Below are 56,666 nucleotides of genomic sequence, written 5' to 3'. Positions count from 1 at the left end.
TCGATGCCTGGCGCGGCCATCTGCGCCGCCTCGGCCGGGGGAGCGATCCGCACCAGCTGGCGCGCCTCGGCGAGGGCGCCATCGCGGTCGAGGGCGCGCGTCTCTGGGTCGAGCGCGGGGCGCAGGTCGCGTCGGACGCGGCGATGCCGCCGGAGCGCGTCGTCGCCTACATCAACCTGGTCCGCCTCGCGGTCGAGCGCGCCGGCCTCGACATCCTCCAGCTGGCCCAGCGCTCGGTCGGCCTCCAGGGCTTCCTGCGCGGCCATCCGCTGGAGCGGCTGTCGCGCGATCTCGCCACCTACCTGCGCCAGCCCGGACCGGATCAGGCGCTCACCAGCGCGGCCTCCGAGATCCTGCGCGGGGACGGCCTGGCCGGTGACCTCTGGACCGAGAACGCCGCGTGACGGGGCAGAGCGGCCACGCCACCGCATCGCGGACCGTCTGGCTGGACACGCCGGAGCGGTACGGCCGCGTCAGCCGCGGCTTCCACTGGGTGATGGCGGCCCTGTTCGCCTGGCAATTCACCGGGGCGCTGCTCTACGTCACGATCGGCGATGCGGCGCTCACCCGCCTCATCGGCGGCAGCCACTTCACCCTCGGCTTCACCCTGTTCGTGCTCGTGCTCCTGCGCGGAGTGTGGGGCCTCGCGAATCTTCACCGGCGCCCCGCCCATCCGGGCGCGCCGGGGCGCGCGGTCGCGGCCGGTCACGGCCTGATCTATCTCCTGATGGTCCTGGTCCCGAGCCTCGCGCTGCTGCGCCAGTACGGATCGGGCAAGCCCTTCGCGCCCTACGGCATCCCGGTGATGCCGGCGCGCGAGACGAAGATCGAGTGGATGATGCTGCCCGCCGACCTGTTCCACTACTGGCTGGGCTTCACTCTCCTCGTCGTCGTGCTCGGCCACGCCGCGATGGCGTTCCTGCACCGCAGGCTCTGGAACGAGACCGTCCTGACCCGCATGACCTGACCGGCGGCGGGCCCGCGGGACGCGATCCTCAGACCGTCGCCTCCGCCGCGGCGGACGCGCGGTCGGGCAGCGGCGCGTCCAGCGTGAAGACCACGCCGCGGGGGCGGTACTCGATCTCGGCCGAGCCGCCCATCTCGGCGGCCAGCGCCCGCTCGATGAGGCGCGTGCCGAACCCGCCGCGGGCCGGTGCCGTCACCGCGGGTCCGCCGACCTCCTCCCAGCGGAACCAGAGACGGGCCGGCGTCGCCCCGTCGACCACGTCCCAGTTCAGGACCACTCGCCCACGGTCGTTCGACAGGGCGCCGTACTTCACGGCGTTGGTCGCCAGTTCGTGCAGCGCCATCGTGAAGGCGAGCGTCAGGCGCGGCGTCAGCCACACCTCCGGTCCGTTGATCAGGAAGCGCTGTCCCGCCCCGCCCCGGAACGCCTGGAGGGTGCCCTCCACGATGACGTCGAGCGTGGCGCCGATCCAGCTCTGGCGGGTCAGGACGTCGTGGGCCGCCGAGAGCGAGTGCAGCCGCGCGTCGAGGGTCCTGTGCGCCTCCTCCAGGGAGGCGGCGTTGCGCAGGGTCTGGTGCGCGATCGACTGCATGGTCGCCATCGAGTTCTTCACCCGGTGGTTCAGCTCGTCGGCCAGGAGGGCGCGGTGCTCCTCCGCGCGCTTGCGCTCGGTCACGTCGATGGAGACGCCGGCCATGCTCAGCGGCTGCCCGACCGAGTCGTAGAAGGTCTGACCCCGGATCTGCAGCCAGCGAAGCTCGCCGCCGGGCGTGCGCGCCCGGTACTCGATGTCGTAGTCGCTGTGCTCGCGGATCGAGGTCTGCACCGCCGCCTGCATGCGCGGCCGGTCCTCGGGCTCGATCGCGGCGATCAGGTCCTCGTAGCTGAACGCCTCGCCCGGCACCCGCCCGAAGTTCTCCTTGCAGGTCTCGGAGGCCACGAGCCGCATGTCGGCGAGATCGAGGGTCCACGAGCCGAAACGTCCGGCCTTCAGGATGAATCGCAGCCGCTCCTCGCTGCGGGTGAGGTCGCTGGTGCGGCGCTCGATCTCCTGCTCGAGCGCCTCCCGGTCGCGCTGCATCCGCGCGAGCTTCTCCCGCTCCAGCGTCACGTCGAACTGCGACGCGAAGAAGTAGGTGAGCTCCCCGTCGCGATCGAAGACCGGCGAGATCAGCAGCCGGTTCCAGAAGAGCTCGCCGTTCTTCTTGTGGTTCAGGAGCTCGATCTCGATCGGCACGCGGCGGGCGATCGCCGCCCTGATCTTCGCGATGTCGGCCTTGCTGGTCTCGGGCCCCTGAAGGAACCGGCAGTTCCGGCCGATGATCTCGTCGTGGCCGTACCCGGTCAACTTGGAGAAGGCGGCGTTGACGAAGACAATGGGGTTGTCCGGCTGATGGGGATCGGTGATCAGCATCGGCATCCGCGTCGCCCGGACGGCGGAGACGAAGGGGTCAGTGCTCGCGTCGGTGCGGGCGAATTCCGCCTCGAAACGCGTGCGTTCCTGCTGATCCGTCAATGCCCGGTCGCCCCTGTCACGACTCGCCGATGGCGGCCTTCGGCCCTCGTGGCGTGGCTGTACCACAGCGGGGATCGCTTGTGCGCAATCATGATGCGGTCCGAGACGCCGCAGGGGGTCGCGACGCCTCGCCCGATCGGACCCGGGAAGAGGCCCGCCGCTACACCGCGGCCCGACCGGGGCCGAACCCGGCCGGCGGGCGCGAGCCGAGATGGTCCCGCAGCGTCCGGCCCTCGTACTCGGTGCGGAACAGGCCACGCCGCCGCAGCTCCGGCAGGACCAGCACGATGAAGTCGTCGAGGCCGCCGGGCAGCGTCGGCGGCATGATGTTGAAGCCGTCCGCCCCGCCGGCCAGGAACCGCGCCTCCATCTCGTCCACGATCTGGGCCGGCGTGCCGACGATCTGCGAGTGGCCGCGCGCGCCGGCGATGCGCAGGTAGAGCTGGCGTAGGGTCAGGCCCTCGCGGCGGGCGAGGTCGAACATGAGCTGCTGGCGGGACTTGATGCCTTCGGTCTCGGGCAACTCCGGCACCGGCCCCTCGGGATCGTAGCCCGACAGATCGTGGCCGCCGATCATGCGACCGAGCAGCGCCAGCCCGACCACCGGGTCGATCAGGTCCTGAAGCGCCTCGAACTTCGCCCGCGCCTCGGCCTCGCTGCGCCCGACGACGGGGAACAGGCCGGGCATGATCTTCAGATCATCCGGCGCACGACCGAAGCCGGGCATGCGCCCCTTGAGATCGCCGTAGAACTCGACCGCCTCCTCCAGCGTCTGGTTCGCGGTAAAGACGATCTCGGCGGTCCGCGCCGCGAGGTCCTTGCCGGGCCCGGAAGCGCCGGCCTGCACCAGCACGGGCTGGCCCTGCGGCGTCCGCGAGATGTTGAGCGGACCGCGGACCTCGAAATGCTTGCCCCGGTGATCCAGCGGGCGGAAGCCGTCCGGCTTCGAGAACTGGCCGCTCGCGCGGTCGATGATCACGGCGCCGTCGTCCCAGGTGTTCCAGAGGCCGAGGACCACGTCCGCGAATTCCTCGGCGCGCTCGTAGCGGTCGGCGTGACGGCCGATCCGGTCGCCGCCGAAATTCGCCGCCTCCGCGTCGGTCGCGGAGGTCACGAGGTTCCAGCCGGCGCGCCCGCCGCTGAGATGGTCGAGGGAGGCGAACCGGCGCGCGACGTTGAAGGGCTCGTTGAAGCTGGTGGAGGTGGTGGCGACGAGACCGATCCGGCTCGTCACCGCCGCGAGGGCCGACAGCAGCGTCAGCGGCTCGAAATGGGTCGAGCGCGCGGTGCGCTCGCTCGACCGCAGGTCGAGGTCGCGGATCCCGCTCCCGTCCTCCAGGAAGATGAGGTCGAACTTCGCGGCCTCGGCGCGCTGCGCCCAGCCGACATAGCGCTCCAGGACGAGCCCGCCGTCGGCCTCGCTGGAGGGATGGCGCCAGCCCGCGACGTGGTGGCCGGTCGCGTAGAAGAAGGCGCCGAGGCGCAGGGTACCCTGTCTCATCGAACCGACCGTCATCGTGCCTGCTCCGCTCCGTGCCTTCCGCGCGGGCCGGTGTCCAGCCGAACCGTGCGCACGGGCGGACCCCGCGTCGCGCACGGCTCATCCGCCGCACCGGAACTCCGGCCGGGCGGCCGGAGGTTCAGCGCGGGACTGCGGCGTCCGGCGCGTTGTCGGCGGGGAGGTCGCGCAGGTCGGACGAGGCGTAACGCCCGTGCCGAGCCGCCAGCGAGCCCCTTGCCTCCTGCATCGGCATGAAGGCCGCGAATCCGACCGGCTCGGCCATGTCGTGGTAGATCGCCTCCATGCCGCCGCGCATGTGGTAGGTCTCGTGCCAGATGCCGACGCCGCGCGTGTCGCGCAGGAAATCCCGCCACCAGATCCGGTGCGGCTCGGACTTGGACCACGCGACCATGCTGTCCATGTCCCGCCAATACCAGCGCATGCCGACATGGAGCGGGCGCAGGCTGAAGATGATGTTGTTCTCGTAGTGCAGGAGGCCCTCTGGCCGCGCCGCGCCGACCCTGTCGATCCGCGGCCCGAAGCCGAGCAGGGTCTTCACGCCGGCCAGGGTGCGGACCTTCATCCCGAGATAGATCACGACGAGGTCCGGGTAGCCCGAGAAGTCCGGGACCGCGTGTCGCCGGTTCGCGCCCATGATCGCGCCCTCATTCGCCGGCCTGTCTTGGCGGGCCTTCAGCGTCGAGAATAGGCGACGACGCGGTCGGCGAGCAATATTCGTGGACCGCGTTGCTTACGACCTGCGAAGTCCGGCAGTATCGGACGAACCCGGTCGACCTCCGTCACGGCCGCCGCGCGGCAGGCGTGATCCGGGCGGACGCTCCCGCGCGCGCCGCCGCGGAGATCCTCGAGGTTCGCGCCGACCGCCTCGGAGATCTCCGCTCCATCGCCGGATCCGTCGCCGGATCGTTCGGGATCGTGCGCGGCTCAGCGCGTGCGCTCCCCGCAATCCGGGCCATTCTGCCGGGAACGCGGCCAGGCGCGGGTGCGGATGTACTGTTCGACCACGAGAGCCCCTCCTCCAAGAACAACCACAGCGAGAATGGCTTCGCGGAAAGTGCCAGGATCGATCATCGTCTCGACTCCCTGAAGTGAATCGCCCCTGCCGGGGCCTGAGAGCTCTTCAACTCTGCTCTCCCTCGTCAATCCCTGATCGCTTCCCGGGTTGCGCTGCCTAGCTGACAATTGCCCTTCGACGACGTGAACATTCTGTAAGACTGAGGATCGAGAGAGCGGCGCGTCGGCGCCGAGCGCGCGGCCGGAGAATGGGCCCGTCCACCGCGTGCGCTGGCCGACTGGCATCGTGTCGACGGCGCAAGGCCTTCGAGATTTCGCGCGACGCGCCCGTGTCGGATGCTAGGATCCGACGATGCAGCAGCAGATCTCGGTCATCACGCTCGGCGTCTCATCGCTCGGCCGGTCGCGCACCTTCTACGGCGACGGCTTCGGCTGGGCTCCCGTGTTCGAGAACGACGAGATCGTCTTCTACCAGATGAACGGGTTCATGCTCGGAACCTGGCAGAACCCCAACCTCGACCAGGACATGCGGCGCGCGAGCGAACCGAGCCCGAGCGCGTTCTGCCTCGCCCACAACGTCCCGAACCGCGGCGACGTCGCGCCCACCATCGCGCGGCTCGTCGCGGCGGGCGGGACGCTCCTGCGCGCGGCCGACGAACCGCCCCACGGCGGATTCCGCGGATATCTGAGCGATCCGGACGGACATGCCTGGGAGATCGCCTGGAACCCGGCCTGGCGGATCGATGAACGCGGTCGGGTGACGTTCGGACTCTGAGCGGGCGCGGAGGCCGCCGAGGAGATCGGCCGTGCCGGGAAGGCCGCGCCTCAGAGGTGGGTGAGCCGCAGGCGCCACCCGGACGAATCCGCGACGATGGCCGGGTCGAGGGCCGGATCGGGGGGCCGCGCCGCGGCCGGCGCGGCCGTCGGAGGCTCCGCCACGGCGATGTCGGCGGACGGGGCGCGGCCGGAGACGCAGCCGCAGAGGGGCAGCGCCAGGGCGAGTGCCGCGACGGCGACAGACCGGATCGGTACGGTCCACCCGCGGATCGGCGATCCGGCCTCGACCGCGCGGGAGACCGCGGCGCTCCGTCCTCGGCGCGGAGCGCGTCCGGAAACGGGTCCCGGCGGACGGCCTGAAGCGGCGCCGCGGTGGGGCCGGGTGCCCGACGCGGACATGGCCCGGCCCCGGGCCCTCGGCCTCAGGCGCCCGCCGGCCCGCGGCTCACGTGGCCGCCCAGAAGGAGCGCCTTGGCGGCCGCGTCGATCCGGCCGAGCCACTTCTCCGCGGTCTCCGCGCGCAGGTCGGCGACGCGGACCTGCTCCTCGGCGGCCCGAACCCAGGCCTCGGCCTCCGCGCGGATCGTCCGGACGCGCGCCTCGGCCTCCGCGCGGATGTCCTGCACCTGGGCGTCCGCCTCGGCCTGGACGCGCTGCAGCCGGATATCGGCGCGGGCCTCGACCTCGCGGACGCGCATCTCGGACAGTTGCAGGCGGTGCCGGGTCTCCGCCAGCGCGCGCTGCGCGGCGGCCAGGGCGGCCTCGTGCGACATGCTCTGCTCCTGCAGGCGCTGCTTCTGCGCTTCGGCACGGCCGGCCATGCCGGTGATGATGTCGAGCGTGCTCATCCAGTCCGACACCGCCTCGGACTCGCAGGGGACCGGCGCGGGACCCGCGTCGTTGACCGCGGGTTCCGGCAGGATCGGCGGGTGCGCGACGGGCTCGATGCGCGGCGCGGACAGCGCGGCCGGCCCCTCGACCGTGTCGAAGGACGGCTTGAGCTTCAGGATCTCGGCGGACGGTCCCTCGACGAAGCGGTCCAGGCTGTCGGCGACCTGCGAGAGGATGTGGGACCACGTGGCTGTGGGGGCCGCGACCATGATGGCTCTACCCTGGCGGGATTTTGGCAATAGCTAATACAATCTCCGGTATGGTTAATGGGTGGTTAATCGGCGGCGCGGCGGCGCGAATCCCGGACAGTTCGTGGCGGCCCGATCAGTCTCGGCAGGCCCGGACGGGAAGGCTCGACAATCTTCCCCTGGATCGATCCCAATTTCCGAGGCGCTTCGAGCGGTTTCGCCAGGTTATCGACCGCCGACGACCGGACTCCCGGACCGGCCGCGATCGGGCCGGCGTCATCGCGCGGCCTGCGTCGTGGGCGCGGCCTGGATGATCGGCGCGGCCGCGGCCAGGATGGACGCGGCGTCGCGGTCGAGGGGCGGATAGATGCGCGTGCCGTTGATGATCTGCTTCGTCGCCTTCGCGGCGGCGCCCGACGAGACCAGCGTGCCGCGATCCCAGCCGGCGGTGTAGACCGCCCCCCAGGCGCCCAGATCCAGCACGGTGACGTAGTCGGGCGCGGCGAAGCGCAGCCGCCGCTCCGGCCGGCCGGCGAGATCGCAGACCGCGTTGAAACCCGCGAACCGCCCCATCGGCCGGGCGTGCTGGCACGACATCACCGTGCGATGACCGGCATCGTCCGCCGCAGCCGAGGCGATGTCGCCGGCCGCGTAGACGCCAGCGAGCCCCTGGACGGCCAGGAAGGCGTCGACGGGCAGGCGCCCGAGCGGGTCGAGGGGGAGGCCGAGCGTGCCGCCCAGCGGGCTCGCCCGCATGCCGGTGGCGCAGACACTCGTCCACGCCGGCAGGCGCGTCCCGTCCGCCAGCGTCACCCCGGCGCGATCGACGGCACCAACCCGCGCACCGCCGATGCAGGTCACGCCGGCATCGCGCAAGGCCTCGCGGATCCCCGGCAGGGCCGCCGCGCCCATGGCGCTCCCGACCTCGCGCGCGTGGTCGATCAGGATGGTCCGCACCGGACCCGTGGCCCCGGCCCGGTCCCTGGCAGCGGCGAGCCGGGCGGGCAGCTCGCAGGCGAGTTCCAGTCCCACCAGGCCGCCGCCGATGACGACGGCGGTCCAGCGGCCGGCCTCATCCGGCCCGCCCGGGTCACCGAGACGATCGAGATGCGCCGCGAGGGCCTGGGCCCCCGCGAAGGTGTCGACATCGAAGGCGCCCGCGATTCCCGGGATCTCGGGGCGCCACAGCAGGCTTCCGGCGGCGAGGATGAGGCGGTCGTACGCCAGCGTCTCGACGACGCCCGACGACGCGGCAGACGACGCGGCAGACGACGCTGCGGACGACACCGCGGACTCGACCGTGACCGTGCGCGCCGCGGGGTCGATGTCGATCGCGCGCGCCTCGCGGCGTTCCACGCCGATCGGCCCGAGCACGTCGTCGAGGGGCACGCGCAGGGCGCCGAGATCGGCCTCGTAGCAGCGGACCCGGATGACGTGGAACGGGTCCGGCGCGATCACCGTGACCGCGACGCGGTCGCCGAGGCCGAACTCGGTCCGGGCGCGCGCCGCGGCGGCGGCGGCCCACAGACCGGCGAAGCCGCCGCCGATCACGACGATTCTCGAGACCATGGCAGAGTTCCCCCCGTGCCGGAGACATCGAACTCTGCACGTCGCTCGGCGATGCGGCAACGGTTACAGTCCTGGCGCGGGCGCGGATCGCTTCCCACAGTCGAGCGTTGGCGGTTCAACCGTCGTGGCAGCCGCCACCCTGGCGCGCCTTCGGGCGCCGGAAGGAACCGTCAGCCCGCAGCCGCGGTCTCACGTGAGTGCGGGCCGCGCGGCTCCAGCGTGGCCGCGGCGCGGCTGGGGAGGACAGACGCCGCTCCTCGCGCGCGCGGACGCGTAATTTCTTCTCGTCCTGGGTCGGCCGACCGAAAATTCTTGCTTCGACGCCGCGAAGTAGAGAAAGCCCTTTTGTTGACTCCGCGACCGGCCGACAGGATCTTGTATTCACAGTCACGCCGAGGGCCGCGCAGGTACGATGAAGACGCAGGGGCGGACCGGGCGTGATCCCGCAGCCGGGGGATGTGTCGGCGCGGATCGCGCGATCGGGGCGGTCCCCGGTCTCGGACGCGCCGGATGCGCCCGGCCGATCGTTACGCCGACGGCGCCGCGCCCCTGAACCCAGCCGCCCGAACGAGACCGCTCGGGACCGCGCCGCGGCGCGGATCCCCTGCCCCGCGCCGGCCCCGCACCCCGCCCTCCGTTTCGCCACGACATCAGGCCCGACCATGCGCTCCACCCGCCGATCCCTCCTGGCCGCCGGCCTCGCCCTGGCCTGCCTCGGCGCGCTCGCGCCGAGCGAGGCCCGCGCCGACGACCCGAAGGAGATCCGCCTGGACTGGGCGACCTACAACCCGGTCGGTCTGCTCCTGAAGGAGAAGGGCTTCCTGGAGGAGGCGCTGGCGCCGCGGGGCATCAAGGTCCGCTGGGTCCAGTCGCTCGGCTCCAACAAGGCCCTCGAGTTCCTGAACGCCGGCGCCATCGATTTCGGGTCGGCGGCCGGCGCGGCGGCCCTCGTGGCGCGCATCAACGGCAACCCGATCAAGGCGATCTACGCCTACTCGCGCCCCGAATGGACGGCGCTCGTGACCCGCAAGGACAGCGGCATCACCAAGCCCGCCGACCTGAAGGGCAAGCGCGTCGCCGTCACCCGGGGCACCGATCCGCACATCTTCCTGATCCGCGCGCTCCAGGGCGCCGGCCTCACCGAGCGCGACGCCAAGCTCGTGCTGCTGCAGCACGCGGACGGGCGGACCGCCCTCGACCGCGGCGACGTCGATGCCTGGGCCGGCCTCGACCCGATGATGGCGGCGTCCGAGATCGAGAACGGCGACGTGCTGGTCTACCGCGACGCCGCGGCGAACACCTGGGGCCTGCTCGACGTCCGGGAGGACTTCGCCACCGCCCATCCCGACCTCGTCCGGACGGTGGTCACGGCCTACGAGCGGGCGCGCGCCTACGCGCTGGCCAACCCGCAGGCGCTCGCGGCGGCCCTCGTGGCGGCGACCAAGCTGCCCGAGGCGGTGATCGCCCGGCAGCTCGAGCGGACCGACCTCTCCCAGCCGGCGATCGGCCCGGCCCAGGCGCAGTCGATCAAGGCGGCCGGCACCGCCCTGCAGCAGGCCGGGATCATCCCGGCGGGCACCGACGTGTCCGCCGCCGTCGACGGGCTGCTCGACGCGCGTTTCAATCCCGTCGCCGGACAGTGAGCGGCCGCGTGCCGCTTCTGCGGCGGGGCGGTCGCGCCGGCCTGGGTCTGCTGCTGCCGCTCGTCCTGGCGATCGGCTGGGAGATCGCGGTCGCGAGCGGCGCGGCGTCGGGGCGGCTGCTCCCGCCGCCGAGCCGGATCGCCGCGACCCTCTGGGCCCTGGCCGTCTCGGGCGATCTCTGGATGCATGTCGAGGCGACCCTCGTGCGGGTCGGCCTCGGCTTCCTCTGCGGCGCGGCGGCCGGGATCCTGGCCGGCGCCCTCGTGGCCACGGTCCCGCCGCTGCGCTGGCTCCTCGACCCGAGCCTGCAGGCGCTGCGGGCCGTCCCGTCGCTCGCCTGGGTGCCGCTCTTCATCCTGTGGTTCGGCATCCTGGAGACGCCGAAGGTCCTCTTGATCGCCGTGGGGGTGTTCTTCCCGGTCTATGTCGGCGTCTCGGGCGCGATCGCCTCGGTCGATCGCAAGCTGGTCGAGGTCGGCCGGATCTTCCGCCTGTCCCGCCTCGCCCTCGCCCGCCGGATCCTGCTGCCGGCCGTGCTGCCGGCGACCCTGGTGGGCCTGCGCACGGGGCTCGGCCTCGGCTTCCTGTTCGTCGTGGCGGCGGAGCTGATGGGCGCCTCGGAGGGTCTCGGCTACCTGCTGGTGGACGGCCAGCAGTTCAGCAAGCCCGATCAGATCGTGGCGGCGATCATCGCCTTCGCCCTCGTCGGCAAGGCGGCCGACATGGCCCTGGTCACGCTGACAGCCCCCCTGACCCGGTGGCAGGATACCGTGCGGGACAGCCTGTGACCGCGGCGCCGTCCCGGACGCGCGCCGCGGACCGGAAGGCCGCCCCGCGCCGCGATCCCCACGCCACGCCCGCCGAGAGACGCCCGTGCTGACCGTCGACGACCTCTCCAAGACCTACGCGGACGGCACGCAGGCGCTCGCGGGCATCGACCTGTCGGTCGAGCAGGGCGAGATCGTCGCGCTGATCGGCGGCTCGGGCTGCGGGAAGACGACCCTGCTCCGGCTGATCGCGGGGCTCGACCACGCGAGCGCGGGCGCCGTCGCGGTCGACGGCGAGACGATCCGCGCGCCCCATCCGAGCGTGGGCGTCGTCTTCCAGGAGCCACGCCTGCTGCCCTGGCTCGACGTGGCCGGCAATGTCGGCTTCGGCCTCGCCGACCTGTCCCGGTCCGAGCGCCGCGCCCGCGTCGCCCACGCCCTGGAGCGCGTCGGGCTCGCCGAGCACGGCGGTCGCTGGCCGCGGGAGCTGTCCGGCGGGCAGCAGCAGCGCGTGGCGATCGCCCGCGCCTTCGTGGCGCGGCCGCGGGTGCTGCTCCTCGACGAGCCGTTCTCGGCCCTCGACGCCTTCACCCGGAAGGGGCTGCACGACCAGCTCCTCGGTCTCTGGGCCGAATCGAAGCCGACGATCCTGATCGTCACGCACGATGTCGGGGAGGCCGTCACCCTGGCCGACCGGGTGGTGGTGATGCGCCCGCGGCCCGGGCGCCTCGACGAGACCGTCCCGGTCGCGCTCGCCCGGCCGCGCGAACCGGTGGCGGCGACCTACGAGGAGGCCGTGCGCCGCGTGCTCGCCGCCCTCGACCACTCCCTGCGCCCGGCGACGAGCAGCCGGCCGCCCGCGCCCGAGACCCGCGCGAGCTGGTGGTAGGGCCGCCGGCGAACCGCGGCCTCAGGACCCGACCGCGGTCAGTTCCAGATCCGCGGGGTCCGCGCGCCGGAACCGGGCGTAGCGCAGCGCCATCACCGGCAGGACCAGCAGGTTCAGCATCGTCGAGGTGATCAGGCCGCCGAGGATCACGAGGGCCATCGGGCCCTCGATCTCGCGGCCGGGCTCCCCGGCCCCGAGCGCCAGCGGCAGCAGGCCGAGGCCCGTCACCAGGGACGTCATCAGGATCGGCACCATCCGGTCCGCGGCGCCCGCCGCCGCCGTGGCGGCGTCCCAGGCGCGCCCGTCCCGGGTGACCATCTGCTCGTAATGGGCGATCAGCATCACGCTGTTGCGCAGCGAGATGCCCGACAGGGTCACGAAGCCGACGATCGAGCCCAGCGACAGCACACCGCCGGTGAGCGCCACGGCCGCGACGCCGCCCACGAACGCGAAGGGCAGGTTGACGAGGACGAGGAGCAGGTTCGCCGCGGAGCCGGTGACGATCGCCAGCAGGACCACGATGCCGAAGCCGGCCATCCCGGCATGGACCAGCAGGTCGCGGCGGGCGGCCGCCTGCGCCTCGGCGGCCCCCGAGAAGGTCACGTAGACCCCCTCCGGCAGCCGCACCTCGCGGGCGATCTTGCGCTTGGCCGCCGCCACGAAGCCCGCGACGTCGCGGTCGGCGACGTTGGCGGTCACCGCCTGCACCCGCTGCGCGCCGAGATGCTGGACCTGGTAGCGGCCGGCGCTCTCGTAGACGTCGGCGACCTGCGACAGCCGGACGTAGCGCCCGCCCGGCGTCCGCAGGGGCAGGTCGCCCACCGCGCTGAGGCGGTCCCGCACGCGGGCGTCGAGGATCACCAGCACGTTGAACACGGCGTTGCCGCGATAGGTCTGGCCGACCGTGTCGCCCTGGTAGGCGGTGCGCACCGCCTCCAGCACCTCCACGGGATCGAGTCCCCAGTGCCGGAGATCCACCGGGCGCAGCGCGACCGTGACCTGCGGCAGCCCGGCCGGCGAGGCCTGCTGGACATCCCGGGCGCCCTTCACCTCCGAGAGCTCCTGCGCGACCGAGCGGGCGGCCGCCTCGATCCGGTCGAGGTCGCTGCCGACGACGTTGACCACGACCGGCGCGGTGAAACCCGAGACCGTCTCCTCGATGCGCTCGGTGAGGAACGTCTTCAGCGAGAAGGCGGCCCCCGGGAAGCCGGCGATCAGCTGCCGGATGGCGCCCTCGACCCGGCGCTGGGCGGCGCCGTCGAGCCCGGGCTCGAGGTCGATGTGGATCTCGCTGTAGTGCGGACCGGCGGTGTCCTCGGCGGCCTCGGCCCGGCCGATCTGCGCCGCCACGGCGCGCACCCCGGGGATCTCCTTCAGGTCGCCGGTGATCAGCGTCCCGAGCCGCTCCGATTCCTGCAGCGCGGTGCCGGGGATGGCGACCATGTGCAGGATCATGTGCCCCTCCTTCAGGTCGGGGAGGAACACCGCGCCGAGGGTCGGCAGGACGGCGGCGCCCGCGAGGGTGACCAGCAGGGCGCCCGCCATGGCGACCCGCGGCACCCGCCCGATCCCGGCGAGCAGCCGCAGGTAGGCGGCGCGGCTCCAGCGCACCACGGGCGGATCGGGCGGCGCGGCGCCGGCGTCGCGCCCCATCCGGCCCCCGAGGAGCAGGAGCGCCAGGGCCGGCGTGACCGTGAGCGCCACGAGGAGCGAGGCGACGACGGCCGCGATGTAGGCGAGCGCCAGCGGCCCGAACAGGCGGCCGGCGACGCCGGTCAGCGCCAGGACCGGCAGGAACATCAGGATCACCGCGAGGGTCGCGTAGGCGACCGAGGTCCGCACCTCCAGCATCGCGGCGAGCACCACGCGCGGCAGGCCGCGGCGTCCGCCCCGCGACTCCCGCAGCCGGCGCGCGACGTTCTCGACGCCGATCACCGCGTCGTCGACGACCTCGCCGATGGCGAGGGCGAGGCCGCCGAGGGTCATCGTGTTGAGGCTCTCGCCCCAGGCCTGGAGGGCGAGGGCGGCGGCGATCAGCGACAGCGGGATCGCCGTGGCGCTGATCAGGGCCGCCCGCCAGTCCGCGAGGAAGACGAGGAGCACGACCACCACCAGCACGCCGCCGAGCGCCAGCGCCTCGATCACGTTGCCGGTGGCCACGTCCACGAAGTTCGCCGGCCGGAACAGGTCGGCCCGCAGGCTCACGCCGTCGCGCTTCAGGACCGGGCGCAGCTCGTCGAGGGCCGCCTCCAGGCGGGCGGTCACGGCGCGGGTGTCGACGCCCACCTGCGCGCCGATCATCAGCAGCACGCCGGGCCTGCCGTCTACGAGGGCCGCGCTGATCGCCGGCTCGGGCGCGGCCGTGACGGTCGCCACGTCGGAGAGCACCACGCTCGCCCCGCCGTCGTTGTGGAGCACGATCTGCCCGAGCGCCTCCGGGGTGAGCGACTGCCCCTCGGTCCGGAGCAGGACGCGCTGGTTCGGCGTGTCGACGAAGCCCGCCCCGCGCACGCCGGTCCCCTTCCGGGCGGCCGTCAGGACGTCGTTGAGGCCGATCTGGAAGCGGATCAGGTCGTCGGGGCGGACCTGGATCTGCAGGGCGCGCACGCCGCCGCCGTAGATCGAGACCTGGGCGATGCCGGGCACCGCCTGGAGCCGCCGCCGCACGGTCCACTCCGCGACCTGGCGCAGGTCCATGGCGTCGCGGGTCTCGGAGGTGAGACCCACGAGGAGCACGGTCAGCGTCGAGGAGGTCAACGGGGTCATGGCGGGCGCCGCCACGCCGGCCGGCATGCGGCCGGCGAGCGCCGCCAGGCGCTCGTTGACCCGCTGGCGGATGCGGTCGACGTCGCTGCCGGACCGGAACGCGGCGGTGATCACCGACAGGCCCTGGATCGAGGTGGAGCGCAGGGTCTCCAGGCCCGGCAGGCCGCCGACCGACACCTCCACGGGCTGCGTGACCAGCACCTCGACCTGCTCCGAATCGAGGCCCGGCGCCTCGGTCTGGATGGTCACGGTCGGCGGCGCGAATTCCGGGAACACGTCGTAGCGCGCGCCCGAGAGGGCGTAGAGCCCGAAGACGAGGACGGCGCAGGCGAGCGCCAGGACCACCCTGGGCAGCCGGACGGCGAAACCGACGAGGGCCGCCTGCGGACCGCCGCGACCGGCGGCAGCGGGCGGCTCAGTCATCGTCGTCGCCCACGACGCGGATGCGGCTCTTCATCTCCTCGGACAGGAGCGCCTGCGCGCCCCGCAGCACGATCTCGCTGCCGTCCGCCAGATCCTCGACCACGAAGGCGTCGGCCGACATCGGCGCGTCCGGCCGCACCGGGTGACGCACGAAGGCGCCGTCGCCGGTCCCGCGATACACCCAGGTGCCGCCCTCGCCGTGGACGACAGCGTCCTCCGGCACGAGGACGCCCTTCACCGCGCGCGGCGCCGGCAGGAACGCCATCGTGCTGGTCCCGGGCAGGAGACCGCTGTCGCCGGAGACGAGATAGAAGAAGCTCTGCCCCTGGATCCGCGGATCGGTCCGCGTCGCCGGCGAGACCAGCCGGAGAGCGACCCGCTCGCTCTGCGGCGGCACCTCGGCGAAAGCGGCCTTGGGCGCCTCCGGCAGAGTCTCCCCCGGCGGCAACGTCACCTGCATGAGGAAATCGGCCCGCTCGATCAGGCGCGTCACCAGCGGCGACCGCTCGATGATCGCCTTTCCGAGCACCGGCCCCCATTCCTGGCGCGCCGTCGCCGCGAAGGTGCGCAACTGCGATTCCGCCACCGTGACCGACGCCTGATCGGTCAGGAGCGTGCCCTCGGCGGTCTCGATCTGCGCCACCGCCACCACGCCGGCGCCGAGGGTCCGCGCCCGGCGGGCCGCGCTGGCCGAGACCTCGACCCGGGCGCGGGCCGTCTGGAGCGCCGCTACGGCGCCGGCGTAGCTGTTGGTCAGCTCGGTGATGCGGGCGAGGTCGAGGACGCTGCCGTAGGCGGTCAATTCCTGGCGGTGGAGGACGGCGGGACGCGCCTCGGCGACGAGACCGATCCGGGCGCGCTCGGCCGGCGTCAGCCGGACCAGGGTCCGGCCGTCCTCGATGGCGGTGCGCGGTGCGGGAAGCTGCGCCGCCGCCGACAGGCTGTCCCGCCGCTCGGGGATCAGCGCCGCGACGCGCGCCCGGACCTCGGCGACGATCGGGCCGGCATCGGCCCGGAGGCGCTCGCCCGTCGGCGTGACCGCGAGACCGGCCGCCGCGAGCAGGACCCCTCCGATGAGCAGCAGCGCCCGGCGACCACGCACGTCGCTCTCCTCCCCTGGACCGATTGCCGAATCTACCCGGTTTCGATGCCAAATACACCCGAACTCGGCCAGCTCAAACTGTCACGCTCGGTTCCGGTCGTGTGTCTGGCCTCGAGGGTGCTCGGGAACGCGAAAGCCCGCCTCGACGGTGCGAGGCGGGCTTCCGGTCTGCTGGGATTATGTCGGTTCGGATCAGCAATCGTTGCCGGAGACCGGGGCGGTCTGCCGATCGGCGGCGGCCTTGTTCATGGCGCCGACCGTGCCGGGCGACGCGGGCTGGTTGCCGCCGGCCAGGTTCGCGGCGGCCGGATCGGTCGAGTTCGACTTGGAGCCGGCGTCCGTCTGCGCCTGACGGTCGGCGGTCTGGTTGGCGCCCACGTTGTTCATGGCACCCACCGTGCCGGGCGACGCGGGCTGGTTGCCGCCAGCGAGATTCTTGCTCGACTTGTCGACGTCGGAGCTCTTGGGATTCGATGCCTGCTGATCGGGGCTGTTCGACTTCGTGGTTCCGGTGTTGCACGGGGCCGCGAGGGCGGGCCCGGCAGCGAGGGCCAGAAGCGCAACCGCGCCGGCCAAGTGTGAGACCTTCATCAAACGCTCCTCCAGGATTTATCGATCTCCCAAGTGCCTAATCGTCCCGTGAGTTCCGTCGCGACTGCCCAGATCTTCGATTGAGAGCGGGCCGCACACCGGATTTCGGTGCCTTCGATGTGAATAAATGTATGAATTCAGACATTGGCGCCGAAGATACCGGGCCGCTCACGTCGCGGCGGCCGATCTTCGGTGCGGCATCTTATCCCACGGGGCCCGGCCGCGCTGTTTCATCCGGCCCGGCGGGACCGCGCATCGATCCGGTCGTCCCCGAGCGCCGCGCCGCCGCTACCTCGTTTGGTCGAGTTCTTGAGTCCGGGATGCCCGGGATAGCGTCGACTCGCGAGGGGGCGTGTCCGCGGCAGCCTCGAGCGGTGTCAGGCCGCGGGGCGGATGGGACACCGCCTCACCCGGGGCGTCTGAGATCGAGCGATGGCGTTTCCACGACACTTGACGGGCCTCGGACACGGTCCTGCCGGCGGCCTCGCTTGGTCGCCGGGCGGGCCGTACGGAACGGATCACCGCTGGGCCCATTCGGGCGCACCGGGCGATGGCGGGGCCGAGGCCATGCCGCGGCTCGGCGTGGCCGCCGCCGCGTGGATCGTCCTGTTCCTCTTCGCCCCGGTGGTCGGCGAGCAGATCAAGCTGCCGGGCGTCGACAAGGCGATCTGGATCGGCAGCGACCTGATCGCCTTCGCGTTCCTGGTCATGCGCCGCGACCTCGCCGCCACCCTGTTCGGCAGCCGTCTGCTGCTGCTCAGCTGGCCGCTCCTGGCGATCGCGTCCGCCCTGTGGTCCCTGACGCCCGGCCTCTCGGCCTATCACGGGCTCCAGCTGCTCGCGACGATCGTGGCCGGCATCACCCTGCGGACGACGATGGGCCTGTCCCGCCTCGTCAGGATCGTCTTCCTGGGCCTCCTGGCGGGACAGCTCCTGTCGGCCTTTCTCACGGTGGCGGCGCCCGCCCTGACGCGCGGGACGGACGGCAACTGGGCCGGGATCTACTCGCACAAGAACGTCCTCGGATCCCTGTCGAGCCTCCAGATCCTCTGCGCGGCCTGCCTGTTCCTGCAGGGCTGGAACCGTCTCCTGACCGCGTTCGGATTCTGCCTGGCCCTGGCGCTCCTCGTGTCGACGCACTCGGCCACGGCCCTGGTGGCGGCCGCCGCGGGGCTGTTGCCGCTCGCCGCGATCTTCGCGTGGCGCCAGGGCAAGCACGTGACGGGCTTCTGCCTCGGCATCGCCATCGCCCTGGCGGGCGTCGGCATCCTCGTCGTCGCCGCGCGGGGCGCCGACATCTCGGCGAGCGTGCTGTCGGATCTCGGCAAGGACACCACGCTGACCGGCCGCACCATCCTCTGGCAGTTCGGCCTCGACCAGTTCTGGCGGGAGCCGCTCATCGGCATCGGCTACAAGGCCTACTGGGAGAGCCCGCTCACCACGGCCGCCTACCTGCACTTCGTCACGAAGCAGAAGCTGTGGTTCTTCCACAACAACTTCATCGACACGGCCGTGGCGTTCGGGATCGTCGGCCTGGTCCTCTTCACGGCCGCGCTGCTCGACACCGCGCGCCGGGTGATCGCCCATTTCGCGCGCTCCTCCGGCTACGTCGAGGCGTGGCCGATCCTGTTCATGAGCCAGCTCTTCGTCCTGGTCTGTTTCGAGTGCCCGCTCTTCGTCAATCACGGTCTCCACCAGCTCCTGCTGGCGGCGATCCTGCCGGTGGTGCGGTCGCCGACCGTCGACGGGAGCGACCCGGCCGCCCGCGATTGAGCTCGCAGGCCGGAGCGCCGTCCGGACCCCGGCGCAGATCCGGACGGCCGGAGCCGTGGACGCGGTCGGGAAGGATCACGGCCGCCGAACGCGGCCGGCCCGACGGGCCCCATCAGAGGTGACTACGATGTACTGCTTTGGGATCTCCCTGCCCCGGTTCCGCGAACGGCACGCTTACCTATCCCGGCACCTCGCCGAGGAGTGGGGGCCGCGCTGCGAGATCACCGGCTATGAAGGCCCGGTCCCGGATCCGAACGCCCCGTTCCAACCCGACCTGACGGCCGGTCAGATCGGGTGCGCGCTGTCCCACATGAGCGCCTACGAGCGGATGATCGCGCTCGACCTGCCGCACGCGCTCATCGTCGAGGATGACGTCGTTCTGCCGCCGCAGATCCATCAGATCGTGGCCGGCATCGAGGCCGCCTTGCGGCCGGGCGACGTCGTCCTGCTCTTCAATTGGGCCGAGACGGTCGGGCCGTTCAGCTCGGTCGACACCGTCACCATCGGCGAATACCGGTTGTGCCTGCCCATGGACATGAGCAGTCTCGGCACGGCCGCAGCCTACGTGATCACCCGGTCGGCGGCCGAGGGGATCCTGCGGGCCAACCGCCCGGTCGCGGTGACGTCGGACAACTGGGCCTACTTCTTCGAGCGCGGCGCCCTGACATGCGGTCGCGCGCTCGTCCCGAACGCCGTCTCGCGGAAACCTTTCGAGTCGACCATCTTCACGTCCCGCTCCAGGATCGCGGCCTTCCTGAAAGGCAACCCGATCCTCAAGCCCCTCTTCGCCGCGCGCCGCCGGGTCCTGGCGGAGCGGGTCGCCGCCAAGCTGACGTTCGTCGACGAGACCTCACCGCTGGCGGGACAGGCGCCGCGCTGACGCCCGTCCCACCGCGCGCAGCGGCGGGTAGAGCCCGGGGGCCGGGACGGTCGGGGTAGCCGAAAGGCGTAGGGGCGATCGCCCTCTTTGCAGCCTCTCACACCCCCGTGAAGTGCCAAGCTCTCCGGCGAGGCAGGAACCCGGGGCGGCAGGACAGGTCCGCGGCGGGTCCTCCTCGAGACGCCCGCATGACGGCGGACCCCGTTCGGCCGCTGGCCGCCCCGTCAAAGCGGGCCCTTGAGGATGAGAGGTCGTCGCTGCGCGCAGCGGCGGTCGCACCAGCGCGGCGGAAGACAGACGATGAGCAGCACGCTCCCGATCACCGGCTCGGACAAGGCCCTCGACACCGCCCTACGACGCCTCGTCCGACCGGTGGCGGAGCGGGCGCGCTACTACCTGATCCTGCTCGCGCAGATCGGCGCCCTGCTGGTCCTGCTGAAGGTCTCGCACGGCGTCACGGCGATCAACAACTACTACGGCGTGGTGCTGCCCGTGGCGCTGGCCCTCGCGATGACGCGGGTGCGCTTCGCCGCCGCCGATCTCGCGTCGGTCCGGCTGCTGCAGATGATCGGCGTGATCGCGGGCGGCTACGCGCTGATCCACTACCCGCTCTTCCCCGTCATTCTGCCCGGGGCGAAGGCGACCGTCGCCGTCACGGCCATCGCGGTGCTGTGGGTCGCGGCCGTGGCCGGCGGCGTGCTCTGCCTGCGCTGGCCCTCGCTCGCCCTGATCAGCGCCACCTACCTCGTCTGGAGCAAGCAGGCGGTCATCCGGGTGACCGGCCTCTGGCACGGGCACATCATCGACGTGGTGCCGCTCGCGGAGGTGAGCTTCTGCCTCGTCGCGGGCCTGCTGGTCGCCCACGGGACGGCGCGTCTGCGCGACTGGCGCGGGCTCGGCGCCGCGGCGCGGTCGGACGTCGCGTCGGCCAGCGCGATGTTCTCGAAAGTGCTGATCGCGGCGGCGATCAGCATCCACCTCGGCAACTACTATTCGTCATTCCTGGCCAAGGTCACGCTCGACGATGGGCCGTTCTCGTGGCTGCTGAACAACGATCCCGGCAAGATCTTCATCGTCGGCCTCGACAACAACCACGTCCCCTACGCCGGCTGGCCCGTGCTGGTGGAGGCGATGCGCACGATCCTGAGCCATTCGAGCGCGCTGACCAACACGCTCATCCTGGTCGGCCAGGGCATCGCCCTGGTGGGGATCCTCATGCCGCGCCGCTGGCTGCTGCTGCTGCTCCTCGGCTTCGACGTGATGCACCTGTCGATCATCGTGCTCATGGGCGCCAACTTCGCCCCCTGGATCATGCTGAACCTCGCCATCGCGGCCGTCGTCGTGAGCCGGCACTACGAGCGGCCCCCGGTCTCGGTCGGGATCCTGTCGGTGCTGTTCATCCTGACCGGCAACACGTTCATGACCCAGGCCTGGCTCGGCTGGTACGACACCCTGGCCAACAACAAGATGTACTTCGAGGCGGTCGACCGGACCGGCCGGCGGCACTACGTGCCGACCAACTTCTTCACCTTCTACTCCTACCCGTTCGCCCACATGGCCTACGGCGCGCCCGACGCGGCGAACGCCTTCGCCCTCGACAACCCGAACGGCGGCACGCAGGTCTTCCGCAAGGTCACAGCCTCGACGACCTGCGACGTTCCCGTCCTGACCGCACCGGACGGCCTGGGTCAGGAATACTCGAAGTCGGAGATCGACGGGCCGGCGCTGGACGCCTACGTCCGGGGCTACCACCGCCTCGTCAGCGCGATCCGCGACAGGACGGGCCTGTTCCCCTACGCGGTCTATCCGCACCACTTCTTCGTCCCGCTCCAGTACGCCGCCGGCTTCGACACCCTCGCCATGGCCGACATCGTCGCCTACGTGTACCGGCGCGAATCCGTCTGCTTCAGCCTGCAGGACGGCGTCCCCGTCCGCCGGGTGGTGTCCGAAGCCGAGCACAGGATCGACCTGACCCCATGACCGCCCCCTCGACCGAGGCCGCCCTGACGGTGGTCTACGACGGCGAATGCCCGTTCTGCTCCAACTACGTGCACCTCATGGCCCTGCGCCGGTCGGTCGGCACCGTCGCCCTGGTGGACGCCCGGAGCGGGGGTCCCCTGGTCGACGAGATCGCGCGGCGCGGGTACGACCTCGACGAGGGCATGGTCGTCCGGCACGGCCCGGACCTCTATTACGGCGCGGACGCCCTCGTCCTGCTGTCGCGCCTCAGCGACGATCGGGGCGCGGCGAGCCGGCTCCTGGCGCGGCTGCTGCGCAGCCCCGGACGCGCGCGGCTTCTCTACCCGGCGATGAAGCTCGGGCGGCGCGTCACGCTCCGGATGCTCGGCCGGACGCGCCTCGCGCGGCCCGGCGGCGCGCCGGCCCGCTGAGCGGGCCGCGCTCCCGCGCCTCCCGCCGGCCCGGAGCGCCCTAGGCCCGGGCGGGCGCGCGCGTCAGCAGCGTCCGCGCGCTGTGCCAGGCGAAGGCCAGGACGCCGCTCAGATTGGCGGTCACGATGGCGCGCCACGTCAGGCCGAGCTGCGCGTCGAAGCGCGGGCCCCCGACCAGTTCGCGGGCGGCGTTGCGGGCGGACCAGTACAGGTGCTTGATCAGCCACGGGCTGCGGCCGATGTGCTTGGCGTAGAGCGCGCCGTTGCCAAATTGGTAGTTCCAGTGCAGCCGGTCGATCGTGCGCGGGTCCCGGCGCCCGTGGAAATGCTTGACGCTCATGTCGGGCACGTACTCGACCGCCACGCCGGCCGCCCAGCCGCGGTAGATGAAGTCCGTGTCCTCGGCCGCGCGGAACGTCGCCCCGGGGCCGAACGCCGCGTCGAACCCGCCGATCCGCTCGATGACGGCCCGGCTGCAGGTCATGTTGCAGCCGTGGACGAAGCCGCCGGGATGGGCCGGGTACGTCAGCCGGCTGGCCCGGGCCTCGGTCTTCGTGGTGAAGTCGATGTCCTGCGTCGATCCCAGCTCGACACGGCCACCGCGGATGACGCTTTCCGTGTCGCCGGCATAGTGCGCGATCAGATCTCGCAGATACTGGTCCGACACGACGCAATCGTCGTCGATGAACGCGATGATGTCTCCGGACGCGCGCGCGATCGCGGCGTTCCGAGACCCGGCGACACCTGGGCGCGCCTGCGCGAGGAGCAGAACGTCGCGTCGATCGATCGAGACGGACGCGGACCAGCGCTTCAACGCCGCGTCCGTGCCGTCCTCGGACCCGTTATCGACGACGATGATCTCGGCCTCAGCTTCGGGCGCGGCCTCGATCGCGCGGACCACCGAGTCGAGCGTCTGCAGAAGGGACGCTACACGGTTACGAGTACATACGATGAAGCTGATTTTCATTTGGCATTATTCCATAAATACTGCCAGAATTGCGACCTTCTAAAACGAGTCACAGACAATGTATAGTAATATTATTGCACTTCCTCGATCCGTGCGCCGTAGGGGCGGCTACGCCTTTTGGATGCGGAACCGAATGTCTTGCAGTTGTGGCGGCGCAATATCCGGCGTCCCCGACGCAAAGCGACGGCCACTTGGATCCTCTACCGCGCTATAGAAAAGTCCAGATCCGCGCCGGCATCGGACGATGATCTCGGGTATTCGATCCCACCGACCCGTCAAGCCGGGAACATCTTGCGGAGATTTACTGTTCCATCAGCGACAACGCGGAATAGGGCACGCGCGCGCCGTGACGGAATGCGACCCGTCGGGCCTTTCGATCGGGATTCCAAGTCGTTCCGCGAGGTCTTCGTCCGAAACATCGGATCATCCCGGCCGTGCCGCGCACCGCTTGCACATTCGGAAATCTTCGTTCGGCCTCGGCATACGGTGCTGCCAGCGTGAACGGGGCTCGAAGTGCGCTCGGTAAGATGAATATATTACGTTCCGGTTCATGACGCGGGCAGATCACGGATATGTCCGCCCGATACAGTCAAATCTGATTCCCGGACTCGGGAGCGGGCGAGTTCTCGGGCCTCTCTGTAGCGCCTGATCTGCACGGCGGCCCGACCTGACCTCGGCCATCGGGCGTGGGCACGGTCCTCCGATTGGCCAGCTGCCGCGGTCCACCGGGCACTGTTAAGCCGTCCCGACCGATCGCGCCCTGGCCGCCGCCAGCGCCGCCGCCACCCTGTCGCGTCCGAAGGATCCCATGGCAGAACTCCGAGAGGGGCCGGAAGCGACGGCGCCGCCCGCGTTCTCGAAGCGCCGGAGCCTGGCCTGGATGGGATTCTGCCAGGGCGGGTTGTTCCTGGCACAGTTCGGCACCTCGCTGGCCCTCGCGCGGCTGCTGACGCCCCACGAGACCGGCATCTTCAGCCTCGCCGCCGCGATCGCGGGCCTGCTGTCCACGCTGCGCTCCTGCGGCCTGTCGAGCTACATCGTCCGGGCGGACCGGGTGGACGGGGCCCTGCTGGCGAGCGTGTTCACGGTGAACCTGATCCTGTCGGGCGCGGCGGCGATCCTGATCCTGGCCTTCAGCGTGTTCGGCAGCGTCCTCCTGGGCGAGCCGGAGGTCCAGCGCGCCCTGGCCATCCTCGCCGTCGTGCCGCTGGTCGGCGCGCTGGAGTTCCGCCCGGCCGCCATGATCGAGCGGCACGGCAATTTCCGCGGCGTGGCCCTCGTCAACATGCTGCGCGGTCTCGTCGCCAGCGGCGCGATGCTGGCGCTGGCGCTCCTCGGCTTCAGCTACATGAGCCAGGCCTACGGGCAGGCCGCGGGCGCCGTCGCGGCGGCGCTGGCGGCGAACGGCCTCGGCCTGCGCTACGTGTCGCTGCGCATGGGCCTCGCGGGCTGGCGCGAGATCCTGACCTACGGCGGCCGGCTCTTCGCCATCGCGGGGGTTGCGGGAATCGCCGGCCGGATGGGCGACCTCGTCCTCGGGCGGATGCTCGGGCTCAGCGCCCTCGGCCTGTACTCCCGCGCGGCGAGCCTCAACACCTTGATGTGGGACCACCTGCACGTGGTGATCACGCGCATCACCTTCGTGGACCTCGCGAACCAGCAGCGGAACGGGCAGTCCCTGCGCACCTGCTACCTCCACACGCTGCGGATGATCACCGTGCTGCTCTGGCCGGCCTTCGCGGGCGCGGCCGTCCTGGCTGGGCCGATCATGCGCGTCCTGCTCGGTCCGGGCTGGGACGGCGCGGCGCTGCCCTTCTGCCTGCTGTCCCTGGCGGCGATCGTGCTGAGTTCGCTCAGCATGACCTGGGAGGTGTTCCTGATCCGGGATCAGACCGCCCTGCAGGCGCGGTTCGAGTTCCTGCGCCACGGCGCCGGCCTCGTGATGTTCAGCATCGGCTGCCTGTTCGGACTCGGCGGCGCGGGCGCGGCACGGGTCGGCGAGGCGCTCCTGGCCGTGGGCCTCTACCGGCCGCATCTCGAGCGGATGACCGACACGTTCCGGCGCGACTACGCCCCCATCTACCTCCACGCCGCCGTCCTGACCGGCATCGCCGTCGCGCCCGCCGTCCTGGTGATGTCGGCCTGGGGCTGGTCGGCCGAGACGCCGCTCCCGAGCCTCGCCGCCGCGATCGCCGCCGGGATCGCCGGCTGGGCCTGCGGCCTCTGGTACCTGGACCATCCCCTCGTCGCGGAAGCGCGCCTGCTGCTCGCGCACATGCGCCCGGCCCGTCCGGCCACGAGCGTGTCGAACCTCTAGCGGCGAGCGGCGGCCGCCCGCTTGCGCTCGCGCGCATCCGGGCGCGATATGACCGAGCACGACGGCGAGGCGGGACGATCGCGGGATGGCGGATTTCCGCAGCTTGGAGGTGTTCTACTGGGTCGCGAAACTCTCGAGCTTTCGCCGCGCCAGTGAGAAGGTGAACACCACGCAGCCGGCGGTCTCCCAGCGCATCGCGGCCCTGGAGCACGAGTACGGGACTCTGTTCGAGCGCCGCAGCCGGGACGTCGCGCTGACGGAGCGGGGACGCCTGCTCCTCGGCTTCGCGGAGCGGTTCCTGGCGCTCCAGACCGAGATGAGCGCGGCCCTGCACGAGACCGGCCGGACGCGGGGCACCCTGCGGCTCGGCGTGTCCGAGACCATCGTCCACCTCTGGCTGTCGCGCTTCATCGAGCGCATGCGCGCCACCCATCCCGGGATCGGCGTCGACATCACGGTCGACATCTCGCCGAACATGCAGGCCGCCCTCGTCGCCGACGAGATCGACCTCGCCCTCCTCGTCGGCCCGATCACCCTGCCGAGCTTCGCCAACCGGCCCCTGTTCAGCACCCCGGTGGCCTGGATCGCCGCGCCCGGCCTGCTGCCGGGCGACGAGCCCCTGAGCCTCGGCGCGCTGCTGCACCACCCGCTCATCACCTACCCGCGCAACACCAGCCCCTACGTCGAGCTGCGCGACCTCGTCCTGCAGGAGAACCTCCTGCCGAGCCAGATCCACACGAGCGCCTCCCTGGCCACCATCGTGAAGATGGGCGTGGAGGGCCTCGGGATCTGCGTGATCCCCCCGGCCGTGGTCGAAGCCGAACTGCGTGCCGGCACCCTGCGCGTCCTGCCAGCCGAGCCGCAGCTCTCGGACCTGACCTTCACGGCGATGCACACCAAGCGGCCGGCCCATCACTTCGTGGCGGACGCGGCCCGCCTCGCCCAGGACGTCGCCGAGACCTGGGCCGCCGAGACCTGGGCCGCCGGCCGATAAGTCCGGTTTATCGCGCCCCATTCGCAATCACGATTGGCCTGCTCCGCGGCGCGATGGGATCGTTGCCGCAGGAAATGAATCGCTGAAGCGATCGGGATCTCGCGGAATACGGACGGCCGACGCGGCCGCTCCGGCGCGCGACGACCAGCCAGGGAGATCAACGCGGTGAGCCAGCACGCGGGCGCCGACGGCGCGCCACCTATCTTCGCCGACGCGGCGGACGCGCGGCGCGCGATCCGCGCGGGTCGGTTCCGGGGCCACACCTCGGGTCTCGTCCCCGCCCACGCGCAGGGCAACCTGATGATCCTGCCGCGGGCCATGGCGGAGGATTTCCACCGCTTCTGCCAGCAGAACCCGAAGCCCTGCCCGATCCTCGGCGTCTCGCAGCCCGGCGACCGCGCACTGCCGACGCTGGGGACCGATCTCGACCTCGCCACAGACGTCCCCGGCTACCGCGTCTACGAGGGCGGCGCGCTCGTGGCGGAGCTGCCCGACCTGACCGGCGTGTGGCGGGACGACCTCGTCACCTTCGTCCTCGGCTGCTCCTTCTCGTTCGAGGCCGGCCTGATCGAGGCGGGCATCCCGCTCCGGCACGACGCCCTCGGCCGCAACGTCGCGATGTACCGGACCTCGATCGCCACCCAGCCGTCGGGCCCGTTCCACGGTCCGCTCGTCGTGTCCATGCGGCCCATGAAGGCGGCGGACGCCATCAAGGCCGTGCAGGTGACGGCCCGGATGCCGGCGGTCCACGGGGCGCCGATCCATCTCGGCGATCCGGGCCTGATCGGCATCCGCGACCTCGCGCGACCGGATTTCGGCGACCCCGTGCCGATCGAGCCGGACGAGATCCCGGTCTTCTGGGCCTGCGGGGTCACCCCCCAGGCGGTGGCGATGGCGGCGCGGCTGCCGCTCTGCATCACCCACGCGCCCGGTCACATGCTGATCACCGACCTCCTCAACCGCGACCTGCCGTTCCTGTGACCATCCCGGCCGCGCGGCGGCCATTCCGCAAAGGAGTTGCGCCATGTGGGTGAAAGACACGAGTCCGGCGGAGCGCCGGGTCCTGGGCGCGGCCTTCGCGGGCTACGGCGTCGATGCGTTCGACTACATGATCTACACGTTCCTGATCCCGACCCTGGTCGTGGTCTGGGGCCTGACCAAGGTCGAGGCCGGCAATATCGCCACCGCCGCGCTGGTGACCTCGGCGATCGGCGGCTGGGCGGCCGGGATCCTCGCCGACCGGTACGGCCGGGTCGTCGTCCTGCAGGGCACCGTCGCGTGGTTCACCCTATTCACGGTGCTCAGCGGCTTCACCCATTCCTACGAGCAGCTGCTCGTGACCCGCGCGCTGCAGGGCTTCGGCTTCGGCGGCGAGTGGTCGGTGGGCTCGGTGCTGATCGCCGAGACGATCCAGGCCCGCTACCGCGGCAAGGCGGTGGGGCTCGTCCAGTCGAGCTGGGCGGTCGGCTGGGCCTGCGCGGCGATCGCCTTCTGGGCCGTGTTCGCCCTGGCGGAGCCGGCGGTGGCGTGGCGGATCCTGTTCTGGCTCGGCGCCCTGCCCTCGGTGCTGATCTTCTGGATCCGCCGCAACATCGAGGACCCGGAGGTCTACCGGCAGACCCGCGCCGCCATGCGGGACGTCGGCGACACCGGCAGCTTCCTCGACATCTTCTCCCGGCCGCTGATCGGCCGGACTGTGCTGGCGAGCCTCCTCGCGACCGGCATGCAGGGCGGCTACTACGCGGTGACCACGTGGCTCCCGACCTACCTGAAGACCGAGCGCAACCTCTCGGTCCTGAACACCAGCGGCTACCTGCTGATGCTGATCTTCGGGTCGTTCGTCGGGTACCTCACCAGCGCGTGGCTCTCCGACCGGATCGGGCGCCGCCTGGGCTTCGTCCTGTTCGGCTTCTGCGCCGGAATCCTCGTCCTGGCCTACACGCTGATCCCGATCACCGACCCGGTGATGCTGGTCCTCGGCTTCCCGCTGGGCTTCTTCCTCTCCGGCGTCTTCTCCGGGATGGGCGCCTTCCTGAGCGAGCTGTTCCCGAGCCGGATCCGCGGCTCCGCGCAGGGCTTCTGCTACAATTTCGGCCGCGCCACCGGCGCGATCTGCCCCGCCGTGGTGGGCCATCTCAGCGGCTCGCTGACACTCGGCATCGCCATCGGCGTCGTGGCGGCGGGCGCCTATTGCCTCGTGATCGTCGCGGCGCTTCTCTTGCCGGAGACGGCGGGCCGCGCGCTCGATTCTCGCAGCGCGGATCCGGCCGAGCCGGAACCCGTTGCGGCCCTATGAGACCCGATCGGCACGCGGAGCGGCGGCGATGACCAGCGTGGACCTGAATTCCGACCTCGGCGAGGGCTACGGCGCCTACGCCTGCGGCGACGACGCGGCGATCCTCGGGATCGTCACCTCGGCCAACGTCGCCTGCGGCCTCCACGCCGGCGACCCCGAGATCATGGCCCGGACCTTCGCGCTGGCGAAGGAGCGCGGCGTGGCGGTCGGCGCCCATCCGGGCTTCCCGGACCTCTGGGGCTTCGGGCGGCGGCGGATGCCCTACAGCCCGGCCGAGATCGAGCGGCTCGTCGCCTACCAGATCGGCGCCGCGCAGGCGCTCGCCGCCTATGCCGGCCACCGCATCACCTACGTGAAGGCGCACGGGGCCCTGGCCAACGTCGCCGCCGAGGAGCGGCCGGTGGCCGACGCCATCGCCCGCGCGGTCCGCGCCGTGGACCGGGAACTCGCCCTGCTCGCCATCGCGCTGACCGCCCAGGTGCCGGCGGGCGAGGCCTGCGGCCTCGACGTCCACCAGGAGATCTTCGCCGATCGCGGCTACACGCCGACCGGCCTCTTGATCCCCCGCAGCCAGCCCGGCGCGATGATCACCGATGCCGGCGAGGCGGCCGACCGCGTCCTGCGCATGGTCGAGGCGGGCGCGATCCTCACGGCCGACGGTCAAACGCTGCCGACGCCGATCCGCTCGATCTGCGTCCACGGCGATTCGGACCACGCCGTCGCCACGGCGCGGGCGGTGCGGACCCGGCTGGAGGGCGCGGGCGTCACGCTGGCGCCGTTCCGGCCGTGAGCGCGGCGCTGGACGAGCCCCGGCTCCTCGACGCCGGCGAGGCGGCCCTCGTGGTCGAGTTCGGCAGCACCGTCGACCCGGCGATCAGCGACCGGGTCCTGGCCCTCGACGACGCCCTCGGGGCGGACCCGCCGGAGGGGCTGCGGGAGCGCGTGCCGACCTACCGCTCCCTGATGCTGCACTACGACCCGCTGGTGCTCGATCGCGGGACGCTCGCCGAGCGGGTCCGGGCGCTGGTGGCGGGCGCGACCGCCCGCGCGGCGAGCCCGATTCTCTGGACCCTACCCTGCTGCTACGACGCGCCCCACGGGGAGGACGTCGCGCAGGTCGCCGAGCGGAGCGGCCTGAGCCCGGAAGCGGTGGTGTCGACCCACGCGGCCACGACGTTCCGGGTCTACATGTACGGCTTCGCGCCGGGCTTCGCCTATCTCGGCGGCCTGCCGCAGCCCCTGGCGGTGCCCCGGCGGGCGAGCCCGCGGCCGCCGCACCCGCGTAACGCGATCATGATCGGCGGCGGCCTCGCCGCGGTGGCGACCGTGCCGATGCCGACCGGCTGGTACGTGATCGGCGCGACGCCGTCCCGCCTCTACGCGCCGGAGCGCGACCCGAGCTTCTTCGTCGGCGCCGGCGACCTGATCCGCTTCGAGCCCGTGGATGCCGCGACCTTCGACGCCCTCACGGCGCGCGAGGCGGCGGGCGAGCCGGTGGCCCGCCGCGGGGAGGCGCGCTGATGCCCGCCCTCGTCATCCACTCCGCCGGACCGGGCGTCACCCTGCAGGACGGGGGCCGGCACGGCTACCTGCGCTACGGCATCACCGCCGCGGGCCCGATGGACCCGCTGATGCACGCCGCCGCCAACCGGGCGGCGTCGAACCCCCTCGACGCCACCGCCATCGAGATCTCCACCGGCGGCGTCACCGTCTCGGCGCAGGATGGCGCCGTCGGGCTCGCCCTGCTGGCGCCGGGCTTCCGCGTCGCGCTGGACGGCGTGCCCCTGCCCGACACGGTCGCGCTCGCCCTGGAGCCCGGCCATACCCTCGTCGTGCGGGCCGGCGACGCCGGCGCCTGGGGCTACCTCGCGGTCGCCGGGCGGCTCGACGTGGCGCCGGTCCTCGGCTCGGCGGCGACCCATACCCGCTCGGGGCTCGGCGGCCTCGACGGGCGCGGCCTCGCCGCGGGCGACCGCCTCCCCGTCGCCGAGGGCCGAACCCCGGACGGGCCGCCGCAGCGGCTCGTCGCGCCCTGGCTCGCCCGCGACGGCCGGGAGATCCGGGTCGTGCTGGGCCCGCAGGACGACTACTTCGCGCCCGACCAAGTCGCGGCGTTCCTGGCCGGTCCCTGGACGGTCTCGCCGCGGGGCGACCGGATGGCCTGCTTCGTCGACGGCACGCCGCTGAGGCACGCCAAGGGGCACGACATCGTCTCCGACGGCGTCGCCATGGGGGCGATCCAGGTGCCCGGCAACGGCCTGCCGATCATTCTGATGGCCGACCGGCAATCCACCGGCGGCTACCCGAAGATCGCCACGGTGATCGGCCCGGATCTCGGGCGGCTGGCGCAGGTCCGGGGCGGGGCGAGCCTGTCGTTCCGGCACGTCTCGGTCGAGGAGGCGGTCGCGGCGCGCCGCGCCGAGCGCGATCTCCTGCGCGAGGCGATCCCGCGCGAGCCGGTCATCCGCACGGATTTCGCGTCGGACTTCCTGCTCGGCCTCAATCTCGTCGGCGGCGTCACCGACGGCCGCGCCTGAGCGCTTGGCGGCCGCGCGCGAGCGTCTAGAGTGCGGCCCCGGCCGGTCTGCCCGGCCCGATCCGAAGTCACAGGAAAGCCCGCACGCATGGCGCACGCCGTTACCGCCCCGGGGACCCCGCCGGCCCGCAGCAACGAGCCCCTGAACGCCGACAGCGTGCGCCGCGCCCGGATCGACCTCGCCGCCTGCCTGCGCTGGGCCGCGCGCAACGGCCTGGAAGAGGGCATCTGCAACCACTTCTCGGCGGTGCTGCCGGAGCGGCCCGACCTGTTCCTGGTCAATCCCTACGGCCTCGCCTTCGCGGAAGTCACCGCGTCGAGCCTTCTCCTCTGCGACTTCCACGGCAACGTCGTCGAGGGCGACGGCCAGCCCGAGGCCACCGCCTTCCACATCCACGCCGAGCTGCACCGGCTGAAGCCCCGCGCCCGGGCCGCGTTCCACACCCACATGCCCTATTCCACGGCCCTGGCCATGCTGGAGGGCGAGCCCCTGATGTGGGCGGGCCAGACGGCGCTGCGCTTCTACGGCCGGATCGCCGTGGACGAAGATTACAACGGTCTCGCGCTCGATTCGTCCGAGGGCCGGCGGATCGCCGAGAGCGCCGGCGAGGCGGACGTCGTGTTCCTGAAGAACCACGGCGTGATGGTGCTGGGCGAGACGATCGCGGAGGCCTGGGACGACCTCTACTACCTGGAGCGCGCCGCGCAGGCGCAGGTCCTGGCCATGAGCACGGGGCGCGCGCTCAAGGCCGTGCCCGAGGCGATCGTGAAGCGCGTGGCGGCCCAGGAGGCGGCCGGCCGCGCTGAGAGCGCGCGCCTGCACCTGGAGAGCGTCAAGCGGGTTCTGGCCCGGGACGAGCCCGCCTTCCTGGCGTGAGCGCCCGTCAGGGCGCGGCCCGGACCCGGTCCAGCAGCGCGGCGTCGGCGTAGCCGTCCGGCGGCAGGCCGACCGACCCCTGGAAGGCGCGCAGCGCCGCCCGCGTCTTCGGGCCGATCTTGCCGTCGACCCCGCCGGTGGCGAAGCCGCGCTCCGTCAGCCGGGTCTGCAGGTCGCGCCGCTCGTCGCCGGTGAGGGGCCGGTCACCCCGCGGCCAGTCGTGCACCAGGCCCGGGTCGCCGCGCAGGCGGTCCGACAGGAGCGCGACGGTCAGCGCGTAGGACAGGGCCGTGTTGTAGCGGAGGATCACCGCGAAGTTCGGCTGCAGCAGGAAGGCGGGGCCGCGGATCCCGGCGGGCAGGATCAGGGTCGCCTCGGCCGTGTCCGGCAGGGCGCGGTCGCGGGCGGGCCTCACGCCGAGCGCCCGCCACGCCGCGACGGTGCGGACCGTCGTCTCGTCGGCGAGCGCCGCGTCGAAGGTCTCGGGCAGAACCGCCTCGCTGCCCCACCCCGCGCCGGGCTTCCAGCCGTGGCTGCGCAGGTAGTTCGCCGTCGACGCGAGGGCGTCCGGCACCGAGGTCCAGATGTCGCGCCGGCCGTCGCCGTCGAAATCGACCGCCTCGCGCTGGTAGACGCTGGGCATGAACTGCGTGTGCCCCATGGCGCCGGCCCAGGACCCGGTCAGTCCCGCTTGCATCCGGTCCAGGGGCGCCTGGTTCCAGGCCAGGATCTGGAGCGCCGCCGCCAGCTCGTCGCGCCAGTAGGTCGCCCGGGCGGGATCGCTGCAGCCGAGCGTCGCGAGCGAGCGGACGACCGGCTTCACCACCGCCGGGTTGTCGAGCACGGCGCCGTAGCTCGATTCGACGCCCCAGAATGCCACCAGGATGTGGCGGTCGACCCCGTACCTGGCCTCGATGGCGGCGAGCGTGTCGGCGTGCTCGGCGAGCTTGCGCAGACCGGCCTCGACGCGGGCCGGCGTGACGCTGGCCTCGATGTAGTCCCAGATCGGACGGACGAACTCGCCCTGGCTCTGGGTCGCGGCGATCACGTCCGGGTCGGGGGTGAGCGCGGCGAGTTGCGCCTCGGCGAGGCCCTGCGGCACGGCGCGGGCCGTGACCCAGGCGATCAGGTCGGCCCGGCAGGCCTCGAAGGCCTGCGGCGCGGCCGGCGGCGACGGGTCCGGCCCCGCGGCGAGCGACGGCACGGCCGCGCCGATGACGAGTGCGGCGCCGGTCGCCAGGACCGCGCGCGCGGCGCCGCTCCGGGGCGCGGGCCGCTTCGGCGCGGCGCGATCGTCCATGGGCATCTCCGGTAATCCTGACGGGCGCGGCGTAGCATAACGCGCCGTCAGCGACACCTTCGAGACGCGGTCCGTCGCGGCCCCGGGGCTCGCCGCGGCCCGGCGGCGCCCCAAGTCGCGTCACATCAGCCCGGCGGCCCGGAGACCGACCCGTGATGCATCCCGCTTCCCTGACGGCGATCGGCGCGGCCCTCTTGGCCGCCGGACCGGCCAGCGCCCTGGAGGTCACCCGCAGCCGCGACATCCCGGCTCCGCCCGCCGCGGTCTGGGCGCTGGTCGGCGATTTCTGCGCGATCCAGAACTGGCACCCGCAGGTCCAGCGCTGCATCCTGTCGGGCGAGGACGAGGATGACGGCATCCGCGCGCAGATCCGCGGCCTCGTGGTGAAGCGCGGCAAGGGCACGATCGCCGAGGTCGAGACCGCGCGCGACGAGACCGGCATGAGCTACAGCTACAGCTTCATCCAGGGGCCCCTGCCGGTGCGCGCCTACAACGCGACGCTGGCGGTCCGTCGCGACGGTGCGGGCTCCACGGTGATCTGGAGCGCGACCTTCGACGCCGAGGGCATGAGCGACGCCGACGCCGTCGCCGACATCACCGGCGTGTTCGACGCCGGGCTTGCCGGGATCGCCCGCGAGGCGGCCAGATAGCCCCCCGCCGAATCGGCCCGCCGCGCGAAAAATCGCCCGCCGGGCGTCGCGAGGCCTCGCCGCGGGGCCGTCGCGGACCGATGTGAGCGCCGTCGGCGCGACCGAGCGCCCGGCTCGATTCCCAGAGGCAGCCTCAGGAGGCCGAGACCCGCATGCGCCGTCACCGCCACGCCAAGATCGTCGCCACCGTCGGTCCCGCCAGCTCCGCCCCGGACCAGCTCCGCGCCCTGTTCCTCGCCGGCGTCGACACGTTCCGGCTGAATTTCAGCCACGGCCTCCAAGCGGATCACGCCAAGGTCCACGCGGCCATCCGCGCCCTCGAGAAGGAGGTCGGCCGGCCGATCGGCATCCTGCAGGATCTCCAGGGCCCGAAGATCCGGATCGGCACGCTCCAGGGCGGACGGCTCGATCTCCAGGCCGGCGAGACTGTGCGCTTCGTCCTCCAGGGCGCCGACGGCGACAAGCAGGCGATCCCGCTGCACCACCCGGAGATCTTCGACGCCGTCGTGCCGGGCCAGGAACTCCTCATCGACGACGGCCGGGTGCGGGTGCGGGTCACCGGCCCCGAGCGGACCTCCATCACCGCCGAGGTCGTCACCGGCGGTCCGATCTCGAACCGCAAGGGCGTGAACCTCCCGGGCACGCTGCTGGACCTGTCGCCGCTGACCGAGAAGGACCGGGCGGACCTCGCCTTCGGGCTCGATCTCGGCGTCGACTGGGTCGCCCTGTCGTTCGTCCAGAAGCCGTCCGACGTCATCGAGGCGCGAGGGATCATCGGCGACCGCGCCGGCATCATGTCGAAGATCGAGAAGCCGCAGGCGCTGGAGCGGATCGACGACATCATCCGGCTCTCCGACGCCGTGATGGTCGCCCGCGGCGATCTCGGCGTCGAGATCCCGCACGAGGACGTGCCGGGGCGGCAGAAGGAGCTGATCCGGGCCTGCCGGCTCGCCGTGAAGCCCGTCGTGGTGGCGACCCAGATGCTCGACTCGATGGTCAACGCGCCCGCGCCCACCCGGGCGGAGGCGTCGGACGTCGCCACCGCCATCTACGACGGCGCCGACGCCGTGATGCTCTCGGCGGAATCCGCGACCGGCCGCTACCCGGTCGAAGCGGTGGCGATGATGGACCGGATCATTCGGAGCGTGGAGGGGCACAAGCTCTACCACTCGATCGTCGCGGCCTCGGAGCCGGGCGAGGAGGAGACGCCGCCCCACGCCGTGGCCACCGCAACGGCCGACCTCGCCGAGGCGGTGCGCGCCGCGGCCATCGTCGCCTACACGGCGAGCGGGACGACGGCCGCGCGGGTCGCGCGCAAGCGGCCCGCGGCCTCGATCCTGGCCCTGACGCCCAACGTCGCGACCTCGCGGCGGCTGAGCCTGCTCTGGGGGGCGCACAGCGTCCTGACGGAGGACGTCGACAGCTACGAGGAGATGACCTCGAAGGCCTGCCACCACGCCCAGGACGAGGGCTTCGCGCGGCCGAACGACGTCATCGTGGTCACCGCCGGCATCCCGTTCCACACGGCCGGCAACACCAACAACATCCGCCTGATGCAGGTCTGAGGCGCCCGATCGGGCGCCGGGCTGGAACGCGGCCCGCGCCTGACCCGTTATTGGGGAAGCTGCGCCATTTGGGCGCGATACCGGAGGGCCGACCCATGAACCTGATCGGACGCATCGTCACCAAGATCCTCGGCAACGAGAACCGCCCCGTCGACCGGGACGACCGGAACGCCAGCACGGCGACGCCGCTCGGCCGCCTGGTGACGAAGATCCTGGGCAAGTAGCGGCCCCGTCCGCCGCGCGCCCGGACGGGGCGCGCGGCAGCACCGTCCGGCGATCAGTTCGCCACGGCGCTGGCGGTTTCCCTGAGCACCGGCGCGGCGGGGATCGAGTGCTGCCAGAAGGTGCCGGTCCGGCCCTTCTCGTAACCGGCCTCGTACAGGGCCCGCATGTAGGCGGTGTCGAAGCCCTTCGCGGCGGACGCCTTGGGGCCGTTCTCGTCGATGTAGGTGAGATTGAAGCCGATGCCGTTGGTGCGGGCCAGCGCGTAGGTCGCCGTCAGCGTCGCGCGGGAGCGGGCGCGGCTCGCGGTGGTGAAGGAGCGCTCGACGATCGAGAGCGTGTTGTCCTTGGTGACCTCGAATTCCGGCTCCAGGCGGCCGTTGATCACCACGTAGATCTCGGCCTTGCCGCCGGTGCGGATCCGCCCGTCGCGCAGCAGCAGGGTCTGCGGCAGGGTGAAGACGGGGGTCACCACCGAGCCGTCGACATGCATCTCCTGGAAGCGCGCGTCGCCGGCCGAGACGTCGATGAACTGGGGCGGGAACACCGCCGGGATGCTGGCCGAGGCCGCCAGCACGTCGCGGAACAGCTGGCGGGCGTTGGGCACCCCGCTCGCCGCGATGGCGCCCATGTTCCAGATCACCGCGCGCTGGGAATCGAGGTTCGTCGTGACGACCAGCAGGCGCCGGCCCTTCGCGTGCTCCTCGGCCACGGCCTTGAGGAGGTCGTCCGTGACGTAGCGGTCGATGAGGTTGCGCAGGCGCCCGTCGCCGAACAGGCCCGAGCCGAACAGCACGTTGGCCAGGTTCGGCGAGGCCACCAGCTCGCTGGCGACGCCGCTCGTGTAGAACTCGGTCAGGTAGGGGTCGTAGGCCGGGCCCAGGAAGGCGAAGGGCGCGATCAGCGCGCCCGTCGAGACGCCGGAGACCAGGGTGAATTCGGGCCGCTTGCCGGACGCCGTCCAGCCGTTGAGCACGCCCGCCCCGTAGGCGCCGTCGCCGCCGCCGCCCGACAGGGCCAGGTAGGTGAAGCCCTTGAGGCGCCGCTCCGGATTGGCGGCGAGCGCCGCGATCGTGTCCACCGACGCGTCCGCGAAGACGCGCGCGCCGGGGATGCCCGGCACGGTGGCGAAGGCCGCCTGCTCGGCACTGTAGGGGGTCCGCGGAACGCTGCCGCAGGCCGCGACCTGACCCGCCAGCCCGAACGCCACCGCCATGCGCAGGCTGACCTGACGAACACCCATCGTCACTTCCTCGAACCGCGAAACGCGCCCACTCTGCCACACGGAACGAGCTTGGCCGTATCGCCTGTTCCGTCTTAGCCGGCTTCGGAGGAACGATAAGGCCGCGCTGTTGCGGTGGGGTCACGATCCCACGCGATCGGGGCGCAAGCGTGGCCGCTGCGGCCGGCGGCCCGGACGGTGCGGCGCCGTACCGGACACCGGCGGGACCGCGCCGGGGCCGCGCAGGATCGCCCCGGACCCGGCCGACCCGGGCCGGCCCGGGTCATTGCCGGTGGACAGGCGTCGCGGCAGCCCGTGCCCGGCGACCGGCCGCCCTTGCAACGTTCGCGAGCGCCGCGCTAGGGTTCCCCCGTGGCCTGGCGAGACAGGGTGTCGCACGCGATGCGGCAGCCGGTGCGCGGGGGCGCGGTCTGCGCGGCGACACGGTCGGCCGGGATAACGGCTCCTGGCGGCCTGGAAGACGCGGACTGGCCTTCGGGAACGCGGCCGAGCCGCAGGGGGCGGAGGGGATGATGGAAGCGGGTCTCGGCTGGACGGACGATCGCGTGGCGCTGCTGCGCCGCCTGTGGGAAGACGGGCAGAGCGCCAGCAAGATCGCAGCGCAACTCGGCGGCGTCACCCGCAACGCGGTGATCGGCAAGGTCCACCGCCTGGGTCTGGCCGGTCGCGCCCGCGGCGGCGAGGAAGCCGCCACCGCCGTCCCGCCGTCGAAGACGGTCGAGATCGAGACCGCCATCGCGGTGGTCGAGACGCAGGCGCCCGAGCCGGTCGCGATCCTGGCCCACCGTCCGGCCCCGGACTTCCCGGCGCCCGCGCCGGCCGCGGCGCCCGCGCCCGTGGCCCTCGCGGTGTCGGAGCGCGTCACCATCATGGACCTCCGGGAATCCATGTGCCGCTGGCCCCTCGGCGACCCGACGACGCCGGAATTCCGCTTCTGCGGCGCCCGCTCCATCACCGGCCTGCCGTACTGCACCCACCACGCCGAGATCGCCTACCAGCCCGCCGCCGAGCGGAAGCGCGATCGCCGGGTCGCCTCGTTCCGCTGAGCCGCCGCGCCGTCAGCGCAGCGTGACGCCGGCTTCGCGGAGGACGCGGGCGGTGCCTGGATTGACCTGGTCCGCCGGGACGAGGCCGACGAGGTTCCTCGGCTGCGCTTCGGTGAGATCCGTCCGCGCCAGCGCCCGGACGATCCGGTAGGCCGTCTCCTCGTCGAGGCCGGGCCGCGCGATCACGAAGCTCCACGACCCCACCGTCGCGATCGGCTCCGCCTGCCCGGCGAAGCTGCCGGCCGAAACCGTGAGGCGCCGCGTCGCCGCGCCGGGCTGCGCGAGGCGCGCGATGGCCGCCTCGGACGGTCCGAAGAAGCGGGCCCGGCCCGGATCCGCGGCCAGCGCGTGGAAGCCCGGCCAATCGAGGCCGCCGCCCCAGAGCGCGTCGGCGCGGCCCCCCCGCACCAGGGCCGGGCCGTCGCCGGCCCGGTCGAGGAGGATCGGGCTGATGTCGCGCTCGGGATCGAGGCCCGAGGCGCCGAGGACGCTGCGGCCCATGACGGTCAGCCCGGACTTGTGCGTGCCGAGCACGACCCTGCGCCCGCGCAGGTCCGCCACCGAGCGGATCGCGCTGGTCGCCGGCACCACGAACAGGCCCGGCGTCGGGTACATCGGCGCCAGGACGGTCAGGCCGCCGCCCTCGGCGAGGGCCGGGTAGGCGTACTCGCCCTGCACGAGGCCGAGATCGACGCGGCCGGCGCGGAGGAGGCCGACATTCTCGGACGACCCGCCGGTGGCGCGCCGCTCGACGGTCAGGGCCGGGTCCGCGGCCGCGACCGCGCCGGCGAAGGCCTCCCCGAAGGCCGGGAAGCCGCCCCCCGGCGTCGCGGTGGCGAGCACGACGCGGAGCGCCTCGGCGGCGCGCGCCGGCCGCGCCAGGACCAGCCCGAGGCCCGCCAGCAGAGCGGCCCGACGAGTCGGCCGAAGAGGGAGGCCCCGTCCGCCCGTCGGGCGGGATGGTCGGGCAGCGCCGGCCGCGGCCGGACGGGTTGGAGAATAGAATTCCATCAGGAACGGGCCGCTCAATAAAGGTCTTCCACCCCGCCGCGAAAGTTCGCCCAATTCCGGAAAGAACTTTCGGCAACGGCACTTAGCCCGATTGCTCCGGCCGCGGCAACGCGATATCGCAGCCTCCCGTCCGGGCCGGTCAAGCCTCCCCACGCGAGGGCGATCCCTTGGCGGGGCCTCTCCCGGATACGACATCTGTCCGATCCGTCACCACGAGCAGGAGTTCCGCGATGGCCGATACCCTCAACGCACCGGCGAAGGTCGGCCACGGCCGTGTCTACGGCTCGATCACCGAGACGATCGGCAACACCCCTCTGGTGCGCCTGAACCGGCTGCCCAAGGAGCACGGCGTCGACGCCGAGATCCTGCTGAAGCTCGAGTTCTTCAACCCGATCGCGAGCGTGAAGGACCGCATCGGCGTCAACATGATCGACGCCCTGGAGGCCTCCGGGAAGCTCCAGCCCGGCGGCACGCTGGTCGAGCCGACCTCGGGCAACACCGGCATCGCCCTCGCCTTCACGGCGGCGGCCCGCGGCTACCGGCTCATCCTGGTGATGCCCGAGACGATGTCGCTGGAGCGGCGCAAGATGCTCGCCTTCCTGGGCGCGGAGCTGGCGCTCACGCCGGGCGCGCAGGGCATGAAGGGCGCGATCGCCAAGGCCGAGGAGCTCCTGAAGGAGATCCCGGGCTCGGTCATGCCGCAGCAATTCTCCAACCCGGCCAACCCGGAGATCCACCGGAAGACCACCGCCGAGGAGATCTGGAGCGACACGGGCGGCCAGCTCGACGCGTTCGTGGCCGGCGTCGGCACCGGCGGCACCGTGACGGGCGTCGGCGAGGTGCTGAAGCCGCGCCTGCCGAACCTGAAGGTCTTCGCGGTGGAGCCGGAGGACAGCCCGGTGATCTCCGGCGGCCAGCCCGGCCCGCACAAGATCCAGGGCATCGGCGCCGGGTTCATCCCCGACAACCTGCACACGAGCATCCTCGACGGCGTCCTGAAGGTCACCAACCAGGCGGCGTTCGAGACCTCCCGGGCGCTCGCCCGGCTGGAGGGCATCCCCGGCGGCATCTCCACCGGCGGCAACGTCGCGGCGGCGCTGGAGCTGGCCAAGCGCCCCGAGTTCCAGGGCAAGCGGATCGTGACGGTCGCCTGCTCGTTCGCCGAGCGCTACATCTCCTCGGCGCTGTTCGACGGGATCGGCTGAACCCGGCATCGGAGCGGCCTTCGGGCCGCTCCCCTACGGAGCGCTGATCGAATCGCACCGGCGCGGATCGCGGCGATGTGGATCCGCGCGCGCTTCCGGTCCCCCGGGGCGGACACGATCGTCGCGACCCACGGAATTTTTCATTTTATCACAGTCATAAAATTATTTATCCTTGATCTGTATCTGTCTCTTTCAAAACTTATTCGCAGCATAATACTGAGTTCTGAGCGAAATTTTCGGATCAACACTGCGATCTCCCGTGCCTGGACGCCAGAAAAACTCTCCGCTAACGCCGACTGGTGAACGGACAGTGACGATCTCATGCGCGGCCTCCTGCTTCTCGTGTTCGGCCTCTGGGCTCAGACGGCGATGGCCCAGGGCTTCGCGGTCCACGACCTGACCGGCCTGGCCGAGGCCGCCCGATCGGCGCTCGGACCGGCGGCCACGGCGCGGGCGGAGGCCGGGCAGCTCGGCCTGCACTGCGCCGCCTGCGCGGGCGCCCCGGCGATCGAGCTGCGGATCGGGCGCCTGACGGACGGGACCGAGGCCCGGGTCCGCTCGGGCAGGACGACCCTCGCGGCGCTCGAGGCGCTCTGCGTGCGGCGCAATCCGGATTGCCGGCTCTCGGCACTGCCCGCCGGCCCGGCGATCGGCTGGTTGAGCGTGTACGCGCTGGACGGCGGCGCCGGGGCGACCGCGGTCATCCTCCGGGACGGCGATCTGCTGACGATCGAGGCGCGGGCATCGGATCGCGGGGCCGCGGAGGATGCGGCGCGGCGCCTCATGCAGGCCGTCCTGCCCCGGATCGTCGGGCCGGAGACCTGAACCGACCGCCTCCGGTCGCCCAGTTCGCGCAACCCTCCCCGGCCGCCTCCGTTGTCCCCCGAAGAGGCAGAGAGGCGAGCCATGACAGACCAGACCGGACGACCCGCGCGGGAGGATGCCGAGGCCGCGGTGGCCAACGAGACCGAGACGCCGCGCGAGAAGCTCGGCCAGATGGAGGACAAGGCGCGGTCAGCCACGGATCTCGGCGAGGCGATCGACCGCGCCACCGCCGCCGTCGGCCAGGACGACGGGAAGCGCTGATGGTCAGGCCGACGAGCGAATCCGGCACGGTCACCCGCAAGCCCGACGACAAGGTCGGTTCGCGCGGGAGCCCGCCCGCCGGGGGCGGCCATCAGACGGCCGATCAGGCGGCGATCACCGACATGGGCTCCGGCGAGGCGCCGCGGACCGAACCGAAGGAGGGATGGGGCGCGGCCGGAGAGCCCGGGCGCGCGCCGCCGGCGGTCGGCGGCTCCTCGGGCGGCCACTCGGACCAGAAGGCCTCGCGGGGTCCGGCTGCCGACACGAAGGTCGCGGGCGGGCACTACCGGGCGGAGCGGGAGAATCGGGAATGACCGAGCGTCGCGAGACCGGCGCGCAGCCGGACAAGCCGAAGAACGTCGCCCCCGACGCGGTCAAGGACCCGAACGAGAAGACGGAGGGCAAGCCCGGCCAGGGGACGCCCGCCGGCGGAACGCAGAACGACGAGACCGATCCCGGGGGCAGCTGACGCGACCGGGATGCCGCCGCGGCGGCATCCCCCGCGCGGCGGCGCGCGGCTCAGGAGAGACGGAAGGGGATCGGCCCGGAAGCCAGCGGGACGTCGCCGGGACGGCAGCCGGTCTCGACGCAGGCGTAGCGGATCGCGTCCTGGCGGCTGCGGAAGATACCTCCGGCACGCCCACCGGTCTCGACGGCGACCCAGTGACCCTCGCCGTCCTGGCCGACGAGGTATGAGGGCGGCGCGGCGGCGGCCTGCGCGAGCGACGGAAGCGGGTTCAGCGCGACGGGCATCGGTGTCACGGGGTTCACGCGGGCCTCTCGGGTCCGCCCCATCGAAATATTGCCCCCGGCATAAGGGTTCGATGGGTCCGAGAGCGGCCAGGAATAAGGGCCACATCAGCAACCGGGCCTGAGCGCCCGGTTGCCGGTCGTTCACGATCGGTGACGGTCGCGCGCCTCAGGCGGCGTTCTCCTTCGACCGCTCGGCCCGCTTGCGGTCGTTCGGGTCGAGGATCGCCTTGCGCAGGCGGATCGACTTCGGCGTCACCTCGACGAGCTCGTCGTCCTGGATCCAGGCCAGCGAGCGCTCCAGGGTCATCCGGATCGGCGGGGTGAGGCGCACGGCCTCGTCCTTCGACGTGGTGCGGATGTTGGTGAGCTTCTTGCCCTTGAGCACGTTCACCTCGAGATCGTTCTCGCGGTTGTGCTCGCCGACGATCATGCCCTGGTACACCTTCCAGCCCGGCTCGATCATCATCGGGCCGCGGTCCTCCAGGTTCCACATGGCGTAGGCCACGGCCTCACCCTGGTCGTTGGAGATCAGCACGCCGTTGCGCCGGCCCGGCATCTCGCCCTTGTAGGGCTCGTACGCCTTGAACAGCCGGTTCATGATCGCGGTGCCGCGGGTGTCGGTGAGCAGCTCGCCCTGGTAGCCGATCAGGCCGCGGGTCGGGGCATGGAACACGAGGCGCAGGCGGTTGCCGCCCGACGGCCGCATCTCCAGCATCTCGGCCTTCCGCTCGGACATCTTCTGGACGACGACGCCGGAATGCTCCTCGTCGACGTCGATCACGACCTCCTCGATCGGCTCCAGCAGGCCGCCGGCCTCGTCGCGCTCGTACACGACCCGCGGCCGCGACACGGCGATCTCGAAGCCCTCGCGGCGCATGGTCTCGATCAGGATCGAGAGCTGCAGCTCGCCGCGGCCCGAGACGTAGAAGCTGTCCTTGTCGGCCGCCTCCTCGATCTTGAGCGTGACGTTGCCCTCGGCCTCCTTGAACAGGCGGTCGCGGATCATGCGGCTCGTGACCTTGTCGCCCTCGGTGCCGGCGAGCGGGCTGTCGTTGACGATGAACGACATCGTCACGGTCGGCGGGTCGATCGGCTGCGCCTGGATCGGGGTCTCGACCTGCGGGTCGCAGAAGGTGTCGGCGACGGTGCCCTTGATCAGACCGGCGATCGACACGATGTCGCCCGCCTCGCCGATGTCGATCGGCGCGCGCTCCAGGCCGCGGAAGGCGAGGATCTTCGACACGCGGCCGGTCTCGACGACCTTGCCGTGACGGTCGAGCACCTTGATCTGCTGGTTCGGCTTCACCGAGCCCGCGGCGATCCGGCCGGTGATGATGCGGCCGAGGAACGGGTTGGCCTCGAGCAGGGTGCCGAGCATCCGGAACGGCCCCTCCTCGGTCCGGGCCGGCGGCACGTGCTTGAGCACGAGGTCGAACAGCGGCTCGAGGCCGACCGACGGGTCCGCGTCCGGGCTGTCGGCCATCCAGCCGTTGCGGCCCGACCCGTAGAGGATCGGGAAGTCGAGCTGCTCGTCGGTGGCGTCCAGGGCGGCGAACAGGTCGAACACCTCGTTCACGACCTCGTTGATCCGCGCGTCCGGACGGTCGACCTTGTTGATCGCCACGATCGGGCGCAGGCCGATCTTGAGCGCCTTGCCGACCACGAACTTGGTCTGGGGCATCGGCCCCTCGGCGGCGTCCACCAGCACGATCACGCCGTCGACCATCGACAGGATGCGCTCGACCTCACCGCCGAAATCGGCGTGGCCGGGGGTGTCGACGATGTTGACGCGGGTGTCCTTCCAGACGACCGAGGTCGCCTTGGCGAGGATCGTGATGCCACGCTCCTTCTCGAGGTCGTTCGAGTCCATCGCCCGCTCCTCGACCCGCTGATTCTCGCGGAAGGTGCCGGATTGGGCCAGCAGCTTGTCGACGAGGGTCGTCTTGCCGTGGTCGACGTGAGCGATGATGGCGATGTTGCGCAGTTTCATGGCGGCCCGAAACGGGTTGTGCCGGCTCCCTGGCGGCCGCGCGGCGCGGCCGTCCGCGCCGGTTCAGGTACGGAGTCGTGGTGGTTGCGTCGCAATATAAGGACGCGCGCCCTTGGGCAAGGCCGCTGAGGTCATGGGGGCCTCGCGTGACCGGGATTGCTGGGGGAAGATCGGCGTCGGGATCCGGCGCCGAGTGCCCTATATGACGGCGCGATGACACCGCGGCCGGCGGGAATCCGCGCCTATCGGGCTGTATTGGATGAAACCGGATCCCTCGGGTAGCGTATCGACCAGGATCAGGCGTCCGGCTGCGGCGATTCGGCCGTCGGGCCGCCAGGGCGGGCTTTCGTCGGAAGGACACGATGCGCGCGCTTGAGCCGCGGCTGTTCCCGTATATCTGGCGCTACTCCAAGGTCGCGCAGCTCCGGATCTGCGCCGTCGTGCTGGCGTCGCTCCCGTTCTATTTCGCCTCGCTCGACCTGCCGAAGCGCATCGTCAACGACGCGATCACGGGGAAGGCCTACGCGCACGGCGAGGCGACCGCGCCGTTCCTCGAGCTCACCGTCGAGTGGCCCGCCTTCCTGGGCGGCGGCAAGACGCACCTGTTCGAGGGGTTCCAGCTCGACCGGTTCGAGCTGCTGCTCAGCCTGTCGACGCTGTTCCTCAGCCTCGTCCTGATCAACGGCGCGTTCAAGTTCTGGATCAACCTCCAGAAGGGCATTCTCGGCGAGCGGATGCTGCGCCGCCTGCGGTTCCAGCTGTTCTCGCTGATGCTGCGCTTCTCCCCGGAGACGCAGCGGGAGGTGAAATCCTCCGAGACCGCGACGATCATCCGGGACGAGGTCGAGCCGATCGGCTCCTTCATCGGCGACGCGATCGTGGTGCCGGTGTTCCTGGGCACGCAGGCCGCGACGGCGCTGGCCTTCATCATGATGCAGAACATCTGGCTCGGCATCGCGGCCGGCGGCATGGTCGCCGTGCAGATGACCGTGATCCCGCGGCTGCGGCGGGAGATCATCCGTCTCAGCCGCCAGCGCCAGATTGCGTCCCGCGCCCTGGCCGGGCGCGTCGCCGAGGTGCTCGACGGCCTGCAGGCGGTGACGCTGAACGACACCGGCCGCTGGGAACGCGCGGAGATCGGCGGCCGCCTCTACCGGCTCTACGACCTGCGCCTGCGGATCTACCGCCGCAAGTTCGCGGTCAAATACCTCAACAACCTGCTCGCGCAGGTGACGCCGTTCCTGTTCTACGCGATCGGCGGCTACTTCGCCCTGAAGGGCCAGCTCGACATCGGCCAGCTCGTGGCGGTCCTGGCCGCCTACCGGGACCTGCCGCCGCCCCTTAAGGAGCTGATCGACTGGGATCAGCAGCGCCTCGACGTCGAGGTCAAGTACGAGACCGTGGCGGCGCATTTCGGCCCGCAGCGCCTCCTGCCGGCCGAGCACGAATCCGAGCGCGCGGCGCCCCGGCTCGGCGGGCCGCTGCGGCTGGAGGGCCTGCAGCTGCGCGATCCGCAGGGCGGCTCCCTGATCGAGGTCGGCGACGCGGAGGTGCGCCTCCCCGGGCAGGTCGCCCTGGTCCCGCCCGGGGCGATCGCGCAGGAATTCGTCCGCGTGCTCGCCGGGCTCCAGTCGCCGCCCGGGGGCACGGTCCGGATCGGCGAGCACGACCTCTCGACGCTGCCGCGCCGCGACCACGCGCGGCGCATCGCCTACGCGGGCGTCCAGCCCGTGCTGTTCCCCGGGACGCTGCGCGACAACGTCCTCTACGGGCTGCGCGTGCACCCGCTGCGCACCAAGAGCCTCGACCTCAGCAAGGCGCGGATCAACGAGGCGGTGAAGACCGGCAACCCCTGCGACAGCGTCGAGGACCCCTGGATCGACTTCAAGCGCCTCGGCGTCCGGGATGCCGACGAGCTCGACGAGCGCCTGCTCGACCTGCTCGGCCGGCTCGACCTCGGCGACGAGCTCTACCGGTTCGGGCTCGGCGCCCTGAGTTCGGTCGCCCACGACACGCCGGTGGGCCAGCGCATGATCGCGGCGCGGGAGCACCTGCGCGAGCATTTCGCCCAGAAGGGTCTCGCCGACCTCGTGATCCCCTTCGCCCGGGGCCACTACAACGAGCAGGCCACCGTCGGGGAGAACCTGCTGTTCGGCGTCCCCCGCGACCCGACGCTGACGGATCCGCGCCGCCTCGCCGGCGTCCCCCTGTTCCGCGACGCGCTGGAGAAGGTGAAGCTCCTCGACGAGCTCGACCGGATGGGCGTCGCCATCGCCAGCAACCTCAAGGACATCTTCGCCGACGTGCCGCCGGGCCACCCGCTGTTCCGGCGGTTCTCGCTGATCACCCCGGACGCGCTGCCCGACTACCTGCGCCGGCTCGCGCGCCTGCCCGATGACGGGCGGCTGAGCGAGACCGACAGCGTGGCCTTCCTGGCGCTGGCCCTCGCCTATGTCGAGCCGCGGATGCGCTTCGGGCTGCTCGACGAGACCCTGGCCAAGCGCATGGTCGGCGCGCGGGCGGTCGTGCAGGGCTTCATGCACGGCGACGACGGCTGCGACGTCGAATCCTACGACCCGAACCGGATCAACCCGCGCAGCACCGTCCTCGACAACCTGCTGTTCGGCCGCATCGACACGGCGCGGATGCACGGCGAGGCGCTGATCCAGAAGGAGGCCCGCGCGGTGTTCCGGGAGTTCGACCTGGAGCGGCCGATCCAGCGGCGCGGCCTCGAGAAGGAGGTCGGCAACCGCGGCCAGCTGCTCGCCGAGCGCGTGCGGGTGCGGGTCGGCCTCGCGCGGGCGATCCTGCGCGAGCCGGAGATCCTCGTGGTCGATCGGGTGGACGAGCACCTGGAGCGGGGCGTCGACACGCTGCTCGACGTGACCGAGACCGCCCTGCCCCGGGCGAGCCTCGTGGCGAGCCTGTCGCCGGAATCCGACCCGGCCCGGTTCCCCGCGCGCCTGCCGATCCAGAGTGCCGACCGGAGTGCCGAAGCGCGCCTGCGCGCGGCGGCGGAATGACGTAAGCGTGACCGGTCCGCGCGGGGCGCGGCCGGCGGTTTACAGGGCTGCCCGTCTCCGGCACAGGATGGCACCCCATGCCAACATTCTCGGACGCCACCGCGACCCCGGACCGGACGATCCCGAGCCTCGCCGGGACGCCGCGCGTGGTGCCGCCGCACCGCGCCCCGCCCGAGCGCGAGCTGCCGCTGCCCGCCTACCTGCGGTCGATCCGCGACAACGCGCTCGCGGGCTTCCCCCGGCGCGCCTTCGAGGAGCCGGTCACCCGCCGGGGCCTGCTCGGGCGGTCGAGCTTCGTGCTGAACGACCCCGAGGCGATCCGCCGGGTGCTCGTCGAGAATCAGGCGAACTACGCCCGCACCACCGGGACGACCCGCATCCTGCGCCCGATCCTCGGTGACGGGCTCCTGATCAGCGAGGGCTCGGCGTGGCGGCACCAGCGGCGCACCCTGGCGCCGGCCTTCACGCCGCGGGCGATCGACGGCCTCGTCCCCCACATCGCCGCCGCCGTGACCGACGGGATGGAGCGCATCGCCGCCGAGGCCGCGGCGGGGCCGGTCGACCTGTTCACGTCCTTCTACCGGCTCGCCCTCGAGATCGCCGGGCGCGCCATGTTCTCGGTGGGGATGGACCAGCACGGCGCCGAGCTGCGCCAGTTCATCGCCGAGTACGCCGAGCGGATGGGGCGGCCGCACCTCCTCGACATCGTCACCCCCCCGGGCTGGCCGGTGCCCCTCGACTGGTCGCGCCGCCGGTTCCGGCGCCGGTGGATCCCCTTCCTCGACCGGATCATCGCGGCGCGCCGGGCGGTCGAGGGGAACAGGGCCCGCTCGGGCGATTTGCTCGACCTGCTCGCGGCCGCGCGCAATCCCGATACCGGCGCCGCCTTCACGCCCGACGAGCTGCGCGACCAAGTCGCCACCATGATCCTGGCGGGCCACGAGACCACGGCCGGCACCCTGTTCTGGGCGGCCTACCTGCTGGCCCTCGCCCCGGAGGTGCAGGAGCGGGTCGCCGCCGAGGCGCGGGCCGCCGACCTCGCCGACCCCACCGGCTGCCAGAGCGACGGGCGGCTGCCGCTCACCCGCGCGGTGATCGACGAGACCCTGCGCCTGTACCCGGCGGCCTTCGTGGTCGTCCGGCGGGCGCTGGGCCCGGACAACGTGGCGGGCCACGCCGTGAAGGCGAGCGACATCGTCATGGTGAGCCCCTGGGTGCTCCACCGCCACCGGTCGCTCTGGCCGGACCCGGACGCGTTCGATCCGGGCCGCTTCCTGCCCGGCGCCCCCGCCCCGCGGCGCTTCGCCTACCTGCCCTTCGGGGCCGGCCCGCGGGTCTGCATCGGCGCGCAGTTCGCCCTGAGCGAGGCCGTCCTCTCCCTGGCGCGGGTGCTCCAGCGGTTCCGGCTGGTGCTCGACGAGCGCGAGCCGGTGCTGCCCCAGGCGGTCGTGACGACCCAGCCCGATCGCCCCGCGCGCTTCCGGCTGATCCCCCGCGAGCCGCTCAGCCCCTGATCCCGGTGATCGTCGCCGAGATCGCCCGGGGGTCGCGCATCGGCCAGCGGCCGCTCTCCACCTGCGCGAGGAAGTCGTCCAGCAGGCGGTTGTAGGCGTCCGGCTCCTCGACCGAGAGGGCGTGGCCGGTATTGGGCAGCACGGCGAGGGCGGCGGAGGGGATGACCCGCTTGAGCATCAGGCTCGGGGTGAGGCAGGGCCAGTCCTCGTCGCCGGCGACGATCAGGGTCGGGACGGTCATGCGCCCCAGCTCGTCCGTGAGATCGTAGAGCGACGGCCGCCCCTTCTGCACGCCGGCCTGGGTGTTGGCCGAGCCGAGGGCCGAATGCTCGGCGAGCATCCGCCTGAACTCGGCGTGCCCGCGCGGGTCCTTGGTCTCGAACTGCACCCGCGTCGGCCCGACGGCGTAGCGCTCCGCGAAGGCCGCCATGCCGTCGCGGAGGAGCATCGCGGCGGTGGCGTCCGCCTCGGCGCGGAACAGCGCCTGCCGCTCGGGCTCCGCGCCGTAGCCGCAGCCGCCGAGGCAGAGCGACAGCGCGCGGTCGGGATGCCGCAGGCCGAAATGCAGGGTCGCGAAGGCGCCCATCGAGATGCCGGCGACGTGGGCCTTCGGCGCGCCGAGATGGTCGAGGATGGCCAGGATGTCGTCGGCCGCGCGCGCCTGCGCGTAGGCCGAGACGGCCTCCGGCACGTCGGAGGGCGGGTAGCCCCGGGCGTTGAACGCGACCGCGCGGTAGCGGCGGCCGAAATGGCGCAGCTGCGCCTCGTAGCTGCGGAGATCGCCGGCGAACTCGTGTACGAAGATCAGCGGCGTCCCCTGGCCGCTTTCCTCGTAGTGTAGCCGTATCCCGTCGTCCGTCGTGGCGCTCGGCATGGCGATCCTCTCATCGGCCTCCCCCGGGTTTCCGAGATGGCGCGACGGGGCGCCCGGTCGAGAGTCGGGACCGGAGTTCGTGGAAGGAACGACGAAGCCGCACCCGGCGGACCGGGCGCGGCTTGCGATCTTCCGTGCCGGCGGGGACGCTCCCCGCCCGGCTCAAGCGGCCTTCTTGGAGGAGGCCGGCTTGGCGGCCCCCTTCTTGGCGGCGACGTCGGCGAGCTTCGCGGCCAGCTTGGCGTCGAGCTTGCCCGAGGCACCGAGCGGCAGCTCGATGTCGAGGCCGAGGGTCGAGACACCCTCGCCGCGCTCCAGGGTGACCTTCACCTTGTCGGGCTCCACCGCGACGTGGTTGGCGATCACCGCCAGGATCTCCTCCCGGAGCTGGATCACGAGGTCGGGGCGACCCGACTCCGCGCGCTCGTGGGCGAGGATCAGCTGCAGGCGGTCGCGGGCGACCGCGCCGGAGCTGCGCTTCTGGAACAGTCCCAGGATGCTCACGCCGCCCTCCGCATGAACAGCTTGTCGAGGAAGGACTTGCGCTCGACCGGCAGGCTCATCGGCACGGACTCGCCCTTGAGCCGGCGGGCCGCGTCGGCATAGGCCCGCGCCGGGGCGCAGAGCGGGTTGTTCAGCGTCACCGGGCAGCCGAGGTTCGAGGCGCGCAGCACCTCCTGGCTCTCCGGGATGATCGCGAGCAGCGGGATCGACAGGATGTCGAGCACGTCCTCGGTCTTGAGCATGTCGCCGCGGTCGGCCCGCATCGGGTCGTAGCGGGTGAGGATCAGGTGCTTCTCGATGTCCTCGCCCTTCTCCGCCTTGGCGGTCTTGGAATCGAGGAGGCCGATGATCCGGTCGGAGTCGCGCACCGAGGAGACCTCGGGGTTGGTCACGACCACCGCCACGTCGGCGTGGTGCATGGCGAGCTGGGCGCCGCGCTCGATGCCGGCGGGGGAATCGCAGATCACCCAGTCAAACTTCGCGCGCAGCTCGTCCATCACCCGGGCCACGCCCTCATCGGTGAGCGCGTCCTTGTCGCGGGTCTGCGAGGCCGGCAGCAGGTGCAGGGTCTCGAGCCGCTTGTCCTTGATCAGCGCCTGCGGGAGCTTGGCGTCGCCGTTGACCACGTTGATGAGGTCGTAGACGACCCGGCGCTCGGCGCCCATGACGAGGTCCAGGTTGCGCAGGCCGACGTCGAAGTCGACGACGCACACGCTCTGCCCGCCCTGGGCCAGGGCCGCTCCGAGGGCCGCGGTCGTCGTCGTCTTGCCGACGCCGCCCTTGCCCGATGTGACGACGAGAACCTTTGCCACGCGTCGATCTCCCTTAATCCAGGCTTGCCATTCGGATGTTGCCGCCATCGAGCCAGACCTGGGCGGCCTTGCCGCGCAGGGCCGTGCCCATGTCCTCCGCCGTCCGCACGAGGCGGTCGATCCCCAGCAACTCGGGTTCGAATTTTCGGCAGTAGATTCGTGCGCGCGGGTTGCGCGCGGCTCCGGCGATCGCGCGACCGCGCAGGGCGCCGTAGACGTGGATGGATCCGCCGGCCAGGATCTCGGCCCCTGAGGAGACCGAGCCCATCACGGTCACGTCGCCGGTCGGGTTGATGACGCTCTGGCCGGAGCGGACCGAGCCCTCGACGGTGATCGAGGTGACCACCTGCGGCTCCGGCTCGGCCGGGACGCTCGGGATCTCGATCGTCTCGGACGGGTGCCCCTTGACCAGCAGCGGCGGCAGGCCGTCCACCACCGCGTCGGCCCCCTCGATGCCCAGGACCGCGATGCCGCGGGCCTTGAGCTCGTTCATGAGCGTCTCGAGCGCGTCCGGCTCGGGCTTGAGCTGGGCGCAGTCCAGGATGACGGCCCGGCCTTTCAGCAGGGTCGGCGAGCGCTTGAGCGCCGCGTCGAGGCCCGCGAGCCACTCGGGGAGCGGCGGCTCGGGGGAGAGGGCCAGGGCCTTGAAGGCCCGCCCGCGCAGGCTGAGCGGCCGGGGCGCGGAAGGAGCCGCCGCTGTGGCGGTCTCCGGGTCGATCGGCTCGGGGAGGGTGTCGCTCATGTCCGCCCGTTAAGAGTCCTTACCGGACCATTGACGGCGGGTATGGTTACCGAAGGGTTAAGTTTCTGATCCGGTCGGCAAATTCTGCCGGGATCCTTGTATCGGGGCAGCGGAGGATGGTCTCACGCCCTCGGGCGCGCGTCGCGGGGGGCTCGGCCCCAGTCTCCGTGGGTTCTGCGCGGGCTGAAAGGCCGTTAACCGACGGCCTGAACGCCGGAGCTGCGAAGCCTCTCAACCTCGCTCGAACAGGTTCAGCTTGATCGCGTCCTCCAGCAGCCGCACCTCCACGGCCTGCCCCCGGAAGGCCGGGTCGAGGTCGTCGGCGGCGCGGTAGAGACCGTCGATCGCGACCAGCTCCGGCTCGAACCGCCGGCACCAGATCCGCGCCGTCGGGTTGCCGGCGGCGCCGGCGATCGCGCGGCCGCGCAGGGCGCCGTAGACGTGGATCGAGCCGCCCGCGATGACCTCGGCGCCCGACGCCACGGCGCCCAGCACCGTGACGTCGCCCTCGAGGTGCAGGACGGTCTGGCCGGAGCGCACGGGCGCGTCGAGGATCAGCGAGCGGGCCGTCTCCCTGGCCTGCGGCTCGGCCGGCGCGGGCGCGTCCGCGGCCGACTCGTCCGGGGCGGCGATCTCCCCCGCGGGGCGCCCGCCCGACAGGGCCGGCGGGGTCGCGGAATCCAGGAGCGACGGCGCCGCGCCCTCGATCCCCAGGATCGGGATGTTGCGGGCGGCCAGCTCGGCGAGCAGACCGTCGAGATCCTCGCGGTTGAGCCGCAATCCGGACAGGTCGAGGATCACCGGCCGGCCGGCGAAGAAGTTCGGGGCACGGCGGTTGAGGGCGTCGAGGTCGCCGAACCAGTCGGCGACCGGGGGGATCGGCGCCAGGACGGTGGCCATGAAGGAGCGGCCGCGGAAGCGGATCGGCGGGCGCGCCGGCTCGGATGTCGGCTGGGTCACGGGCGTGTTCGGTGTGCGCGGAAGGGATCGTCTGCATCCATGGGACGGCGCCGCGCCCGGGGCAATCCCGCGAGGGCCGGTGTGACGCCTTGGCGGGCCCGCGGGCGCGTTTCTGTTGTAGAGAGAGCCGGCAGCCGAGCCGGACCGGACCGTTGAGCAGCGCCACCCCGCACGCCCCCGCCCCCTTCGTCGTCGACGACCTGACCCGCGCCAACCAGCGTCGGGCGGCCGACCCGCGCGCCTCCGCCTGGGTCTCGGCCAACGCCGGCGCGGGCAAGACCAAGGTCCTCACCGACCGGGTGGTCCGGCTGCTCCTCGACGAGGCGCCGCCCGGCCGGATCCTGTGCCTGACCTTCACCAAGGCCGCCGCGGCCAACATGGCGATCCGCGTCTTCCGGCTGCTCGGCCGCTGGGTCACGCTGGACGACGAGACCCTCGCCGCCGAACTCGCCGAGCTCACCGGCGAGCGCGCCGGGCCCGAGCGCCTGCGGCTGGCGCGCCGCCTCTTCGCCCGGGCGGTCGAGACGCCGGGCGGCCTCAAGATCGAGACGCTGCACGCCCTGTGCGAGCGGCTGCTCCACATGTTCCCCTTCGAGGCGAACGTGCCGGCCCGCTTCGTGGTGCTCGACGAGGCCAAGGCCCGGGAACTGTTCGACATCGAGATGGCCAACGTCCTGGCCGACGCCGTCGCGAACGGCGACACGCCGCTCAGCGCCGCCCTCGCGCGGGTCACGCCGGAAGCCACGGGCGACACCCTGCGGGCGGCGATCCGGGCAGCCATGCGGGCGCGGAGCTTCATCGGCGACGCCGCCGGCCTGGAGCGGGCCTTCGGGCGGCTGCACGGGGCGCTGGGGCTGGCGGCCGAGGAGTCCGCCGAGCGGATCGAGGCCGGGATCCTCGCGGGCGGTCCCGGGTGCCGCCCGGAGGAGCGCGCCGCGCTGGTCGCGGCGCTGCGCACCGGCAAGGCCAACGACGAGAAGCTCGCAGACGCGCTCGAAGCCGCCGAGGCCGAGCGGCTCCGCGCGGCGGACCTTCCCGACCGGGCCGAGGCGCTCGCCCTCTACCGCGCGGTCTTCTTCAACCAGAAGGACGAGCCCAAGGCCGACGGCAGCCTCGGGACCAAGGGCGTGCCGGCCGGCGCCAAGGCGGCGTTGCTCGCCGAGCGGGACCGGCTGGATCCGCTGTTCGACCGCCTGCGCGCCGCCCGGGCCCATGCCCGCACGCAGGCGCTGTTCCAGATCGCCGCCGAGATCCACCGCCGCGTCGAGGCGCAGAAGGCGCGCCTCGGCGCCCTCGACTTCGACGACCTGATCCACAAGGCGCTGGACCTGCTCGGCCGCGTCGGCGCCGGCTGGGTCCTGTACAAGCTCGACCGCGGCATCGACCACGTCCTCGTCGACGAGGCGCAGGACACGAACCCGGAGCAGTGGGCGATCCTGCGGGCGATCACGCAGGAATTCGCCGCCGGCGAGGGCGCGCGCTCCGGCAGCCGCACGCGCTTCGCGGTAGGCGACCCCAAGCAGTCGATCTACGGCTTCCAGGGCGCGGAGCCGCGGGAATTCGCCCTGACCCGCGCGTCCTGGATCGCGGAATCGCGCTCGGCCGGACTGACCTTCGAGGACGTGCCGCTCACCCTGTCGTTCCGCTCGACCGATCTCGTCCTGCGCGCCGTCGACGCGGTCTTCGCCCTCGACGCGCACAACGAGGGCCTGTCGTTCGAGGACACGGTCCGCACGACCGTCCACGCCAGCGCCCGCCCGGGCGCGCCCGGCGCCGTCGAGCTGTGGCCGATCGCCGAGCCGGAGCCGGCCGCCGAGCCCGATGCCTGGACCGCCCCCGTGGACGCGCCCGAGACCAGCGCTCCCGCGATCGTCACCGCCCGCCGGGTGGCGCAGGCGGTGCGCGCCTGGACCACCGCGGGGGACGCGACCGGCCGAATCTGGCGCCCCGGGGACGTGCTGATCCTGGTCCGGAAGCGCGGGCCGGCCTTCGAGGAGGTGATCCGCGCCCTGAAGGGGCTCGGCGTCCCGGTCGCCGGGCAGGACCGGCTCGAGGTCTCCGCCCACATCGCGGTGGCCGACCTCGTCGCCGCCGGCCGGGCGGGCCTCCTGCCGGCCGACGACCTGACCCTCGCCACCGCCCTCAAGACGCCGCTCGTCGGGCTCACCGACGAGGACCTCGTGCGGATCGCCGCCCGCCGCGACCTCGCCGAGACCCTGGAGGATGCCCTGCACCGCCACGCCGCGGCGGGCGACGCGGCCGCGCGGCGCGGGCTCGAGGCCCTGTCGGGCTGGATCGCCCTGGCGGGGCTCCACGGCCCGTTCGGTTTCTACGCCCGGCTCCTCGGGCCGCAAGGCGGCCGGGCCAAGCTGGTCGCCCGCCTCGGCGGCGAGGCCGGGGACGCGATCGACGTGTTCCTCGCCGCCGCCGCCCAGGCCGAGACCGGCGAGGACGCCCCGTCGCTGGGCGGCTTCCTCGCCCGCTACGTCGGGGCCGAGGCCGGCCACACGGTCAAGCGCGACCTCGAATCGGGCCGCGACGAGGTCCGGGTCATGACGGTCCACGGCGCCAAGGGCCTGGAGGCGCCGGTCGTGGTGATCCTCGACGGGTGCGAGCCCCTCGGCCGCAACGACCCGCCCCTCCTGCCGCTCCCGGCGACGGACATCGCCCTGCCGCCGGTCTGGTCGGGCGGACGGACGCAGGACTGTGCCGCCACCGACGCGGCGCGGGCGGCCCTGCTCGCCAAGGCCCGGCAGGAGCACAACCGCCTGCTCTACGTCGCCATGACCCGCGCGGCCGACCGGCTGATCGTGGCGCCCTTCCGCGGCCACGAGCGCGAGACCGAGGCGGCGTGGTGCCGGATGATCCAGGCCGGCCTGGAGGCGGCACTCGGCGCCGGCCGGGCGCTGGAACTCCCCTACGGGCCCGCGACCCTCTGGCAGGACGGCGCCCCGCCGGATCCCGCTCCCGCCGCGGGTGCCGCGTCGGCCGGAGCGGAGGCCGGGCCGGAGCCCGACTGGCTGCGCGGCCCGGTGCCGCCGGAACCGACCTCCGAGGCCCTGAACCCGTCCGGCGCCCTGCAGGCGGCGGACGGCGCGCGCGTGCCGCCGCCGCGCCTCGCCGACGCGCAGGCCCGGCGCCGCGGGATCCTGACCCACGCCCTGCTGCAGCACCTGCCCCGGGTCGAGCCGGACCGCCGGGAGACGGCCGGGCGCGCCTTCGTGCAGGCCCGGGCGCCCGGTCTGCCGCGCGCGGCCGCCCCCGCGATCGTCCGGTCGGTCCTCCGGATCATCGACGCCCCCGACCTCGCGCCGCTCTTCGCCCGGGACGCCCGCGCGGAGGTGGCGCTGTCGGGGCGTGTCCGTGCCGGCGGGGTCGACCGGGCGGTCCAGGGGCGCGTCGACCGCCTCGCCGTGACGGCGGACACGGTGCACCTCGCCGACTTCAAGACCGGGCGCCCGCCCGAGCCCGGCGCGCCGCTGCCCGCCGCGGAGGCCGGCCAGATCGCCCTCTACGCGCGCCTCCTCGCCCAGATCTACCCGGGCCGGACGATCCGGCCGATTCTCGTCTGGACCTCGGGGCCGGTGATCCGCGCCCTCGATTCCGACGACGTCGCGACGGCCCTGGACCGGATCGGGATCGAGGCGTGACCCGTGCCCCCGGGCGCGTGCCCGGAAGCGGTCCGCATGCGCCAGCGCACGTCGCGGCGCGGCGATTCACCGAGAGAGCCGTGCGTCCCGGGCACCCCCGCCCTCCCCCGGCGACCGGACTTCTTGACCGGGCGCCGGGCCGTCGCCAATTCTGACCGGACCGCGCGGGCCTCTGCCCGTTCGACGCCGCCCGACGGGCGGCGGATTCCGAAAGGTGACGTTATGGCGACGGTGAAAGTAACCGACGCGAGCTTTGAGCAGGACGTTCTCAAGTCCGCCGAGCCCGTCGTGGTGGATTTCTGGGCGGAGTGGTGCGGCCCGTGCCGTCAGATCGGCCCGGCCCTCGAGGAGATCGCGACCGACCTGCAGGGCAAGGTGAAGATCGCCAAGGTCAACGTCGACGAGAACCCGCAGATCGCCGCCCAGTACGGCATCCGCTCGATCCCGACGCTGCTGCTCTTCAAGAACGGCGAGCGCGTGGACCAGAAGGTCGGCGCCGCACCGAAGGGCGACCTGTCGCGCTGGATCGGCGCCCAGACCGCCTGACCCGCCGTCACGGCTCCGAACGACAAAAAGAAAGCCCGGCCGCGAGGCCGGGCTTTCTCGGTTTCGAGCCCAAGTTTTTTTATTTCGGGATCCCGGTGCTTGGCCCGGGATCCCGTATTCCGTCTCAGTACGAGCCGAACTTGTAGTTCAGGCCGGCGCGGACGACGGCGAAGGCGTTCTCGTTCCGGCTGGCGCCGGCGAGCGAGTACACCGGCACGAGGCCGACCGGGGAGATCGCAGCACCAACCAGCGGCGCCTGGGCGCGGCCGTTGTTGTTGTCGAGGTTCACGTACAGACCTTCGACCTTCAGCGTGA

At 72.4% G+C, this 56,666-nt stretch carries 52 protein-coding genes (2 of these 52 cut by a window edge); 32 read left to right on the top strand and 20 right to left on the bottom strand.

Going from position 1 to position 56,666, the window contains the following annotated elements; genetic code table 11:
- Positions 1-404, top strand: partial view of an acyl-CoA dehydrogenase family protein gene (locus tag ASG32_RS29115; RefSeq protein ID WP_056533261.1) — the final stretch only. Its footprint begins 745 nt before the window's first position; the window shows 404 of its 1,149 coding nt (coding positions 746-1,149); its start codon lies beyond the left edge, outside the window; it ends in the stop codon at positions 402-404.
- Positions 401-967, top strand: a complete 567-nt coding sequence (locus ASG32_RS29110; protein WP_082558090.1) for a cytochrome b — start codon at positions 401-403, stop codon at positions 965-967. Before ASG32_RS29115 ends, ASG32_RS29110 begins: the two co-directional genes overlap by 4 nt.
- 28 nt (positions 968-995) lie before the next feature.
- On the opposite strand, the gene ASG32_RS29105 is transcribed toward ASG32_RS29110, so the two are convergent.
- The 3 genes from ASG32_RS29105 to ASG32_RS29095 all read right to left on the bottom strand — a co-directional run bounded on the left by ASG32_RS29105 (position 996) and on the right by ASG32_RS29095 (position 4,639).
- Entirely contained in the window at positions 996-2,483 is a 1,488-nt protein-coding gene (locus ASG32_RS29105) for an HWE histidine kinase domain-containing protein (protein WP_056533257.1), read from the bottom strand.
- Positions 2,484-2,643: 160 nt separating this feature from the next.
- On the bottom strand, positions 2,644-3,984 hold the full coding sequence (locus ASG32_RS29100; protein ID WP_056533390.1) for an LLM class flavin-dependent oxidoreductase: 1,341 nt from the start codon (positions 3,982-3,984) through the stop codon (positions 2,644-2,646).
- A 139-nt stretch (positions 3,985-4,123) separates the two neighbouring features.
- Positions 4,124-4,639, bottom strand: a complete 516-nt coding sequence (locus ASG32_RS29095; RefSeq protein ID WP_056533255.1) for a DUF4188 domain-containing protein — start codon at positions 4,637-4,639, stop codon at positions 4,124-4,126.
- A gap of 92 nt (positions 4,640-4,731) precedes the next feature.
- On the opposite strand from ASG32_RS29095, the gene ASG32_RS29090 reads away from it, so the two are divergent.
- Together ASG32_RS29090 and ASG32_RS29085 are read left to right on the top strand one after the other, a co-directional pair.
- Positions 4,732-5,097 (top strand): hypothetical protein, encoded by a 366-nt coding sequence (locus ASG32_RS29090; RefSeq protein WP_157862098.1) that lies wholly within the window; start codon positions 4,732-4,734, stop codon positions 5,095-5,097.
- A 274-nt stretch (positions 5,098-5,371) separates the two neighbouring features.
- Positions 5,372-5,794 carry a VOC family protein gene (locus ASG32_RS29085; RefSeq protein WP_056533251.1) on the top strand — a complete coding sequence of 141 codons (423 nt, stop codon included), beginning with the start codon at positions 5,372-5,374 and terminating at the stop codon, positions 5,792-5,794.
- A gap of 424 nt (positions 5,795-6,218) precedes the next feature.
- Here ASG32_RS29085 and ASG32_RS29075 read toward each other — a convergent pair whose 3' ends face one another.
- Together ASG32_RS29075 and ASG32_RS29070 are read right to left on the bottom strand one after the other, a co-directional pair.
- Positions 6,219-6,896 (bottom strand): hypothetical protein, encoded by a 678-nt coding sequence (locus ASG32_RS29075; protein WP_056533247.1) that lies wholly within the window; start codon positions 6,894-6,896, stop codon positions 6,219-6,221.
- Positions 6,897-7,151: 255 nt separating this feature from the next.
- Positions 7,152-8,444, bottom strand: coding sequence for an FAD-dependent oxidoreductase (locus ASG32_RS29070; RefSeq protein ID WP_056533245.1), 1,293 nt, complete (start codon positions 8,442-8,444; stop codon positions 7,152-7,154).
- A gap of 662 nt (positions 8,445-9,106) precedes the next feature.
- Between ASG32_RS29070 and ASG32_RS29065 the strand changes: the two genes are divergently transcribed.
- From ASG32_RS29065 to ASG32_RS29055, 3 genes are all read left to right on the top strand, one after another.
- Entirely contained in the window at positions 9,107-10,087 is a 981-nt protein-coding gene (locus ASG32_RS29065; protein ID WP_056533243.1) for an aliphatic sulfonate ABC transporter substrate-binding protein, read from the top strand.
- 8 nt (positions 10,088-10,095) lie between these two features.
- Positions 10,096-10,875 (top strand): ABC transporter permease, encoded by a 780-nt coding sequence (locus ASG32_RS29060; RefSeq protein WP_244435397.1) that lies wholly within the window; start codon positions 10,096-10,098, stop codon positions 10,873-10,875.
- Positions 10,876-10,960: 85 nt separating this feature from the next.
- Entirely contained in the window at positions 10,961-11,743 is a 783-nt protein-coding gene (locus tag ASG32_RS29055; RefSeq protein WP_020093080.1) for an ABC transporter ATP-binding protein, read from the top strand.
- A 21-nt stretch (positions 11,744-11,764) separates the two neighbouring features.
- On the opposite strand, the gene ASG32_RS29050 is transcribed toward ASG32_RS29055, so the two are convergent.
- The 3 genes from ASG32_RS29050 to ASG32_RS29040 all read right to left on the bottom strand — a co-directional run bounded on the left by ASG32_RS29050 (position 11,765) and on the right by ASG32_RS29040 (position 16,625).
- Positions 11,765-14,932, bottom strand: a complete 3,168-nt coding sequence (locus tag ASG32_RS29050; protein ID WP_056533240.1) for an efflux RND transporter permease subunit — start codon at positions 14,930-14,932, stop codon at positions 11,765-11,767.
- Entirely contained in the window at positions 14,925-16,034 is a 1,110-nt protein-coding gene (locus tag ASG32_RS29045) for a hypothetical protein (protein WP_056533238.1), read from the bottom strand. Before ASG32_RS29045 ends, ASG32_RS29050 begins: the two co-directional genes overlap by 8 nt.
- A gap of 192 nt (positions 16,035-16,226) precedes the next feature.
- Entirely contained in the window at positions 16,227-16,625 is a 399-nt protein-coding gene (locus ASG32_RS29040; protein WP_020093077.1) for a hypothetical protein, read from the bottom strand.
- 567 nt (positions 16,626-17,192) lie between these two features.
- Between ASG32_RS29040 and ASG32_RS29035 the strand changes: the two genes are divergently transcribed.
- From ASG32_RS29035 to ASG32_RS29020, 4 genes are all read left to right on the top strand, one after another.
- Complete coding sequence (locus ASG32_RS29035) at positions 17,193-18,398, top strand: O-antigen ligase family protein (RefSeq protein ID WP_020093076.1); 1,206 nt, start codon at positions 17,193-17,195, stop codon at positions 18,396-18,398.
- Positions 18,399-18,525: 127 nt separating this feature from the next.
- The gene (locus ASG32_RS29030; protein ID WP_056533236.1) at positions 18,526-19,278 is read left to right on the top strand and encodes a glycosyltransferase family 25 protein; all 753 of its coding nucleotides are present in this window, start codon (positions 18,526-18,528) and stop codon (positions 19,276-19,278) included.
- Between the two features lie 300 nt (positions 19,279-19,578).
- Complete coding sequence (locus ASG32_RS29025; RefSeq protein ID WP_056533234.1) at positions 19,579-21,258, top strand: hypothetical protein; 1,680 nt, start codon at positions 19,579-19,581, stop codon at positions 21,256-21,258.
- Complete coding sequence (locus ASG32_RS29020) at positions 21,255-21,668, top strand: DCC1-like thiol-disulfide oxidoreductase family protein (RefSeq protein ID WP_020093073.1); 414 nt, start codon at positions 21,255-21,257, stop codon at positions 21,666-21,668. The genes ASG32_RS29025 and ASG32_RS29020 overlap by 4 nt, the downstream gene beginning before the upstream one ends.
- A 40-nt stretch (positions 21,669-21,708) precedes the next feature.
- Here the strand turns inward: ASG32_RS29020 and ASG32_RS29015 are convergent, their stop codons facing one another.
- Entirely contained in the window at positions 21,709-22,635 is a 927-nt protein-coding gene (locus tag ASG32_RS29015) for a glycosyltransferase (RefSeq protein ID WP_056533231.1), read from the bottom strand.
- 808 nt (positions 22,636-23,443) lie between these two features.
- Between ASG32_RS29015 and ASG32_RS29010 the strand changes: the two genes are divergently transcribed.
- The 8 genes from ASG32_RS29010 to ASG32_RS28975 all read left to right on the top strand — a co-directional run bounded on the left by ASG32_RS29010 (position 23,444) and on the right by ASG32_RS28975 (position 31,655).
- Positions 23,444-24,952, top strand: coding sequence for an oligosaccharide flippase family protein (locus tag ASG32_RS29010; RefSeq protein ID WP_244492281.1), 1,509 nt, complete (start codon positions 23,444-23,446; stop codon positions 24,950-24,952).
- A gap of 85 nt (positions 24,953-25,037) precedes the next feature.
- On the top strand, positions 25,038-25,946 hold the full coding sequence (locus tag ASG32_RS29005; RefSeq protein WP_056533226.1) for a LysR family transcriptional regulator: 909 nt from the start codon (positions 25,038-25,040) through the stop codon (positions 25,944-25,946).
- Positions 25,947-26,147: 201 nt separating this feature from the next.
- Positions 26,148-26,927 carry a putative hydro-lyase gene (locus tag ASG32_RS29000; protein ID WP_244492292.1) on the top strand — a complete coding sequence of 260 codons (780 nt, stop codon included), beginning with the start codon at positions 26,148-26,150 and terminating at the stop codon, positions 26,925-26,927.
- 43 nt (positions 26,928-26,970) lie between these two features.
- Entirely contained in the window at positions 26,971-28,242 is a 1,272-nt protein-coding gene (locus ASG32_RS28995) for an MFS transporter (protein WP_056533220.1), read from the top strand.
- A 28-nt stretch (positions 28,243-28,270) separates the two neighbouring features.
- Positions 28,271-29,032 carry a 5-oxoprolinase subunit PxpA gene (locus ASG32_RS28990; RefSeq protein ID WP_056533217.1) on the top strand — a complete coding sequence of 254 codons (762 nt, stop codon included), beginning with the start codon at positions 28,271-28,273 and terminating at the stop codon, positions 29,030-29,032.
- A complete protein-coding gene (locus tag ASG32_RS28985) occupies positions 29,029-29,763 on the top strand; it encodes an allophanate hydrolase subunit 1 (RefSeq protein WP_056533214.1) in 735 nt (244 codons plus the stop codon). Before ASG32_RS28990 ends, ASG32_RS28985 begins: the two co-directional genes overlap by 4 nt.
- Positions 29,763-30,779: a biotin-dependent carboxyltransferase family protein gene (locus ASG32_RS28980; protein WP_056533211.1), complete on the top strand. Its 1,017-nt coding sequence runs from the start codon at positions 29,763-29,765 to the stop codon at positions 30,777-30,779. Before ASG32_RS28985 ends, ASG32_RS28980 begins: the two co-directional genes overlap by 1 nt.
- A gap of 87 nt (positions 30,780-30,866) precedes the next feature.
- Positions 30,867-31,655, top strand: coding sequence for an aldolase (locus ASG32_RS28975; RefSeq protein ID WP_056533208.1), 789 nt, complete (start codon positions 30,867-30,869; stop codon positions 31,653-31,655).
- Positions 31,656-31,662: 7 nt separating this feature from the next.
- Here the strand turns inward: ASG32_RS28975 and ASG32_RS28970 are convergent, their stop codons facing one another.
- Positions 31,663-32,955, bottom strand: a complete 1,293-nt coding sequence (locus ASG32_RS28970; protein WP_056533205.1) for a lytic murein transglycosylase — start codon at positions 32,953-32,955, stop codon at positions 31,663-31,665.
- A gap of 155 nt (positions 32,956-33,110) precedes the next feature.
- Between ASG32_RS28970 and ASG32_RS28965 the strand changes: the two genes are divergently transcribed.
- The 3 genes from ASG32_RS28965 (at position 33,111) to ASG32_RS28955 (ending at position 35,394) form a co-directional block, all read left to right on the top strand.
- Positions 33,111-33,605, top strand: coding sequence for an SRPBCC family protein (locus ASG32_RS28965; protein ID WP_056533202.1), 495 nt, complete (start codon positions 33,111-33,113; stop codon positions 33,603-33,605).
- A 152-nt stretch (positions 33,606-33,757) separates the two neighbouring features.
- On the top strand, positions 33,758-35,170 hold the full coding sequence (pyk, locus tag ASG32_RS28960; RefSeq protein WP_056533199.1) for a pyruvate kinase: 1,413 nt from the start codon (positions 33,758-33,760) through the stop codon (positions 35,168-35,170).
- Positions 35,171-35,265: 95 nt separating this feature from the next.
- Positions 35,266-35,394, top strand: a complete 129-nt coding sequence (locus ASG32_RS28955) for a hypothetical protein (protein ID WP_012320301.1) — start codon at positions 35,266-35,268, stop codon at positions 35,392-35,394.
- Between the two features lie 53 nt (positions 35,395-35,447).
- Here the strand turns inward: ASG32_RS28955 and ASG32_RS28950 are convergent, their stop codons facing one another.
- The gene (locus ASG32_RS28950; protein ID WP_082558089.1) at positions 35,448-36,635 is read right to left on the bottom strand and encodes a patatin-like phospholipase family protein; all 1,188 of its coding nucleotides are present in this window, start codon (positions 36,633-36,635) and stop codon (positions 35,448-35,450) included.
- Positions 36,636-37,147: 512 nt separating this feature from the next.
- Here ASG32_RS28950 and ASG32_RS28945 point away from each other — a divergent pair.
- Positions 37,148-37,681 carry a GcrA family cell cycle regulator gene (locus ASG32_RS28945; RefSeq protein ID WP_020093059.1) on the top strand — a complete coding sequence of 178 codons (534 nt, stop codon included), beginning with the start codon at positions 37,148-37,150 and terminating at the stop codon, positions 37,679-37,681.
- A gap of 12 nt (positions 37,682-37,693) precedes the next feature.
- On the opposite strand, the gene ASG32_RS28940 is transcribed toward ASG32_RS28945, so the two are convergent.
- Positions 37,694-38,710, bottom strand: a complete 1,017-nt coding sequence (locus tag ASG32_RS28940; RefSeq protein ID WP_244492279.1) for a TAXI family TRAP transporter solute-binding subunit — start codon at positions 38,708-38,710, stop codon at positions 37,694-37,696.
- Between the two features lie 212 nt (positions 38,711-38,922).
- Between ASG32_RS28940 and cysK the strand changes: the two genes are divergently transcribed.
- The 5 genes from cysK (at position 38,923) to ASG32_RS34650 (ending at position 41,452) form a co-directional block, all read left to right on the top strand.
- A complete protein-coding gene (gene cysK / locus ASG32_RS28935; protein ID WP_020093057.1) occupies positions 38,923-39,897 on the top strand; it encodes a cysteine synthase A in 975 nt (324 codons plus the stop codon).
- A 321-nt stretch (positions 39,898-40,218) separates the two neighbouring features.
- A complete protein-coding gene (locus ASG32_RS28930) occupies positions 40,219-40,722 on the top strand; it encodes a hypothetical protein (protein WP_056533193.1) in 504 nt (167 codons plus the stop codon).
- Positions 40,723-40,803: 81 nt separating this feature from the next.
- The gene (locus ASG32_RS28925) at positions 40,804-40,983 is read left to right on the top strand and encodes a hypothetical protein (RefSeq protein WP_056533190.1); all 180 of its coding nucleotides are present in this window, start codon (positions 40,804-40,806) and stop codon (positions 40,981-40,983) included.
- Positions 40,983-41,297 carry a hypothetical protein gene (locus tag ASG32_RS28920; RefSeq protein WP_020093054.1) on the top strand — a complete coding sequence of 105 codons (315 nt, stop codon included), beginning with the start codon at positions 40,983-40,985 and terminating at the stop codon, positions 41,295-41,297. Before ASG32_RS28925 ends, ASG32_RS28920 begins: the two co-directional genes overlap by 1 nt.
- Positions 41,294-41,452: a hypothetical protein gene (locus ASG32_RS34650; RefSeq protein WP_020093053.1), complete on the top strand. Its 159-nt coding sequence runs from the start codon at positions 41,294-41,296 to the stop codon at positions 41,450-41,452. The genes ASG32_RS28920 and ASG32_RS34650 overlap by 4 nt, the downstream gene beginning before the upstream one ends.
- A 50-nt stretch (positions 41,453-41,502) precedes the next feature.
- On the opposite strand, the gene ASG32_RS28915 is transcribed toward ASG32_RS34650, so the two are convergent.
- Together ASG32_RS28915 and typA are read right to left on the bottom strand one after the other, a co-directional pair.
- Positions 41,503-41,736 (bottom strand): RAG2 PHD domain containing protein, encoded by a 234-nt coding sequence (locus ASG32_RS28915; RefSeq protein WP_082558088.1) that lies wholly within the window; start codon positions 41,734-41,736, stop codon positions 41,503-41,505.
- A 166-nt stretch (positions 41,737-41,902) separates the two neighbouring features.
- Positions 41,903-43,726 carry a translational GTPase TypA gene (typA, locus tag ASG32_RS28910; RefSeq protein ID WP_020093051.1) on the bottom strand — a complete coding sequence of 608 codons (1,824 nt, stop codon included), beginning with the start codon at positions 43,724-43,726 and terminating at the stop codon, positions 41,903-41,905.
- Positions 43,727-44,088: 362 nt separating this feature from the next.
- On the opposite strand from typA, the gene ASG32_RS28905 reads away from it, so the two are divergent.
- Both ASG32_RS28905 and ASG32_RS28900 read left to right on the top strand, forming a co-directional pair.
- A complete protein-coding gene (locus tag ASG32_RS28905) occupies positions 44,089-46,749 on the top strand; it encodes an ABC transporter ATP-binding protein/permease (RefSeq protein ID WP_056533187.1) in 2,661 nt (886 codons plus the stop codon).
- A gap of 77 nt (positions 46,750-46,826) precedes the next feature.
- The gene (locus ASG32_RS28900) at positions 46,827-48,263 is read left to right on the top strand and encodes a cytochrome P450 (RefSeq protein WP_082558087.1); all 1,437 of its coding nucleotides are present in this window, start codon (positions 46,827-46,829) and stop codon (positions 48,261-48,263) included.
- Here ASG32_RS28900 and ASG32_RS28895 read toward each other — a convergent pair.
- From ASG32_RS28895 to minC (ASG32_RS28875), 5 genes are all read right to left on the bottom strand, one after another.
- Positions 48,253-49,137 (bottom strand): alpha/beta hydrolase, encoded by an 885-nt coding sequence (locus ASG32_RS28895; protein ID WP_056533184.1) that lies wholly within the window; start codon positions 49,135-49,137, stop codon positions 48,253-48,255. The two genes, ASG32_RS28900 and ASG32_RS28895, sit on opposite strands and share 11 nt — an antisense overlap.
- 162 nt (positions 49,138-49,299) lie before the next feature.
- Positions 49,300-49,641 (bottom strand): cell division topological specificity factor MinE, encoded by a 342-nt coding sequence (gene minE / locus ASG32_RS28890; RefSeq protein WP_056533181.1) that lies wholly within the window; start codon positions 49,639-49,641, stop codon positions 49,300-49,302.
- The gene (gene minD, locus ASG32_RS28885) at positions 49,638-50,453 is read right to left on the bottom strand and encodes a septum site-determining protein MinD (RefSeq protein ID WP_020093046.1); all 816 of its coding nucleotides are present in this window, start codon (positions 50,451-50,453) and stop codon (positions 49,638-49,640) included. The genes minE and minD overlap by 4 nt, the downstream gene beginning before the upstream one ends.
- A gap of 13 nt (positions 50,454-50,466) precedes the next feature.
- Positions 50,467-51,195, bottom strand: coding sequence for a septum site-determining protein MinC (minC, locus tag ASG32_RS28880; protein ID WP_020093045.1), 729 nt, complete (start codon positions 51,193-51,195; stop codon positions 50,467-50,469).
- Positions 51,196-51,426: 231 nt separating this feature from the next.
- Positions 51,427-52,095 (bottom strand): septum site-determining protein MinC, encoded by a 669-nt coding sequence (minC, locus tag ASG32_RS28875; RefSeq protein ID WP_056533382.1) that lies wholly within the window; start codon positions 52,093-52,095, stop codon positions 51,427-51,429.
- Positions 52,096-52,307: 212 nt separating this feature from the next.
- On the opposite strand from minC (ASG32_RS28875), the gene addA reads away from it, so the two are divergent.
- Together addA and trxA are read left to right on the top strand one after the other, a co-directional pair.
- A complete protein-coding gene (gene addA / locus ASG32_RS28870; RefSeq protein WP_056533178.1) occupies positions 52,308-55,805 on the top strand; it encodes a double-strand break repair helicase AddA in 3,498 nt (1,165 codons plus the stop codon).
- Between the two features lie 222 nt (positions 55,806-56,027).
- Positions 56,028-56,351, top strand: coding sequence for a thioredoxin (gene trxA, locus ASG32_RS28865; protein ID WP_010682902.1), 324 nt, complete (start codon positions 56,028-56,030; stop codon positions 56,349-56,351).
- 124 nt (positions 56,352-56,475) lie between these two features.
- Here the strand turns inward: trxA and ASG32_RS28860 are convergent, their stop codons facing one another.
- On the bottom strand, positions 56,476-56,666 hold the end of the coding sequence (locus ASG32_RS28860) for an outer membrane beta-barrel protein (RefSeq protein ID WP_056533176.1). 709 nt of this gene lie beyond the right edge of the window; the window shows 191 of its 900 coding nt (coding positions 710-900); its start codon lies beyond the right edge, outside the window — the gene reads right to left on this strand; its stop codon occupies positions 56,476-56,478.

Source organism: Methylobacterium sp. Leaf361 (assembly GCF_001424445.1).
Lineage (GTDB): Bacteria > Pseudomonadota > Alphaproteobacteria > Rhizobiales > Beijerinckiaceae > Methylobacterium.
This window is presented reverse-complemented; position numbering and strand designations above follow the sequence as displayed.

Coding starts and splice junctions, on each gene's coding strand:
- ASG32_RS28930 (WP_056533193.1), top strand. CDS start 40,219: ATGCGCGGCCTCCTGCTTCTCGTGTTCGGCCTCTGGGCTCAGACGGCG.
- ASG32_RS28895 (WP_056533184.1), bottom strand. CDS start 49,137: ATGCCGAGCGCCACGACGGACGACGGGATACGGCTACACTACGAGGAA.
- ASG32_RS28970 (WP_056533205.1), bottom strand. CDS start 32,955: ATGGACGATCGCGCCGCGCCGAAGCGGCCCGCGCCCCGGAGCGGCGCC.
- ASG32_RS28975 (WP_056533208.1), top strand. CDS start 30,867: ATGGCGCACGCCGTTACCGCCCCGGGGACCCCGCCGGCCCGCAGCAAC.
- ASG32_RS28950 (WP_082558089.1), bottom strand. CDS start 36,635: ATGGGTGTTCGTCAGGTCAGCCTGCGCATGGCGGTGGCGTTCGGGCTG.
- pyk (WP_056533199.1), top strand. CDS start 33,758: ATGCGCCGTCACCGCCACGCCAAGATCGTCGCCACCGTCGGTCCCGCC.
- ASG32_RS28945 (WP_020093059.1), top strand. CDS start 37,148: ATGGAAGCGGGTCTCGGCTGGACGGACGATCGCGTGGCGCTGCTGCGC.
- ASG32_RS28990 (WP_056533217.1), top strand. CDS start 28,271: ATGACCAGCGTGGACCTGAATTCCGACCTCGGCGAGGGCTACGGCGCC.
- ASG32_RS29075 (WP_056533247.1), bottom strand. CDS start 6,896: ATGGTCGCGGCCCCCACAGCCACGTGGTCCCACATCCTCTCGCAGGTC.
- ASG32_RS28920 (WP_020093054.1), top strand. CDS start 40,983: ATGGTCAGGCCGACGAGCGAATCCGGCACGGTCACCCGCAAGCCCGAC.
- ASG32_RS29070 (WP_056533245.1), bottom strand. CDS start 8,444: ATGGTCTCGAGAATCGTCGTGATCGGCGGCGGCTTCGCCGGTCTGTGG.
- ASG32_RS28905 (WP_056533187.1), top strand. CDS start 44,089: ATGCGCGCGCTTGAGCCGCGGCTGTTCCCGTATATCTGGCGCTACTCC.
- ASG32_RS29025 (WP_056533234.1), top strand. CDS start 19,579: ATGAGCAGCACGCTCCCGATCACCGGCTCGGACAAGGCCCTCGACACC.
- minC (WP_020093045.1), bottom strand. CDS start 51,195: ATGAGCGACACCCTCCCCGAGCCGATCGACCCGGAGACCGCCACAGCG.
- ASG32_RS28955 (WP_012320301.1), top strand. CDS start 35,266: ATGAACCTGATCGGACGCATCGTCACCAAGATCCTCGGCAACGAGAAC.
- ASG32_RS29020 (WP_020093073.1), top strand. CDS start 21,255: ATGACCGCCCCCTCGACCGAGGCCGCCCTGACGGTGGTCTACGACGGC.
- ASG32_RS29010 (WP_244492281.1), top strand. CDS start 23,444: ATGGCAGAACTCCGAGAGGGGCCGGAAGCGACGGCGCCGCCCGCGTTC.
- ASG32_RS28900 (WP_082558087.1), top strand. CDS start 46,827: ATGCCAACATTCTCGGACGCCACCGCGACCCCGGACCGGACGATCCCG.
- ASG32_RS29015 (WP_056533231.1), bottom strand. CDS start 22,635: ATGAAAATCAGCTTCATCGTATGTACTCGTAACCGTGTAGCGTCCCTT.
- ASG32_RS29040 (WP_020093077.1), bottom strand. CDS start 16,625: ATGAAGGTCTCACACTTGGCCGGCGCGGTTGCGCTTCTGGCCCTCGCT.
- ASG32_RS28980 (WP_056533211.1), top strand. CDS start 29,763: ATGCCCGCCCTCGTCATCCACTCCGCCGGACCGGGCGTCACCCTGCAG.
- ASG32_RS28965 (WP_056533202.1), top strand. CDS start 33,111: ATGCATCCCGCTTCCCTGACGGCGATCGGCGCGGCCCTCTTGGCCGCC.
- ASG32_RS29035 (WP_020093076.1), top strand. CDS start 17,193: ATGCCGCGGCTCGGCGTGGCCGCCGCCGCGTGGATCGTCCTGTTCCTC.
- ASG32_RS28915 (WP_082558088.1), bottom strand. CDS start 41,736: ATGCCCGTCGCGCTGAACCCGCTTCCGTCGCTCGCGCAGGCCGCCGCC.
- minC (WP_056533382.1), bottom strand. CDS start 52,095: ATGGCCACCGTCCTGGCGCCGATCCCCCCGGTCGCCGACTGGTTCGGC.
- trxA (WP_010682902.1), top strand. CDS start 56,028: ATGGCGACGGTGAAAGTAACCGACGCGAGCTTTGAGCAGGACGTTCTC.
- ASG32_RS28925 (WP_056533190.1), top strand. CDS start 40,804: ATGACAGACCAGACCGGACGACCCGCGCGGGAGGATGCCGAGGCCGCG.
- ASG32_RS34650 (WP_020093053.1), top strand. CDS start 41,294: ATGACCGAGCGTCGCGAGACCGGCGCGCAGCCGGACAAGCCGAAGAAC.
- ASG32_RS29030 (WP_056533236.1), top strand. CDS start 18,526: ATGTACTGCTTTGGGATCTCCCTGCCCCGGTTCCGCGAACGGCACGCT.
- cysK (WP_020093057.1), top strand. CDS start 38,923: ATGGCCGATACCCTCAACGCACCGGCGAAGGTCGGCCACGGCCGTGTC.
- typA (WP_020093051.1), bottom strand. CDS start 43,726: ATGAAACTGCGCAACATCGCCATCATCGCTCACGTCGACCACGGCAAG.
- ASG32_RS29065 (WP_056533243.1), top strand. CDS start 9,107: ATGCGCTCCACCCGCCGATCCCTCCTGGCCGCCGGCCTCGCCCTGGCC.
- ASG32_RS29100 (WP_056533390.1), bottom strand. CDS start 3,984: ATGAGACAGGGTACCCTGCGCCTCGGCGCCTTCTTCTACGCGACCGGC.
- ASG32_RS28995 (WP_056533220.1), top strand. CDS start 26,971: ATGTGGGTGAAAGACACGAGTCCGGCGGAGCGCCGGGTCCTGGGCGCG.
- ASG32_RS29095 (WP_056533255.1), bottom strand. CDS start 4,639: ATGGGCGCGAACCGGCGACACGCGGTCCCGGACTTCTCGGGCTACCCG.
- ASG32_RS29050 (WP_056533240.1), bottom strand. CDS start 14,932: ATGACTGAGCCGCCCGCTGCCGCCGGTCGCGGCGGTCCGCAGGCGGCC.
- ASG32_RS29085 (WP_056533251.1), top strand. CDS start 5,372: ATGCAGCAGCAGATCTCGGTCATCACGCTCGGCGTCTCATCGCTCGGC.
- ASG32_RS29005 (WP_056533226.1), top strand. CDS start 25,038: ATGGCGGATTTCCGCAGCTTGGAGGTGTTCTACTGGGTCGCGAAACTC.